General features: G+C 66.9%; 48 protein-coding genes, 2 tRNA genes and 1 other RNA gene (1 of these 51 cut by a window edge). 26 read left to right on the top strand and 25 right to left on the bottom strand.

The annotated features are described in order from the left end of the window. Window positions 1-201: the 5' end (the start) of a CrcB family protein gene (locus tag QA600_RS00255; protein ID WP_278289982.1), read on the bottom strand. 210 nt of this gene lie to the left of the window's left edge; 201 of the gene's 411 nt are visible here — the first part of the coding sequence; it begins with the start codon at window positions 199-201; its stop codon lies beyond the left edge, outside the window. Window positions 202-458: 257 nt separating this feature from the next. On the opposite strand from QA600_RS00255, the gene QA600_RS00250 reads away from it, so the two are divergent. From QA600_RS00250 to QA600_RS00225, 6 genes are all read left to right on the top strand, one after another. Then, window positions 459-1,358: a cation diffusion facilitator family transporter gene (locus QA600_RS00250; RefSeq protein ID WP_278289981.1), complete on the top strand. Its 900-nt coding sequence runs from the start codon at window positions 459-461 to the stop codon at window positions 1,356-1,358. A gap of 48 nt (window positions 1,359-1,406) precedes the next feature. Next, a complete protein-coding gene (locus QA600_RS00245; protein WP_278289980.1) occupies window positions 1,407-2,327 on the top strand; it encodes an MBL fold metallo-hydrolase in 921 nt (306 codons plus the stop codon). Between the two features lie 123 nt (window positions 2,328-2,450). Next, complete coding sequence (locus QA600_RS00240) at window positions 2,451-4,436, top strand: long-chain fatty acid--CoA ligase (RefSeq protein WP_278289979.1); 1,986 nt, start codon at window positions 2,451-2,453, stop codon at window positions 4,434-4,436. 162 nt (window positions 4,437-4,598) lie between these two features. Continuing rightward, a complete protein-coding gene (locus QA600_RS00235; RefSeq protein WP_278289978.1) occupies window positions 4,599-6,176 on the top strand; it encodes a hypothetical protein in 1,578 nt (525 codons plus the stop codon). Window positions 6,177-6,356: 180 nt separating this feature from the next. Next, window positions 6,357-6,614 carry a hypothetical protein gene (locus QA600_RS00230; RefSeq protein ID WP_005554509.1) on the top strand — a complete coding sequence of 86 codons (258 nt, stop codon included), beginning with the start codon at window positions 6,357-6,359 and terminating at the stop codon, window positions 6,612-6,614. 107 nt (window positions 6,615-6,721) lie between these two features. Then, window positions 6,722-8,398 (top strand): aldehyde ferredoxin oxidoreductase C-terminal domain-containing protein, encoded by a 1,677-nt coding sequence (locus tag QA600_RS00225; RefSeq protein WP_278289976.1) that lies wholly within the window; start codon window positions 6,722-6,724, stop codon window positions 8,396-8,398. A gap of 18 nt (window positions 8,399-8,416) precedes the next feature. On the opposite strand, the gene QA600_RS00220 is transcribed toward QA600_RS00225, so the two are convergent. Next, entirely contained in the window at window positions 8,417-9,589 is a 1,173-nt protein-coding gene (locus tag QA600_RS00220; protein WP_278289975.1) for an MFS transporter, read from the bottom strand. A 149-nt stretch (window positions 9,590-9,738) separates the two neighbouring features. On the opposite strand from QA600_RS00220, the gene QA600_RS00215 reads away from it, so the two are divergent. Genes QA600_RS00215 through QA600_RS00205 form a run of 3 tightly spaced genes read left to right on the top strand, consistent with a single transcriptional unit; the run spans window position 9,739 to window position 13,364 of the window. Further along, window positions 9,739-11,100, top strand: a complete 1,362-nt coding sequence (locus QA600_RS00215) for an ethanolamine ammonia-lyase subunit EutB (RefSeq protein ID WP_278289974.1) — start codon at window positions 9,739-9,741, stop codon at window positions 11,098-11,100. A gap of 2 nt (window positions 11,101-11,102) precedes the next feature. Further along, window positions 11,103-11,909: an ethanolamine ammonia-lyase subunit EutC gene (gene eutC / locus QA600_RS00210; protein ID WP_278289973.1), complete on the top strand. Its 807-nt coding sequence runs from the start codon at window positions 11,103-11,105 to the stop codon at window positions 11,907-11,909. A 6-nt stretch (window positions 11,910-11,915) separates the two neighbouring features. After that, a complete protein-coding gene (locus QA600_RS00205; RefSeq protein ID WP_278289972.1) occupies window positions 11,916-13,364 on the top strand; it encodes an ethanolamine ammonia-lyase reactivating factor EutA in 1,449 nt (482 codons plus the stop codon). Window positions 13,365-13,369: 5 nt separating this feature from the next. Here QA600_RS00205 and QA600_RS00200 read toward each other — a convergent pair whose 3' ends face one another. The 3 genes from QA600_RS00200 to QA600_RS00190 all read right to left on the bottom strand — a co-directional run bounded on the left by QA600_RS00200 (window position 13,370) and on the right by QA600_RS00190 (window position 16,116). After that, a complete protein-coding gene (locus QA600_RS00200) occupies window positions 13,370-13,708 on the bottom strand; it encodes a hypothetical protein (RefSeq protein WP_278289971.1) in 339 nt (112 codons plus the stop codon). A 57-nt stretch (window positions 13,709-13,765) separates the two neighbouring features. Beyond that, a complete protein-coding gene (locus tag QA600_RS00195) occupies window positions 13,766-14,767 on the bottom strand; it encodes a M48 family metalloprotease (protein ID WP_278289970.1) in 1,002 nt (333 codons plus the stop codon). 212 nt (window positions 14,768-14,979) lie between these two features. Next, window positions 14,980-16,116 carry a thiolase family protein gene (locus QA600_RS00190; protein ID WP_278289969.1) on the bottom strand — a complete coding sequence of 379 codons (1,137 nt, stop codon included), beginning with the start codon at window positions 16,114-16,116 and terminating at the stop codon, window positions 14,980-14,982. A gap of 146 nt (window positions 16,117-16,262) precedes the next feature. Between QA600_RS00190 and QA600_RS00185 the strand changes: the two genes are divergently transcribed. After that, a complete protein-coding gene (locus QA600_RS00185) occupies window positions 16,263-16,931 on the top strand; it encodes a DUF5806 family protein (protein ID WP_278289968.1) in 669 nt (222 codons plus the stop codon). Between the two features lie 4 nt (window positions 16,932-16,935). On the opposite strand, the gene QA600_RS00180 is transcribed toward QA600_RS00185, so the two are convergent. Beyond that, on the bottom strand, window positions 16,936-17,436 hold the full coding sequence (locus QA600_RS00180; RefSeq protein WP_278289967.1) for a hypothetical protein: 501 nt from the start codon (window positions 17,434-17,436) through the stop codon (window positions 16,936-16,938). A gap of 167 nt (window positions 17,437-17,603) precedes the next feature. Then, window positions 17,604-18,299 (bottom strand): lipoate--protein ligase family protein, encoded by a 696-nt coding sequence (locus QA600_RS00175; protein WP_278289966.1) that lies wholly within the window; start codon window positions 18,297-18,299, stop codon window positions 17,604-17,606. A 58-nt stretch (window positions 18,300-18,357) separates the two neighbouring features. Here QA600_RS00175 and QA600_RS00170 point away from each other — a divergent pair, with 58 nt between their 5' ends. Further along, the gene (locus tag QA600_RS00170; protein WP_278289965.1) at window positions 18,358-19,275 is read left to right on the top strand and encodes a hypothetical protein; all 918 of its coding nucleotides are present in this window, start codon (window positions 18,358-18,360) and stop codon (window positions 19,273-19,275) included. A gap of 226 nt (window positions 19,276-19,501) precedes the next feature. On the opposite strand, the gene QA600_RS00165 is transcribed toward QA600_RS00170, so the two are convergent. Beyond that, window positions 19,502-19,948 carry a DUF4385 domain-containing protein gene (locus QA600_RS00165; RefSeq protein ID WP_278289964.1) on the bottom strand — a complete coding sequence of 149 codons (447 nt, stop codon included), beginning with the start codon at window positions 19,946-19,948 and terminating at the stop codon, window positions 19,502-19,504. Between the two features lie 390 nt (window positions 19,949-20,338). Between QA600_RS00165 and QA600_RS00160 the strand changes: the two genes are divergently transcribed. Further along, window positions 20,339-20,824, top strand: a complete 486-nt coding sequence (locus QA600_RS00160) for a PaaI family thioesterase (protein WP_278289963.1) — start codon at window positions 20,339-20,341, stop codon at window positions 20,822-20,824. Here the strand turns inward: QA600_RS00160 and QA600_RS00155 are convergent. The 3 genes from QA600_RS00155 to QA600_RS00145 form a co-directional block, all read right to left on the bottom strand. Beyond that, entirely contained in the window at window positions 20,821-20,982 is a 162-nt protein-coding gene (locus QA600_RS00155; RefSeq protein ID WP_278289962.1) for a hypothetical protein, read from the bottom strand. The genes QA600_RS00160 and QA600_RS00155 overlap by 4 nt on opposite strands. 59 nt (window positions 20,983-21,041) lie before the next feature. Next, window positions 21,042-21,203: a hypothetical protein gene (locus tag QA600_RS00150; RefSeq protein WP_169331730.1), complete on the bottom strand. Its 162-nt coding sequence runs from the start codon at window positions 21,201-21,203 to the stop codon at window positions 21,042-21,044. 178 nt (window positions 21,204-21,381) lie between these two features. After that, window positions 21,382-21,960, bottom strand: coding sequence for a cysteine hydrolase (locus QA600_RS00145; protein WP_278289961.1), 579 nt, complete (start codon window positions 21,958-21,960; stop codon window positions 21,382-21,384). Window positions 21,961-22,046: 86 nt separating this feature from the next. Here QA600_RS00145 and QA600_RS00140 point away from each other — a divergent pair, with 86 nt between their 5' ends. From QA600_RS00140 to QA600_RS00130, 3 genes are all read left to right on the top strand, one after another. Next, window positions 22,047-23,687: an Hvo_1808 family surface protein gene (locus tag QA600_RS00140; RefSeq protein ID WP_278289960.1), complete on the top strand. Its 1,641-nt coding sequence runs from the start codon at window positions 22,047-22,049 to the stop codon at window positions 23,685-23,687. Between the two features lie 77 nt (window positions 23,688-23,764). Beyond that, on the top strand, window positions 23,765-25,249 hold the full coding sequence (locus QA600_RS00135) for an Hvo_1808 family surface protein (RefSeq protein ID WP_278289959.1): 1,485 nt from the start codon (window positions 23,765-23,767) through the stop codon (window positions 25,247-25,249). A gap of 30 nt (window positions 25,250-25,279) precedes the next feature. Further along, window positions 25,280-26,482, top strand: a complete 1,203-nt coding sequence (locus QA600_RS00130) for a nicotinate phosphoribosyltransferase (protein WP_278289958.1) — start codon at window positions 25,280-25,282, stop codon at window positions 26,480-26,482. Window positions 26,483-26,515: 33 nt separating this feature from the next. On the opposite strand, the gene QA600_RS00125 is transcribed toward QA600_RS00130, so the two are convergent. From QA600_RS00125 to QA600_RS00115, 3 genes are all read right to left on the bottom strand, one after another. Beyond that, window positions 26,516-27,433, bottom strand: coding sequence for an ABC transporter permease subunit (locus QA600_RS00125; RefSeq protein ID WP_278289957.1), 918 nt, complete (start codon window positions 27,431-27,433; stop codon window positions 26,516-26,518). Next, window positions 27,430-28,476: an ABC transporter ATP-binding protein gene (locus tag QA600_RS00120; protein ID WP_278289956.1), complete on the bottom strand. Its 1,047-nt coding sequence runs from the start codon at window positions 28,474-28,476 to the stop codon at window positions 27,430-27,432. The genes QA600_RS00125 and QA600_RS00120 overlap by 4 nt, the downstream gene beginning before the upstream one ends. Before the next feature lie 205 nt (window positions 28,477-28,681). After that, window positions 28,682-29,281, bottom strand: a complete 600-nt coding sequence (locus QA600_RS00115; RefSeq protein WP_278289955.1) for a TIGR00296 family protein — start codon at window positions 29,279-29,281, stop codon at window positions 28,682-28,684. A gap of 106 nt (window positions 29,282-29,387) precedes the next feature. Between QA600_RS00115 and rnpB the strand changes: the two genes are divergently transcribed. Further along, window positions 29,388-29,918: RNase P RNA component (gene rnpB / locus QA600_RS00110), an RNA gene on the top strand. Between the two features lie 88 nt (window positions 29,919-30,006). Here the strand turns inward: rnpB and QA600_RS00105 are convergent. After that, complete coding sequence (locus QA600_RS00105; protein ID WP_278289954.1) at window positions 30,007-30,399, bottom strand: helix-turn-helix domain-containing protein; 393 nt, start codon at window positions 30,397-30,399, stop codon at window positions 30,007-30,009. A gap of 94 nt (window positions 30,400-30,493) precedes the next feature. On the opposite strand from QA600_RS00105, the gene QA600_RS00100 reads away from it, so the two are divergent. Continuing rightward, window positions 30,494-31,117 carry a hypothetical protein gene (locus tag QA600_RS00100; protein ID WP_278289953.1) on the top strand — a complete coding sequence of 208 codons (624 nt, stop codon included), beginning with the start codon at window positions 30,494-30,496 and terminating at the stop codon, window positions 31,115-31,117. A 393-nt stretch (window positions 31,118-31,510) separates the two neighbouring features. Here QA600_RS00100 and QA600_RS00095 read toward each other — a convergent pair whose 3' ends face one another. From QA600_RS00095 to QA600_RS00085, 3 genes are all read right to left on the bottom strand, one after another. Continuing rightward, complete coding sequence (locus QA600_RS00095; RefSeq protein ID WP_278289952.1) at window positions 31,511-32,386, bottom strand: alpha/beta hydrolase; 876 nt, start codon at window positions 32,384-32,386, stop codon at window positions 31,511-31,513. Between the two features lie 84 nt (window positions 32,387-32,470). Beyond that, window positions 32,471-33,670 (bottom strand): PQQ-binding-like beta-propeller repeat protein, encoded by a 1,200-nt coding sequence (locus QA600_RS00090; RefSeq protein ID WP_278289951.1) that lies wholly within the window; start codon window positions 33,668-33,670, stop codon window positions 32,471-32,473. A 434-nt stretch (window positions 33,671-34,104) separates the two neighbouring features. Continuing rightward, window positions 34,105-34,177 (bottom strand) — tRNA-Arg (locus tag QA600_RS00085). Between the two features lie 254 nt (window positions 34,178-34,431). On the opposite strand from QA600_RS00085, the gene QA600_RS00080 reads away from it, so the two are divergent. From QA600_RS00080 to QA600_RS00070, 3 genes are all read left to right on the top strand, one after another. Next, the gene (locus QA600_RS00080; RefSeq protein WP_278289950.1) at window positions 34,432-35,865 is read left to right on the top strand and encodes a single-stranded DNA binding protein; all 1,434 of its coding nucleotides are present in this window, start codon (window positions 34,432-34,434) and stop codon (window positions 35,863-35,865) included. A 63-nt stretch (window positions 35,866-35,928) separates the two neighbouring features. Continuing rightward, entirely contained in the window at window positions 35,929-36,360 is a 432-nt protein-coding gene (locus tag QA600_RS00075) for a histone (RefSeq protein WP_278289949.1), read from the top strand. A gap of 1 nt (window position 36,361) precedes the next feature. Continuing rightward, window positions 36,362-37,381, top strand: coding sequence for a histone deacetylase (locus QA600_RS00070; RefSeq protein ID WP_278289948.1), 1,020 nt, complete (start codon window positions 36,362-36,364; stop codon window positions 37,379-37,381). Window positions 37,382-37,402: 21 nt separating this feature from the next. Here the strand turns inward: QA600_RS00070 and cca are convergent, their stop codons facing one another. Further along, window positions 37,403-38,800, bottom strand: a complete 1,398-nt coding sequence (cca, locus tag QA600_RS00065; protein ID WP_278289947.1) for a CCA tRNA nucleotidyltransferase — start codon at window positions 38,798-38,800, stop codon at window positions 37,403-37,405. A gap of 95 nt (window positions 38,801-38,895) precedes the next feature. On the opposite strand from cca, the gene QA600_RS00060 reads away from it, so the two are divergent. Next, window positions 38,896-38,968 (top strand) — tRNA-Asn (locus QA600_RS00060). 256 nt (window positions 38,969-39,224) lie between these two features. Here QA600_RS00060 and QA600_RS00055 read toward each other — a convergent pair. Together QA600_RS00055 and QA600_RS00050 are read right to left on the bottom strand one after the other, a co-directional pair. Then, complete coding sequence (locus QA600_RS00055; RefSeq protein WP_278289946.1) at window positions 39,225-42,260, bottom strand: bacterio-opsin activator domain-containing protein; 3,036 nt, start codon at window positions 42,258-42,260, stop codon at window positions 39,225-39,227. A 121-nt stretch (window positions 42,261-42,381) separates the two neighbouring features. Continuing rightward, window positions 42,382-42,996: a hypothetical protein gene (locus tag QA600_RS00050; protein WP_278289945.1), complete on the bottom strand. Its 615-nt coding sequence runs from the start codon at window positions 42,994-42,996 to the stop codon at window positions 42,382-42,384. A 258-nt stretch (window positions 42,997-43,254) separates the two neighbouring features. Between QA600_RS00050 and QA600_RS00045 the strand changes: the two genes are divergently transcribed. Beyond that, entirely contained in the window at window positions 43,255-45,135 is a 1,881-nt protein-coding gene (locus QA600_RS00045) for a hypothetical protein (protein ID WP_278289944.1), read from the top strand. Window positions 45,136-45,452: 317 nt separating this feature from the next. Here QA600_RS00045 and QA600_RS00040 read toward each other — a convergent pair whose 3' ends face one another. Beyond that, entirely contained in the window at window positions 45,453-46,430 is a 978-nt protein-coding gene (locus tag QA600_RS00040; RefSeq protein ID WP_278289943.1) for a stage II sporulation protein M, read from the bottom strand. 42 nt (window positions 46,431-46,472) lie between these two features. After that, on the bottom strand, window positions 46,473-47,393 hold the full coding sequence (locus QA600_RS00035) for an aminoglycoside phosphotransferase family protein (protein ID WP_278289942.1): 921 nt from the start codon (window positions 47,391-47,393) through the stop codon (window positions 46,473-46,475). Between the two features lie 112 nt (window positions 47,394-47,505). Between QA600_RS00035 and QA600_RS00030 the strand changes: the two genes are divergently transcribed. Together QA600_RS00030 and QA600_RS00025 are read left to right on the top strand one after the other, a co-directional pair. Further along, complete coding sequence (locus QA600_RS00030) at window positions 47,506-48,363, top strand: ribose-phosphate diphosphokinase (RefSeq protein WP_278289941.1); 858 nt, start codon at window positions 47,506-47,508, stop codon at window positions 48,361-48,363. A 267-nt stretch (window positions 48,364-48,630) separates the two neighbouring features. Continuing rightward, entirely contained in the window at window positions 48,631-52,674 is a 4,044-nt protein-coding gene (locus QA600_RS00025) for a glucodextranase DOMON-like domain-containing protein (RefSeq protein WP_278289940.1), read from the top strand. Between the two features lie 664 nt (window positions 52,675-53,338). Here QA600_RS00025 and ileS read toward each other — a convergent pair. Further along, window positions 53,339-56,539, bottom strand: coding sequence for an isoleucine--tRNA ligase (gene ileS, locus QA600_RS00020; RefSeq protein ID WP_278289939.1), 3,201 nt, complete (start codon window positions 56,537-56,539; stop codon window positions 53,339-53,341). Between the two features lie 188 nt (window positions 56,540-56,727). Between ileS and QA600_RS00015 the strand changes: the two genes are divergently transcribed. After that, entirely contained in the window at window positions 56,728-56,871 is a 144-nt protein-coding gene (locus QA600_RS00015) for a hypothetical protein (RefSeq protein WP_278289938.1), read from the top strand. Further along, window positions 56,868-57,176 (top strand): hypothetical protein, encoded by a 309-nt coding sequence (locus QA600_RS00010; protein ID WP_278289937.1) that lies wholly within the window; start codon window positions 56,868-56,870, stop codon window positions 57,174-57,176. Before QA600_RS00015 ends, QA600_RS00010 begins: the two co-directional genes overlap by 4 nt. Here QA600_RS00010 and QA600_RS00005 read toward each other — a convergent pair. Beyond that, the coding region (locus QA600_RS00005) for a hypothetical protein (protein ID WP_278289936.1) at window positions 57,173-57,367 on the bottom strand (195 nt) is incomplete at its 5' end. The two genes, QA600_RS00010 and QA600_RS00005, sit on opposite strands and share 4 nt — an antisense overlap.

Here is a 57,367-nt window from a genome sequence, read left to right as displayed (position 1 = left end):
GGCCTTTCGGTCGACGACGCCGGTGTACTGGGCCTCGTAGACGACGAAGCCGAGCAGGAAGCTTCCGACGACGTTGACGACGAGTACGGCGAGGACGTCGGAGAGGAGACCCAGGGTAAAGAACCGGAGGTTCGAGCCGGCGAAGCCACCGATCGCGATCAGTGCGAGCGTCTCGAGTCGGACGAGCGGATGATCTCTCATGGCTGACTGATAGCAGGGACCGTCAGCCGGTCGTACGGTCGGTCCCGCGGATGGACCGAGCGGTTGCGCAAGCGGCACGCGGCTGCGGGCAGCGCGCGACCGCGAACGCGGTGAACGAGTCGCCGGCGGTTGTGGCAGGCGGGCCCCATCGCCCGGATAGCGGACCGTTCTCACACCACCCAAATGAGGATTGCGAAAGCCCGACGGACGCCGTCGGGAAGGAAAAGATCCAAGTTTAGACTGTCTCTAAACAGCGTATGGTCGACGAGGCGGGCCGCGACGGATTCACGCGTGCGTCGTGGGCGAACGTCCTCGGCAACGCCGTCAAGATCGTCGTCGAGGGCGCCGTGGGACTGGCCTTCGGGAGCGTCGCGCTCGTGGCCGACGCGGCCCACTCGATCGCGGATCTCGTCGCAAGCGTCGTCGTGCTCGTCTGGGGCCGGAGTTCCTTCGACGAACCCGACGACACCCATCCACACGGCCACGACCGAATCGAGCCGCTGACGGCGCTGTTCGTCGGCGCGGTGATCGCGCTACTTGGACTGAACCTGCTGTACGAGTCCGCACAGGGAGTCGCCCACGGCGTCGACGTCGTCTTCCACCCGCTGTTGCTCGGCGCGCTCGCGTTCGCGATCGTCGACATGTATCTGGTTTACCGCTACACCGAGTACATCAACGAGGCGATCGGCTCGACCGCCCTCGAGGCGCTGGCGACGGACTGTCTCAACGACATCTACACCTCCTTTGCTGCGGTCGTCGGTGTGCTCGGCGTCCTGCTCGGCTTCCCGCTGCTCGATCCGATCGCTGGCGGGCTCGTCAGCCTGCTCGTCATCTACCAGGGCGTCGAGATCGGCCGCGAGAACGTCGGCTACCTCGTCGGCGCGTCGCCCGGCCCGACGAAGCGAGCGGAGGTGACCGAGATCCTCCGGGACCACCCCGCCGTCGAGGGGATCCATGACCTCACCGTCTTCTACGACGGCCCCGTCCTCGAGGTCGAGGTCCACGTCGAAGTCGACGGCGACATGCCGTTTCGGCAGGCCCACGACGTCGAGTCGGAACTGGTCGCCAGCCTCCGCGGGCTCGAGGACGTCGGCGACGCCCACGTCCACCTCGATCCCTCGGGGATCGGCGAGTGGAAGGACCGCCGTGACCGGTAGCCTGGCCGAGACGCCAGCTTTTATTTTATCTCCCGACAGCCTACCGGTATGGAAATCGGTGACGTCCGCCAGGTTACGGCCGGCGATTGTTCGGACCTCTACTACGTGGATACGGGAATGTACGAGACCAGCGGGTACGGCGCCGTCTACATCGTCAACGACGAGCGACCCGCCATCGTCGACACCGGGATCGGGACCAACTACGAGCGGATCCTCGAGGCCCTCGAGGAAGTCGGCATCGCACCCGAGGAGCTCGAGGTCATCGCCGTCACGCACATCCACCTCGACCACGCCGGCGGCGCGGGCTTTCTGGCCGAAGCGTGCCCGAACGCCGACGTCTACGTCCATCCGATCGGCACCTCCCACCTCGCAGACCCCTCGCGGCTGGTCGAGGGAACGAAAGCCGCCGTCGGCGACCAGTGGCAGTACTACGTCGAGCCGAAGCCGGTCCCCGAGGAGCGGATCGTCGAGATCGAGGACGGCGACACGATCGACCTCGGAATTCACGAGCTTCGGGTTCACGAGATGCCCGGCCACGCCCCCCACCAAGTCGTCTTCGAAGATCCCGAGAACGACGCGGTGTTTACCGCCGACGCCGCGGGGATCTGGGAGCCTGAACGCGAGGAAATCCAGGAGACCTCGCCGCCGTCGAACTTCCACCTCGAGCGCTGTCTCGAGGACGTCGAGACCCTCAAAGCGATCGATCCCGACGTCCTCTGTTACGCCCACTTCGGGCCGCGCTACGTCGGCGACGACGCCGAGGCGGTCCTCGAGGAGTACGCGACCGTCCTCGAGGAGTGGGTCCGGGACGTCGAGGAGAAACGCGAGGAGTTCGAGGACGACGAGGCGCTCGTCGACCACTTCGCCTCGAAGTCGGATCTCGGCGACGCGTGGGGCGAGCACAAGGCCGGCGCCGAGGCCGGTATGAACGTCCGTGGCGTCGTCGGCTACTTGGACCACAGAGACTGACCGTCGGGACCGCCCGACTGCCTGTTTTCGACGCAGTCACCGTTCCAGCTCACCAATAAACGCGGTGACAGATGTATTCAGTTTCATCACGTTTTATCGCTCGGGAGGTTCTGTCACACGTATATGCACTGGCGGGACGCCGAACGAGAATACGAGGACGAGGTCACCGGCGAAACGACGCTCGGTCGGATGTTCGACGACGCCGTCGAGCGCCACCCGAACCGACCGGCACAGCGGTACAAGGGCGGCATCTACGACCGCTCGCTGACCGAGTCGGTCCTCGAGCCTGCCGATCCCGACGCGTTCCGGGCGATCTCCTACACGCAGATGCGAAACGTCGTCCGCAACCTCGCGGCGGGCTTTCGCGACCTTGGCGTCGAGCAGGGTGATCGCGTCGGCATCTTCGCCGACACCCGCATGGAGTGGGCCCAGTCCGACTTCGCACTGCTTTCGGCGGGCGCGGTTATCACGACCGTCTACGAGAGCTCCTCGCCCAACCAGGTTCGGTACCTGCTCGACGATCCCGACGCCACCGCGGTCGTCGTCGAGAACGAACGGCTGGTCGAGCGCGTCCTCGAGGTCGAGGACGACCTCGACCTCGAGTTCATCGTCTCGATGGATCGCCTCGAGGGGTACGACGAGCGCGACGACGTCCTGACCCTCGCAGAGGTTCACGATAGGGGCGAAGAGACGTTTGACCTCGACCGCTACGAGGGGTGGCTCGACGCGCCCGACATGGACGACCTGGCCAGCCTCATCTACACGAGCGGGACGACGGGCCAGCCCAAGGGCGTCCAGCTCACCCACCGAAACTTCCGGTCGAACGTCAGCCAGGTCCGCAAGCGCTACGGGCCGCGCCCCGACAAGGACGACGAGCTGCCGGTCATCGACGAGACCGTTCAGTCCGTCTCCTATCTCCCGCTGGCACACGTCTTCGAGCGCACGTCGGGACACTTCCTGCTGTTCGCCAGCGGCGCCTGCGTCGCCTACGCGGAGAGCACCGACACGCTCAAGGAGGACTTCGGGACGGTACAGCCGGACACGGCGACCAGCGTCCCCCGCGTCTACGAGAAGATCTACGACACGATCCGCGAGCAGGCCAGCGAGTCGGGGGTCAAAAAGCGGATCTTCGAGTGGGCGACCGACGTCGGCGTCGAGTACCAGGAGAGCGACGATCCCGGCCCCGTCCTCAGCGCGAAGCAGTCGCTTGCGGACAAACTGGTCTTCTCGAACGTTCGGGAGGCGCTGGGCGGCGAGATCGAGCTCCTGATCAGCGGCGGTGGGAGCCTCTCGAAGGAACTCTGTACGCTGTACCACGCGATGGGACTGCCGATCTACGAGGGGTACGGACTCACCGAGACCGCTCCCGTTGTCTCGGTCAACCCACCCGAGGCGCCCGAGATCGGAACCATCGGGCCGCCGCTTCCCGGCGTCGACGTCCGGATCGACGACTCGCTCGTCGAGGGGGAGACGTTCGACGATCCCGGCGAGGTCGGCGAACTGCTCGTCAGCGGCCCGAACGTCACCCAGGGGTACTGGAACAAGCCCGGCGCGACGACGGAGTCGTTCCTCGAGGACGACGACGGCACCCGCTGGTTCCGAACCGGCGATATCGTTCACCTCCGTCCCGACGACTACATCGAGTTCCGAGATCGGGTCAAGCAGATCCTCGTCCTCTCGACCGGCAAGAACGTCGCGCCCGGCCCGATCGAGGACGCGTTCGCGGCCAGCGAGGTCGTCGAGCAGTGTATGGTCGTCGGCGACGGCGAGAAGTTCGTCGGCGCCCTGCTCGTCCCCAACACGGACCACGTCCGCGAGTGGGCCGACGAACAGGGGATCGACCTCCCCGAGGACCCGCAGGCGATGTGCGACGACGAGCGCGTCCGAGAATACGTCGGTGAGACGGTGGCCGAGGTCAACGAGAACTTTGAGAAACACGAGACGATCAAACGGTTCGAACTCGTCCCGCGGGAGTTCACCGAGGAGAACGACATGTTGACGCCGACGATGAAGAAGAAGCGACGGGTCATCCTCGACCGCTTCGAGGATCGGGTCGAGCGGATCTACGAGGCAGACCGCGAGGACCGGATCGATCCGGTTTCTTCCTGAGCGGTTGACAGTGCCTGCAGAAGGAATACCACCTCTCGATGATATCACTACGCTGAACGCTTCTGGGCTGATCCGACGAGCTAAACACGGGGGAGCTCCGAACCTCTGACCCAGAGGACGCGTATCGAGAGCCAAGCAGCGGGCGGTCACTACGAGAGTCACATGGATCTAAACCGGCGCGAGTTCAGCACGGCTGCGGGGGTATCACTTTCGGCCATCCTGGCGGGATGTAGCGCCATCGAGGACGACGAGGAGAACGGATCGGACAACGAGTCGGCCAGGGACGGCGACGGACCGGAGGAGTGGGACGACGCCGACGACGATGACGATGTCGACGACGAGGAGGCCGAGGACGAACAAGGCCAGTACGAGGACCAGTCGATCGACGGCGAGGTCATCATCTCCGGCGCCGCCAGCGACACCCTCGAGGCCCTGCGTCACACCTTCACCTGGGCGGACGACCCGCCGGGCGACGAGTGTAACGTCCACGTCGAACTCGAGAACGTCGGCGACGAGGAGATCACCGTCGACATGGAGGCGCGGGTCTACGACGAGGACGGCGACGAACTCGCGAGCATCCACTTCGCGGACGAGTCGAGTCCCGAGTCAGGCGAGAGTGCCGTCTACTCGTTCCCGCTGAGCAACTGCGAGGGAACGGCGTCGTACGAACTCGAGATCGGCGATCCGGGCGAGGAGTCCTACGAGCCAGAAGAGGAGGACGACGATGCTGGTGAGCCGGACGATGACGAGGATCCAGTTGATGACGACGACGAGCCGGTTGACGACGACGATGACGACGAGCCGGTTGACGACGACGATGACGACGAGCCGGTTGACGACGACGATGACGATGAGCCGGTTGACGACGACGATGACGACGAGCCGGTTGACGACGACGATGACGACGAGCCGGTTGACGACGAGCCGGTTGACGACGAGCCGGTTGACGACGAGCCGGTTGACGACGAGCCGGTTGACGAAGATCCAGATGACGACGAGCCGGACGACGACCCAGCCGACGACGATGATGATGATGATCCGGCTGACGACGAAAACGGAGATGACGACGATGACACCGACGAGGAGGACGATTCGGGAAATGAGGACGAGGCCGACGAAGACGAGGAGGACGAAGAGGGAAATGACGAAGGCGGCGAGGAAGAGGATGACGAAGACGATGACGACGACGTAGGTGACGAAAACGGGGATAACGACGATGGCGAGGAGGACGAAGAGGACGATGACGAAGACGAGGGAGAAGAGGATGCAGGTGACGAGAACGGAGATGGCGACGAAGACGGTGAGGAGGACGAAGAGGGAAATGACGACGACGCGGGCGACGAGGATGATGACGACGGCACGGATGACGATGAGGACGAGATAGACGACGAGGACGACGCGGATGACGAGAATGGTGAGGACGACACAGTGGTCAACGGGGACGACGATAACGAGACGATCACTAACGGTGACGACGACGACGGCCCGGAAAACGAAACCGCTGGCGATGAACCCGATCAGAACGTCTCCGCTAACGAGACCGACGACATGGCTCCCAACGAAACCAGTGACGACGAGGTCCTCGAGAACGAGGATAACGACACTGCGAACGAGTCCAACGGGACTGCCGACGGGGTGACGCCGAATGCGTCCAACGACGGCGGCGACGAGAACGCCTCGGACCCGTCGAACGCCTCGAACAACTCGAGCAGTGGGCTCGGTATCGGCCTCTTTAGCTAATTTCGCCCGAGACGTATCTATACAGTTGACTGTGGCGTTACCGAATATTATGGTGAGATGCGGCTAAGAGAGCCGTTTTAATTGGCTATTACATCGAAGAGCGGATCTGATCTCGAATTAGTATTATAATTGCAACTATTAGTGCACAAGAATTATGTACCTCTCGAGCCTGAACACGGTATGGTCCCACACGGAACTTCCCTCGGCGTGACCGCCGAGACCCTCCACCTCGGAACGACGATCAGATACCACTACCGGAACGGCAGCGCGCTCGCGACCGTCGTCGAACGGACGCCCGAACGGGTGACCTTCGTCGGCGACGATTGTGACGGCACGTTCACGCACGACCAGATCGATCGGTTGTTTGCGACGGATCGCCTGCAGGTCGTTCTGGACGACGAGTTACACCTTCCCGACGGCACCTCGCTGGAACGGTAGGCGCCTCTTCCGCGATCGAAGCCGCGCTTCGACATCGGTACAGTCGCCCGTCCCTCCGCAAGCGAGAACCGAACTGTTTTGTGGTGATCGATGATACCCTTCTCAGTATGAAACACGTTCACGGACCGCTGTGTTCGATCGATCTCGAGGAGCGCTCCTCGACGACCGAGGACGTCGACGACGACCTCGAGTCGTTCATCGGCGGGCGCGCGCTCGCGACGAAACTCGCCCACGATCGGGTCCCCTTCGACGCCGATCCTCTCGGCGCCGACAACCGGCTCTACCTCGCGACGGGGCCGCTTCAGCACTCCCAGATGAGCTTCACGGGGCGGATGTCGGCGACCGCCGTCTCCCCGCTCACCGGCGGATTGCTCTCCTCGAACGCCGGCGGGTTCCTCTCGCGGAACTTCACGGGGACGGGCTACAGTGCCGTCGAAGTCACCGGTGTCAGCGACGAACTCGTGATCGTCCACGTCACCGACGAGGGCGTCGAGTTCGAGGCGGTACCGGAGCTCGAGGAAGCGACGGTCTCCAAGACCTGCGAGTACATCGAGGACGAGCACGGTCTCGAGTCCGACCACACCGTCGTCGTCGGCCCCGGCGGCGAGAACGAGGTCCGGTTCGCCTCGATCATGACCTCCGAGGAGCGCGCGTTCGGCCGCGGCGGACTGGGTGCCGTCCTGGGAGCGAAGAACGTGAAGGCGATCACCTTCGACGGCGACTCGACTCACGAGGTCGAGATCCCGCCGCTGCAGATGGAGGTCCACAGCGAGGCCGCCCAGTCGGATCACATCATGAAGCGACAGGGGACGTCCTCGATGACTGAGTTCGCGAACACCGTCGAGGCCCTGCCGACGCGGTACTTCTCGGAGCTCTCCTTCGAGGGCGCCGAGGGCGTCAGCGGCGACCGCGTCGAGGAGAAGAAGTACAAGAAAGGGACCTGCTCCGCGTGTGCGTTCGCCTGCAAGCTCCCCACCAGAGACGAGGAGTCGGGCCTCGAGACCGAGGGGCCGGAGTACGAGACCGTGATGGCGTTCGGCCCGAACTCCGGGGTCGACGACATCGTCGACGTCATGCAGTCGAACAAGCTCTGTGACGAGTACGGACTGGACACGATCTCCTGTGGCGATACGATCGCCGCGTATCTCGCGAGCGAGGACGAGTTCGGCAACGTCGAGCTGATCCACGACCTCGTCGAAAAGATCGCCCACCGTGAGGGCGTCGGCGACGACCTCGCGGAGGGGATCGACCGCGTCCACGACGACCTCGGCGTCGAGAACTGGTCGGTCAAGGGCCTCGAGTTCCCCGCCCACGACGGCCGCACGCTGAACGGGCAGGGACTTGCCTTCGCCACCTCGAACCGCGGCGCCGACCACATGTACGCCGAGTTCTACCCCTACGAGTACCCGCTGGTCGACTCCGAGAAGGCCTTCGAGAAGGAGGGGCTCGACGACAAACCCCCAAAAGTGATCGAACTCGAGAACGTCAACGCGATCAAGGACAGCGCCGTCCTCTGTAAGTTCTCGCGGGACTTCGTCGACGAGGACCGTCTGTCGACCCTGCTCGACGCCGACTACGAGGAGTTACTGGCGGTCGGCGGCCGAGTCGTCGCGCTCGAGCGCCACTTCAACAACCAGCGCGGCTTCGACCGAGAGGACGACAGCCTGCCATACGAGCTACCCGAGTTCGACGCCGCACTCGACGAGTACTACGCAGAACGGGGCTGGAACGAGGACGGTACCGTCTCCGACGACCAGCTGAACGCTGCGCCAGCTGACGACTGAACCTCGTTTCTGCGGTCGTCAGGCGGCGACGTCGACGGTCGGCGCCTCCGGCGTTCCCGTCCAGAGCCACGTCGCCGCGATCGTCGACGAGAGTAGTACCGCAAAGCCGATTACGAGCCAGATCGCCCGGTTCAGCCCGTACACCTCGGCCAGGACGCCGACGACGGTCGGCGAGACTGCGATCCCCACGTACGTTGCCCCAGTCGTGAGGGCGTTGATCGGACCGCTGTACTCCGGAGCCGCCTCGACAGCATAGGCCGACAGCGCGGGGAAACAGCTCGAGAGCCCGGCGCCCGCGACGAAGACGGCCGCGAAGAGGACGGGGCCGGTGATCCCGGAGAACGCGATCGCGAACGCCGGGATCGCCGGGACGGTCGCGACCAGCATCAACAGGAGGTAGGGAACTCGATCCACGAGCAGCGTGTAGCCCGTTCGAGCGGGGATGTACGCGAGCAGGTACGTCGACAGCAGCAGGCTGGCCGTCCCCGTCCCGTAGAACCCCTCGGCATAGTAGACGAGCCAGGTGAAGACGATCCCCTCGACGGCGCCGGTAAACAGGATCCCGACGGTGGCGCCGACGACGGCGGGTCGGCCGAGCAGCGCCCGGAGCGCATCGACCGAGATCGACCGCTCGGCCTCCATCGAGGGGAGTTCGGTCCGGGCGGCGACGACCGCGACCGGAACGAAGAGTGCCGCGAGAACGAGAAAGACGGCGCGCCAGTCCGCAATCGCGAGGACACCGGTGACCAGCTGTGGTCCGAGCACGGCGCCGACGGCCCAGGCGAGCGCGTAGGCGATGTACACCCGCCCGCGGTTGGCCGAGTGGATATGGCTCAGGGCCGCCCGATCCACACCGCGGAACACGCCCGCGGCGCCGCCCTGAGCGAGCAACGCGAGCAGGAACACGGCGTAGACGGGCGCGGCCGCCATCGCGACCAGGGCACAGATCACGCCCGCGGCACCTGCGAACAGCGCCCACCGCATTCGAAGTCGTCCCGCGAGAAGCCCCGTCGCGACGGCGGCGACGGCGAAGCCCGCGGTGCCGGCCGGCGCCACCAGCCCGAGCGCGGCCTCCGAGACGCCGAACGTCGCCTCGAGACTCGAGAGGATCGGTCCCCTCGCCTGCAGCGCCATCGCGTCCCCGAGGACGAACAGGAAGATCGCAACCGTCCAGACCGTCGCTCGCTTCATACCTCCGCTGTCGGTTCGTCGTAGAAAACCGTGGCCATCGCCCATCCCGATCGCCGAACGCGCCGTCGCTTTCATTGCAGCAACTGTGGTTTGGTAACGTTCGACAAATGGTGAAGCATCTTCCCGACGTACCGTCCGATAGCGAATACATGGCAATCCAAACTACGACGCCAGCCGCCGGGGATCGCTTCGACTCCGTCGTGGAGGTCCTCGCCAAGGCCAACGAAGGAAAGACCGGGGACGAACTCGCCGGGATCGCGGCCGACTCGGACGCCGAGCGGGTTGCCGCCAAGCGGGCGCTGGCGGGGATGCGACTCGAGACGCTGCGGGAGAACCCGGTCGTTCCCGCCGACGAGGACGAGGTGACGCGGGTCATTCAGGAGGCGGTCCGGGAGCCGATCTACGACGAGATCAAAGACTGGACCGTCGCCGACTTGCGAGAGCACCTCGTCGCCACGGGAACGGGCGAGCGCGAGATCGCGGCGATCCGCCCTGGCCTCACCAGCGAGATGATCGCCGCCGTGACGAAGCTCATGTCGAACCTCGACCTGGCGCTGGTCACCTCGCGAATGGAAGTATCCGCACGCTGTAACACGACGGTCGGCGAGGCCGGGACCCTCTCGTTTCGACTGCAGCCGAACGATCCGGCCGACGACGTTTCGAACATCATCGACGCGACGCGCGAGGGGCTCTCCTACGGCGCCGGCGACGCCGTGATCGGCGTGAATCCGGTCCAGGACAGCGTCGAGACGACGACGCGAATTCTCGAGGCGACCCACGAGTTCATCGAGGAGTGGGACGTGCCGACCCAGAACTGCTGTCTCTCCCACGTCACCACCCAGATGGACGCCATCCGGGAAGGTGCCCCCGCGGATCTCGTCTTCCAGAGCCTCGCCGGTACCGAAGCGGGCAACGACGAGTTCGGCGTCGACGTCGACCTGCTCGACGAGGCCCACGACCTCGCACAGCGTCGCTGCGTCTCCTCGGGACCGAACGTCATGTACTTCGAGACGGGACAGGGCGCCGAGCTGTCGGGCGACGCCCACGAAGGGGTCGATCAGCTCACCCTCGAGGCGCGCTGCTACGGCCTCGCGAAGCGCTACGACCCCTTCCTAGTCAACACGGTCGTCGGCTTCATCGGCCCGGAGTACCTCTACGACGGCCGCCAGGTGATCCGCGCCGGCCTCGAGGACGTGTTCATGGGCCAGCTTCACGGAATTCCGATGGGGATCGACGCCTGCTACACGAACCACATGCAGGCCGATCAGAACGACATCGAGAACCTCGCCGTCCTGCTCGCCGCGGCGGGAGCGAACTACTTCATTACCGTGCCGATGGGCGACGACGTCATGCTGAACTACCAGTCCAACAGCTACCACGACGCGGCCGCACTCTGGGAGCTGTTCGACCTCGGGCCGGCTCCCGCGTTCCGCGAGTGGCTCGCCGAGATGGACCTCTGGCTCGAGGGCCGGCTCACCGAACGCGCGGGCGACCCGACGATCTTCACGTAACCATGGCCTCCGACTCCCACTCAGATCCTGACGAACCGACAGTCGAAAACGGCAGTGAGGTCGGTATCGACACCGACGCCGAGAGCAACGAGCGGCTCCGTCGAATCGTCGAGCGAAACCCCACCAGACTCGGCGTCGGCCGTGCTGGCCCGCGGCCGACCACCGAGGCGTTACTCGAGTTCCGGGCCGACCACGGCGTCGCCCGCGACGCGGTCCACTCGCGCGTGAGCGACGACCTGCTCGAGGAGTTCGGGTTAGTAAGGCTCCGGACGAGGGTCGCGGACACGGACCAGTACCTCGCACGTCCCGACCTTGGGCGGGAGCTCGACGCCGAGAGCCTCGAGCGACTCGAGCGCGACTGCGATCCCGGCCCCGAGGTTCAGATCGTGGTCAGCGACGGGCTCTCCTCGTCGGCCGTCGAGGCCAACGTCCCGCAGCTCCTGCCCGCGCTGCTCGACGGGCTCGAGGCTCGCGGTGTCTCGGTCGGCACGCCCGTCTTCGTCGAATTCGGCCGCGTCGACGTGATGGATGCCGTCGGCGAGGAGCTCGAGGCCGACTGCTGTGTGAACCTCATCGGCGAACGGCCCGGACTCCGGACCGCCGAGAGCCTGAGCGCGTACCTGGTGTACGGCCCCGAGCGCGGCTCGGCGACGGCCAAAAAGTCGGTCGTCTCGAACATCCACGACGGCGGGCTCCCGCCGGTCGAGGCCGGCGCCGAGCTCGTCGACCTGATCGGGGAGATGCTCGACGCCGAGGCCAGCGGAGTCGACCTCCGCGAGGACGACCGCGAGTTCCGGACGGAGTCCTGACCGGTCGTGAACGCCGATCCGAAATCGCTGACGAGCGTCGGCATCGACGTCGGGACGACCACGACACACACCGTCGTCAGCCGCCTGCGAGTCGAGACGCCACCCGGCGGGGCGGCGAGTCCCGAGATCGTCGACCGCGAGATCGTCTTTCGGGGCCCGGTCCGCGAGACGCCGCTGCTCGATCGCGAGACGATCGACGTGGAGGGGGTCGCCGCGTTCGTCGAACGCGACCTCGAGGCGGCCGGGCTCGAGCCCGCGGCCGTCGATACGGGCGCCGTGATCGTCACTGGCGAGACGGCGCGCCGGGAGAACGCCGAACCGCTCGTCCACCGGGTCGCCGCCGACGCGGGCCGGTTCGTGGCCGCGACGGCCGGTGCGGATCTCGAGGCGGTGCTTGCGGGTCGGGGCTCCGGTGCAGCAGCCCACGCCGCCGAAACGGGCGGAACCGTCGCCAACGTCGACGTCGGCGGCGGAACGACCAACGTCGCGATCTTCGACGGACGGTTCGACGGCCGCAAGCGAGGCGAAAGTCGGGTTCTGGAGACGCGCTGTCTCGACGTCGGCGGGCGACTGGTCCGGTTCGACGACGACGGACGCATCGGCTCGATCTCGCCGCCCGCCGGAGCGCTCGCCGAAGCACTCGAGCTCCCGCTCGCGGTCGGCGACGAACCCGACGACGAACTGCTCGCCGGCCTCGCCGCGGCGATGGCCGATCGGATCGTCGACCTGCTCGAGGTTCCGCCGTTCGACCGTCTCACGCGCGAGCTGGCGATCGGCGAGCTGCCGACCGACCCAGTCTCCCTCGACGGCGTCGTCTTCAGCGGCGGCGTCGGCCGGCTCGTCGACTCGCCGCCGGCCGACCCGTTCGCCCACGGCGACCTCGGGGGGCTACTCGCGGCCGCGCTGCGCGAACACGAGCGGGTGCGATCCTGGCCCGTTCTCGAGTCCGCGGAGGACCTGCGGGCGACCGTCGTCGGCGCCGGGACGGAGTCGACGACGCTCAGCGGGCGGACGATCTCGATCGAGCCCGACCTGCTGCCGCTTCGGAACGTTCCGGTCGCCGACGTCGGCGACCTCGCGGGCCTCGAGGAGAGCCGTCTTCGCGAACCCCTCGAGGCTGCGGTCGCACGGCTTCGGGAGCTCCACGACCTCCACGATCTCGACGCCGTCGCCCTCTCGGTCGCGGACGTCGGCCCGCTCGTGTACGAGCGGCTGGGCTCGGTGGCGGACGCGCTTGCGTCGGCGCTCGAGCCGTTGCCGCCCTCGCTCCCGATCGTCGTCGTGGTTCGCCAGAACTGCGCGAAGGCGCTGGGCCAGCTCCTCGAGCGCCGCAGCGAGCGTCCCCTCGTCGCGCTCGACGAACTCGCAGCCCGGGACGGCGACTACCTCGACGTCGGCGCGCCGATCGCGGGCCACGACAGCGTTCCCGTCGTCGTCAAGACGCTCGCGTTCTGACGTCGCTACCGCTCCCGCTCGGAGTCCGACCCGTCCGGTCCCTCGAGATCGTCCGGCCCCTCCCGGTCGTCGCCTCGCGAGGGCAGCGGCGCGTCGTCGGCCCTCGAGGGGTGGATGTTGTAGTTCTGACCCTTGTAGGGGTCGCTTTCGGGGTCGTAGTCGAGCTCGCTGCGCTCGAAAAGGTAGATGAAGAAGCCGAAGATCGGGATCGCGAAGGTGATCGCGACCCACTTCCGCGTCGGCTCGAGGCCGACGCGGCCGGAATCGTAGTAGACGAACGCGGTGATTCCGAGGTGCCAGACGAGCGGAATTCCGATGATTGCCGCCAGCAAGATGTTGCTCATTAGCTATCGTATGGACTCAACCGTTGTAAATCGCCTGTCCGGATCGCCGTAGCTCACCTATGCTGTCGTCGGCTCCCGTTCGTTGCCCCGTTGATGCTCGCGCTCGAGCGATCGCAGCGACTCGAGTCTGTCGGCCGTCGGCGGATGTGTCACGAACAGCCGCCACTTGAGGCGATCGAACCACAGGTGCGAGGGCTCGGTCTCGCCGTCCGGGCCGAGCCGAACCGCTCGACTGTCCGGATCGCGCTCGAGCGGGAGGATCGACAGCGCGGAGACGCCCTCGACGGACCTGAGATCCCGGGTCGGCGTCGCCTCGATCCGCTCGTCGAGCGTCTCGAGCGCGCTCGCGAGCGCCGCGGGCGACCCGGTTACCTCGGCGGCCGCCCGGTCGGCGGCGTGTTCGCGAACGCGAGCGAGCACGGCGGTGATCGTTCGACCGGCGACCCACGCGCCGTTCGAGACGAGCGCAAGCGGGAGCACCACGACCGCGACCATCCCGGCGTCGTTCGGATCGGGAAGGCGCGACCGCAGTCCCGCCGCGAGCACCACCGGTGCCGAAACCGCCGTCATCACCGTCGCATCCCTGTTCCGTACGTGTGCCAGCTCGTGTGCGATCACCGCCTCGAGCTCGGCGTCGTCGAGCACGTCGATCGTCCCCTCGGAGAGCACCAGGTGGATCCCGTCGCGTCTGAAGCCGACGACCAGCGCTTCGGGCGCGGGACTGTCGGAGATCGCGATCGTCGGGACCGGGATGTCGAGCTGGGAGGCGACGCGCGTCGTCGTCCGGTACAGGTCGGGCTCCTCGTCGCGGGCGACCGGCGTGGCACCCGCGAACCGCTCGACTGTCGACACCTGTAGAAACTCGAGGCCGACGAGAGAGGCCAGGAGAACGCCGCTCGCTACCGACGCGATCAGCGCCGCCCCGTCGGCCTCGAACGAGACGAGAACGAGGTAGAACGCGCCCCAGACGCCGGCAACGAAGCCGACCGTGACGAGCACGAGCAGCGCGAGCGACGCGAGCATCCGCCACCGGAGCGTTCGCCGATCCACCGCCGTCATCGACGGGAAAGCGAGGATGGAGCTGAAGTGGGAAGCGAGTCCGGTTCGACCATATCTGCAGTATGACGGGTAAGAAACCAAATACGTTCTGGTGGCGCTACCGGTCGTCCGCCCGTTGCGGTTCGCTCCGCTCGTTCGGCCGCGAAACGATCGATTTCGCATTTCTCGAGACGAGCCGATTCGGAACGAACGGAGTGGGTGGGAACCGCGCCTCAGTTGACTTCGAACTCGATCGCAGCACCCTGGCCGAAGCCGACACATAGCGTCGCCAGGCCGCTGCCGCCGCCGCGCTTTCCGAGTTCGTGGATCAGCGTCACGGGCAGACGCGCGCCGGAGGCCCCCAGCGGGTGCCCGATCGCGATCGCCCCGCCGTTGACGTTGAACTTCTCGGGGTCGATCCCGAGCTCGTCGCGGGAGTAGATCGACTGGCTGGCAAAGGCCTCGTTGAGCTCGACCAGGTCGTACTCCTCGATGTCGCGGCCGTTGCGCTCGAGCAGCCCCTCCGTCGCAGGCACTGGTCCGATCCCCATCACGGTGGGGTCGACGCCGGCGACGTTGTTCTGGCCGACCTCGGCGAGGATCTCGAGGTCGTGCTCCTCGGCGAAGGCCTCGCTGGTGATCAGCAGGGCGGAGGCGCCGTCGGAGATCTGGGAGGCGTTGCCCGGCGTGACGGTGCCGTCGGACTTGAAAACGGTCGGTAGCTCGGCCAGCTTTTCGGCCGTCGTACCCGGTCGGATCCCCTCGTCTTCCTCGACGGTGCCGTCGTCAGTTTCGATCGGAACGATCTCGTCGTCGAAGCGACCCTCCTCGGTCGCCTCGGTGGCCCGCTGCTGGCTTCGGGCGGCGTACTCGTCCTGTTCCTCGCGGCTGATGCCGTACTCCTCGGCGACCTTCTCGGCGGTCATCCCCATCTGGAGCTCGCCGATGTTGTAGTACTCGGCCATCCTCGGGTGGACGTTGTGGGTGTTCTCGCCCATCGGGACGCGGGACATGTTCTCGACGCCGCCGGCGATGATCACGTCGCGGTTACCCGCGGCGATCGCGTCCGACGCCGAGATCACGGCCTGCATCGAGGAGGCACACCAGCGGTTGATCGTCGTCCCGGGGACGTCCTCGCCCAGCTCCGACAGGAGGGCGATGACGCGTGCCAGGTTGTTCCCCTGCTCGCCGCGTTGCTGGGCGCAGCCCCACATCAGATCGTCGACGTCCTCGCCGGAGAGCCCGGTCTCGGCGAGGATCTCGTCGATCAGTGCGACGGAGAGGTCCTCGCTTCGCACGTCGGCGAAGATGCCGTCCTCTTTCCCCTGGGGGGTTCGTACCGCCTTGGCGACGACCGGAGTCTGTGACATACCGTATCGAACATTCCTCACGAACTTAAATTCGATAGAACTCTCGAGGATGCGAGCGGAGTTTACGGGGCTTGCCTTTAGATCGGGGTGGGTATGGAGGCGCCTCGAGAACAACGCTTATCCCGAGTAGCTGGCAATACGCGGCCATGAACGACGACGGTGCGGACGCCGGGCTCGAGGCCGAGGACGCCCGGATCGACGACTCCGATGGCGACGAGCGCGACCCAGCCGACACCGACGACGCGGCAGCCGCCGACGACTCCGCCGGTGAGAACCCGATGCCGAACGTTCCCGATCCCGAACCCGAGGAGTCGGACGTCCCGGCGGATGTACAGAAGTACGCTCGCTTCAAGAAGATGGACGGCGCCCAGTACGAGCGGGTCAACGAATTCCTGCGCGACCGAACGTACATCACCGCCCGCGAGTGGGCCATCGCGCGGCTCTGTTCTGACTTCCGGACCGAGACGGGCGTCGAGATGACCAAGATCGGCGAAAACCTGCCCGAGCTGGTCCCCTTCATGACCGACACCTACACGCCGCAGGCGGTCAACCAGGCTCGAGCCTCCTTCGAGGAGAAGGTCCGCATGGCCGGCGCAACCTTCCTCTACGGCGCGATGTGTGACTTCTTTACCGCCGAGGAGCTCGACGACGTAATGTACGAGTCGACCGAGGTCGCGAAGTTTCTCCTCGAGGTCGAGGGCGTCGATCTCTCGGTCGACGACGAACTCGAGGCCGAGGAACGGATCTCGACGGTGATGCGCGAGGTTCGGGAGGCGAGCGAGGAGCTTCGCGACCGGGAAACCGACGAGGAGTAACGGCCTACCCGTCGGTCCACTCGCGAACGTCCGACTCCTCGAGGAACAGCGACGGGTCGTCGTGGGAGAAGACGATCCACTCGTCGGCGGCCTCCGGGCGGACGTGAATCTGGAGGTCCTCCTCGCGTAGCGCGCGCTCGAAGACCGCACGCGACTCCGAGAGCGCGTAGGTCACCGGTACGAGAACGGCGCTCTCGCTGCGCTCGTCGCGCTCGATGACCAGGGCGAACCGCTGGTCCTCGCCCTCGGCGGGCCGGTAGTACACCTCGGCGTCACCGAACGAGACGTCGTCGCTGCCGACGAGGTCCGCGACGCGGTCGTACGCCGATTTCACGATCGTGACGTCGAGCCCCGACTGGTCCCCCTGCTCGACTGGCGTCACATCGATCGGCTCGAGGACGACTGCGTCCCAGCCGTTCTCGCGGTACTCTGCGGCGACTCCGTCGGCGTCTGCGATAAGCTCCTCCCATTCGGGGGTCGTGGTCGGGTTCGCCCCGTCGTTCATCGTGGATCCTCCGAGCGTCGGGTAGTCATACTCGAGTTCCCCACTGCAGGCCGGAAAAGCGTTGTCACCGCTTGAGCCGGCGCCCGTCGCTGCTCGAAGTCGGCGACCACTCTCTTTGTCTGGTGAATCCGCTCCGCCGGCGGATCGAACGAACGACTGCGAGAGCACTACCTCGAGAGTTCAACGACCTCGCGCTCGCGGTCGCCGGTGAGCTCGTTCTCGAGCGTTCGCGCGATCCGTTCGGGATCGCTCGGACCGCCCGCGGCCGCCATGCTGCCGACGCTCTCGGGATCGAACGGCACCTCGAGCGCGCCGTAAACCTCCTCGAGAACCCTTGCCAGTTCCTCGCGGCCGTCGACGACGAGGATTCCCGAGACCAGCGCCGCGTCCTGGCGGACCCGCTGGGCGATGCCGGCGATCTTCCGGAGTCCCGTAACGGACGGCGTCGACAGCGAGTGCGCGCCCGGACAGAACGAGTCGTCGGGTTCGCCGCGCTCGAGGCCGACGCCGAGTTCCTCGAGCGCGTTCGCCACGGCCGCCGTCAGCCGCTCGTAGCGCTCGTCGGTGCCACGCCGGAAGTCCGCGATCGGCTCGGCGCGGGCGAACGCCAGCGTCGTCTCGCCGTCGTAGGCGACCGCCCGTCCGCCCACGCTTCGCTCGATCGGCGGAAACTCGCGCTCGCGGGCGGCCTCGCGGGCTCGATCGTACCCCTCGAGTCGGCTATCCCGGCGTCCGAAGGCGACCTGCCGGTGGGGCGTCCAGACCCGAACGGCGGGCTCGCCCTCGGCGGCGACCTCGAGCAGGCGCCCGCTCGCCTCGCGGTCGGCGTCGATCGTCCCCACTCGGCCCCGGAACACGCGCATGTCCCAACGTTCGGGTCGATGGGTCTAAACGCTCCCGCTCCCGACTCGCAGGCGACAGATGGCCGTCACCCTCCCCGACGCGCTGCTCGCCCGCTACAAGCGGTTCTCGCTGTACAACTCGCCGTACCGCGCCCACGACGGCGGCTGTGCGGTCGATCTGTATCCTGGAACCCTGCGCGACGGCCGGACGACAGTCGCACCCAGTCCCGTCTCCGGCGTCGTCCGCGAGACCCGTACTGTCCGCGCGCCACCGAAACCGTACGCCCCCGAACACGACCACTTGATCGTGATCGACTGCGACGGCCCCGCCGAACTCGAGGGGTTGACCGCCCGAATACTCCACGTCGAGCCGAGCGTCTCCGCTGGAGATCGTATCGCGGCCGGGGAGTCGCTTGGCGTCCTGGTTCGCGCCGGCTTCTTCGCGCCGTGGGTCGACAACCACCTCCACGTCGGGTTTCGGGAGTCGGAGCAGAACCCGTACCGCGCGTCGGGCTCGCTCCCGCTCGAGCCCGGTGTCGAGATCGAACCCCTCGCCTGGGACGGCACCGGCAGGGTCGTCGCGACGGGGGAGACCTACGCCGTACTGGACGCACCGATACACCCCGATCCCGGCTCGAGGTTCGTCGGCGTCGCGGCCGATGGCGGTGTGCCGAGTAGGAGGGAACGAGACCCATTGGAGCACCGCTTCGACAGTGGTATCCTCGATGGCGGGCTTCCCCACTACGACGGCGGCGGCCTGCTCGGGCTCGAGGAACCCGCTACGGGAGCCGTCTTCTTGAACGGCGACCGCCTCGGGGTCGTCGATGGGCGGACGATCGCCTGGGACAACGTGACGGTTCTGGCGAACGGCGAGCCGGTTACCGGCCTCTCGCTGTTTTGCGCCCGCGACAGCGACTTCGGCGCGAAACTGATCTGCCCGGAGGTGGACATCGAGATCGGCGACCGCGTCGCCGTCTCCGTTCGTTCGGATCCATAGCGGGCGTGTCACGGCAGCTTCGTCGAGCCGAACAGCAGGACGGCGATGAAGAGGATGATGAGTGGTTGGGCCCACGGACAGCATGAACAGCGGTACCGGTGAACTCATCGCAAAGAGAGCGACGCCTCGAGAGGGGAGAAGCGACAGCAGTCATTGAAACGGCTCGCTCACTGCTCGCACTCGAGTGCGACGATAATACGGGTCGGAGAACAGCAGCGATCGGAGTCTACCGATCGCGGTGTCGCTCCTTGGCGTTCCGATAGCGTTCGTCCTCGCGAACGCGCTCCCAATACTCCTCGAAGACGAGGGCGGCCTCGCGTTTGTCCTCGTCGGTCCACTGCTCGGGCTCAAGTTCCTCTCCGTCGTCGCCGTACTTCCTCCCGCCCGGATACTCCGCGTAGCGCATCGCCCGCGTGTACCCCATCTGGAGGTACTTCCGGGCCATATCCATCCCCGGAAACTCCTCGTTCTTACGGTACTCCTCGTAGCGTTCGTAGATCGCTCCGGCGGACTCTCGAGCGCTCTCCTCGTCTTTGTACGACCACAGCGGCAGCAGTTCGCTCTTGTAGGGCTCGACTTTGAACACGCCTTCTTCGCCGCGCCCAATCTCGTACTCCTCGGGATGCGCGCGGAAGTCGGTGTCGTACTCCGGCCCTTCGTCGTTCTCAGTCACGGTAACCACCGGCGGCCGCCGTCGTCACCGCGGCCGAGCGACGCGAGGTCGCGGCTTTTTTTGGTCCAGATTTTTTGCGTTGGCGCGGAACCGAAGGTTCCGCGAACTGTGCGAACGGGTGCTTCGCACCCGGGAGCAGAGAGGGGTGAGGGACCGGAGGGAACGAACCCGAACGGAAAAAAGGTGGTTGCAAGACGCCTTCCTCGCCGCGGCCGATCTCGTGCTCGTCGGGATTCTCGCGGAAATCGACGTCGTACTCGGAACCGTCGGAGTCGTCGCTCGGAGACGAATCACTCATACGACACGGACGCCCTCGAGCCGGATGAACCTTCGACAACGGGAAACCCGTAAAGCGCAGCGATAAAGAGCCTCGCTGGTGGACGGGTGGGCATGAGTGACAATTCACCGGCCTCGCTCGAGGACGTCGACGACATCGCGGAGTTCCTCCAGAACTACATCGACGAGTACCACGAGTTCCTCTCGTGGATCGGCACGAGCGTCGACGACGTCGACAACGGGACGATGACGCTGTCGATCCCTTACGACGAGAAACTGACGAACATCCGACCCCACGCCGGCGAGGATCAGCGTCCCGACATCCACGGCGGGATCGCCGCGACGCTGATCGACACCGTCGGCGGCTTCGCGATCCAGACCCAGCTCGAGAAGCCGCTCTCGACGGGCGTCGCGACGATCAACCTGAACGTCAACTACCTCCGCCCGGCGACGGGCGACCTCGAGGCGACCGCGGAGGTCGTCCGCGCGGGCTCGACCGTGGGGGTCAGCGAGGTCACCGTCGAGAGCACGACCCCCGACGGCGAGACGAAGGCCGTCGCGACGGGGCAGGGCTCCTACCGGATCTTCCGGGAGAACTAGGGCGGCGAGCCGTCGGGCCGTTCGGTGTCTCGTGCGGTCTCGTCCGTCCGCGATCGGGCGGTCGCCCGGATCCGAAGGTGAAGGTAGCAGCCGACGGCCGCGACGAACAGGAAGTAGCTGTAGATCGCGGTCTCGAGGTGGACAGGAACCGACTCCATACGTCCATGTCGTCGCTCGAGCGAGGTACGAGTAGGGCTGTACGGATTGTCGCTTTATCTCAGTCCGTGCTGACCATCCAGTACCGAACGCTGAGATAGACGATCACGAGGCCGAACGTCGCGGCGTACAGCGTCGATCCGGTAGTGGCTGCGGCGATGAGCGCGACCGCGTTGAGCGCGATCCCGCCGGCGTACAGCAACTGGAGGTTGCGGCGCTTCATTCCGGACACCTCCCGCGGGCGGTGCCCGCGGTCGACGTCGCCGCTCCGGGTCGTTCGCTCGCTCGCGTCCTGACGCGCCGCCGGAAAACGCTCATACTGGATCGTTCGAAGGAGAGACCAAAAGCGCTCTCCTCGAGGCGTCGTCCGTCGGCGGCTCGCGGTTCGGTGCGGGAGCCACCTACGCCGCGTCGAACTCGAGGTCGGCACTCTCGAGAACCTCCCCGAACAGCCACTCGGCGTGTTCCAGGGCGTACTCGCGGTGGTCGGGCTCGATGCAGCCGATGCAGTCTTCGACCATGATCGGACGGAAATCCCGCAGGCCGGCGCTGCCGCCGGTGTGGAGCACGCAGACGTTCGCCAGCGTGCCACAGATGACCAGGTCGCGGATGCCGCGGGCGTTCAGCCAGCCCTCGAGTTCGGTGTTGTAGAAGGCGTCGTAAGTGTGTTTCTCGACGACGTGATCCTCCTCGCGGATCTCGAGGTCGTCGACGAGTTCGGCGTCCCAGGTGTCCTCGAGGACGTGTTCGCCCCACTGGTCGAACTCATCGTAGTAGTAGCTCTCCTCGAACTGCTCGGGCGGGTGGACATCCCGGGTGTAGATCACCTGTACGTCGGCCTCGCGAGCTCGTTCGACGAGGTCGGCGATGGGACCGATCGCCTCCTCGCTTCCCGGGGCGTACAGCGAGCCGTCGGGGTGGCAGAAGGCGTTTTGCATGTCGACCGCCACGACGGTGGTGGTCGCTGGATCGAGGTGCATACGTGAACGTAGGCGATCGCCCAACTAAACGTTCGCCCGACCGTCGGTCTTTTTATCCGCGCTCGCTTATGGGTCCGTATCTTGGAATGAGCTCGAGGCGAACGCGGACGGTCGCTGTCCTCCTCGCGGTGTCGACGCTGCTGTTGCTCGCGGCCGTCGGCGGTGCAGTCCCCGGCGCGCTCTCGGTCGGACCGATCGGCGAAACGACAGAGGGCGACCGAGCGAACGATCCGACCACCGAGGGAACGGTCGGCTACGTCGAGGGGTACTGGTACGACGACGAACTCGCCGTCGACGACCGTGATGGTGCGGTCGTCGAGGACGACGAACTCGAGGCGGTCGTCTACCGGTCGATGGCCCGCGTCGAGGAGATCCGGGGACTGACCTTCGAGGACGACGTCCCCGTCGACGTTATCTCCCGCGAAGAGTTCGAGGCGGACAACGACGATCTCTTCGCCGACGTGGAGGGCGACGAGCGGGTTCAGCTGAACGTCAACGCCGAGGCGCTGTTCGCGGTCGACCGCGAGACCGACGCGACCGAGGCCCAAGAGGCGCTGTACGGCGGCACCGTCGGCGGCTACTACGAGCCCGCGACGGATCAGGTGGTGCTCGTCTCCGACAGCGCCGAGACGCCGGAGGTCGACGAGGTCATCCTCGGCCACGAGCTCCTCCACGCCCTGCAGGACCAGCAGTTCGACCTCTCGAGTTACGACCGCGAGACGGTCGACCAGGACAACGCCAAGAACGGACTGATCGAGGGCGACGCCGTCTGGGTCGAAACCGCGTACGAACAGCGCTGCAGCGAGGAGTGGGACTGCCTCGAGCCCGCCGACGCCACGAGTGAGCCGCCCGACGTGAACTGGGTGCTGTACGCGACGATCTTCCAGCCCTACAGTGACGGGCCCGACTACGTCGACCACCTGCGCGAGCAGGGCGATGACTGGGACGCCGTCGACACGGCCTACGACGACCCGCCGGCCAGCAGCTCGGAGGTGATCCGCCCGGGTGAGGACCGCGAACCCGCCGAGATCGACGTCGAGGATCGGTCGAACGAGAGCTGGAGCCAGCTCGAGATCGACGGCGAGCCCGCGGCAGAAACGTACGGCGAGGCGGGGCTGGTCTCGATGTTCGCCGGCGATGCCCACGACTCGGACGAGCCGTCGGTGATCGGCCCCGACGCGTTCTTCGAGTCGGATCTCAGCGGGTACGACTACGACCAGCCCTACACCGACGGCTGGGCCGGTGACGTGCTCGTGAGCTACGTCGCCGACGACGCCGACACCGACGACCCGGCCGCGGCCGCCGATCGGGCCGGCTACGTCTGGGAGACCGAGTGGACCTCGAGCGAGGAGGCCGAGCAGTTCCTCGCGGGCTACGAGCAGCACCTCGAGTTGCAGGACGCCGAGGCCGTCGACGACCGTCAGGACACGTACGTGATCGACGAGTCGTACCCGGGCGCCTACTACATCGATCACGACGGCGAGACGGTGACGATCGTCAACGCACCCTCGGTCGAGGAGCTCGCGGCCGTCGACGACGGCGCCGCGCCCGAGGGCGAGGATACGATCGAGGTCGACGACGCTCCGGAGTCCGAGGGGGACGACGGTGCCGAGGCGGACGGCGACGAAGACGACTCGATTCCCGGCTTCGGCGCCCCCGCCGCGGTCGTCGCAGCAGCGATCGCAGTTGCGGTCGCGACCGTCGCTCGAGTCCGCTCGAATCGGTAGCCCGCGGCTGAGTCACAGACTGGTTTCCCGCCGTTCCGAGCGACGGAGCTTTCTCCTTCCCGCCGAATGCACCATCGATGCGACGGGGGACACTGCTGGCCGTGGTCGCGCTCGTCGTGCTGTCGGGGTGTACGCTTCCCTACTCGCCGGATCAGTTCGACGACGACCGCGAACTCGGACAGATCGGCGACTACGCGTACGACGACAGCTTCGCCTTCGACGGCGAGGACCGACTGACGGCGTCACAGCTCGAGGCCGCGACCTACCGGTCGATGGCCCGAATCGAGGTGATCCGGGGGTTACCGTTCGAGCAGGACGTCGAACTCGAGGTGATCAGCCGCGAGGAGTACCGCGAGCAGCGCGAAGAGCCGGCGAATGCCTCCGCGTTCCAAAACGAGCTCTGGCGCGGGGCGTTCGTCGTCGACGGCGAGACGGACGTCAACCACGAACTCGACGACCTCTACGGCGGGGCGGTACAGGGCTACTACTCGAGCGACCGCATCGTGCTCGTCACCGACGGCAACGACGAGATCCGGGTCGATCGCGGGACGCTGGTCCACGAACTCGTCCACGCCCTGCAGGACCAGCGGTTCGGGCTCGATCGTTACGGCGAGACGCTCGACGAGCGACGGGCCGAGGAGGGCGTCCTCGAGGGCGAGGCGAACTACGTGCCGTACCTGTACGACCAGCGCTGCGAGGCGGAGTGGGACTGTCTCGCCGACCCGCCCGAACCGACGGCCGAGATCGCCGAGCAGCCGTTCAACGTCGGCCTCTTCCTCTCGATCTACATCCCCTACGCCGAGGGGCCGTCGTTCGTCTCCCACCTCCACGAGACCAGCGGCTGGGAGGCCGTCGACCGCGCCCACGACGAGCGACCGAACACTACCTCCGAGCTGATCCACCCGGAGCGCTATCCCGACGAGCCCGTCGAGATCGACCTCGAGGATCGCTCCTCGGAGGAGTGGGAACTCGAAACGGACGGCGACGGCGAACTCCGAACCGAGACAGTCGGCGAGGCGACCCTCTTTGGGAGTCTCTGGGCCGACGGCGTGATCGACCGCCCGATCGACGAGGGCGGGACCGAGCCGGTGCCGTACAACTACTCCGATCCCGCAACCGACGGCTGGGCCGGCGACGAGTTCCGGGTGTACGAGGGGCCGGAGAACGAGACGGCCCACGTCTGGTCGCTCGCCTGGCAGAGCGAGGCCGACGCGGACGCGTTCGCCGACGCCTACCGCGACCTGCTCGCGGCCAACGACGCCGAACCGGTCGACGGTCCCGACGCGGCCGTCGACGGCGTCGACACCGACACCTACCTGATCGACGACGAGGACCCCTTCGCCGGCGCCTACCGCGTCGCAGTCGACGACGATCGGGTCGAAATCGTCGGCGTGCCCGCGGTCGACGACCTTGAGGCGATCCATCCGCTCGAGGCCGAGGCCTCCCTCGAGCGCGCTGATCGGCTGGCCGAGTCGCCCGCGACACCCATCTCACCGACGGCAAGTTCCCCGCCGTCGACGGGTTTCGAACCGCCGACCACGAGCGCGGCGGCAGACGGGTAGCTTATCTGATCGCCGCCTGAAACCGACCGTATGACGAATCCGTTCGGAATCGTGTCCTCGGAGGCGATTCTCGAGGGCACCGCGACGGACGCCTACTTCGAGCGAACGCGGACCACCCTCGAGCACGCCGGAAAGAACCCCCGCGTGGTCGCCGAGGTGACGGCCGACCAGTTCCCGACCGGCTCCTTCGAGGTCTTCACGGGCATCGAGGACGTCGCGACGCTGTTCGAGGGGCGCGACGTCGACGTCGACGCGCTCCCCGACGGGCAGCTGTTCGACGGCGGCCCCGTCCTGCGGATCGAGGGCCCGTACCTCGAGTTCGCCGAGCTCGAGACCTCCCTGCTCGGCTTTCTCTCCCAGCCCAGCGGCTTCGCCACGGCCGCCCTCGAGGCTCGGCTCGCCGCGCCCGACGCGACGGTGCTCTCCTTCGGCGCGCGCCACGTCCATCCCGCGATCACGGCGACGGTCGAACGGGCCGCACTGCTGGCAGGGCTGGACGGCTTCTCCCACGTCGCCGCGGGCGAGATCCTCGGCCGGGAGGCCGGCGGGACGATGCCCCACGCCCTGATGTTCTGTTTCGGCGAGGGCAACCAGACCGACGCCTGGCAGGCGTTCGACGAGGCCGTTTCCGACGAGACGCCCCGGATCGCGCTCGCCGACACCTTCTGGGACGAGAAAAGCGAGAGCCTGCTGGCTGCGGAGACCCTCGGCGAGGAGTTAGACGGCGTCCGAATCGACACCACCGGCTCCCGCCGGGGCGATTTCAGACACATTATCCGCGAGGTGCGCTGGGAGCTCGACGCGCGCGGCCGCGAGGACGTCGACATCTTCTGTAGCGGCGGGCTCGGTCCCGAGAACATCCGCAAGCTGCGGGACGTCGCCGATGGCTTCGGCGTCGGTAGCCACATCACCGAAGCCGATTCAGTCGATTTCAGCCTCGACATCGTCGCGATCGCCCAGGAGTCCGACGGCTCCTCGAGCGACGGGACGCAGTCCGGAAACGGGTACGAGCCGATCTCTAAACGGGGCAAGCTCTCGGGCGTGAAGGAGGTGTATCGGACTGCAGACGGTGGCCACCACGTCGCGCTGGCCGACCGCGACGGCCCCGAAGGGGGCGAGGCGCTGTTCGAACCGCTGGTCCGGGACGGCGAGATCGTCCGAGAGTTCGACCTCGAGGCCGCCAGCGAGCGGTGTCTGGCGGACGCGGAGCGAATCGGATTTTCGCAGGAGTGAGCGTGAGAGAGCGGGCGACCGTCTACTCCCCCCTCAGTTCAGATCGGCTCGCTCGAACCGCCAGTAGCCGATCGCCAGCGGCACCGCGATCCAGAACAACAGGACGATCCCGGCGAAGGGCTCGCTCAGGTAGAACGGGAGCTCACCACCGACGCGGCTGGAGACCAGCAGCGCCTCGGGATCGCTGGCCGCTTCCTCGGGGACGTCCTCGACCATGTTCTGCCAGCCGAGCATAGGCCAGATGAACTGGCCCGCGAGTTCGCTCGCGGCCGCGCGGTAGGCCTCGAGCGGGTTCAGACTCAGGAGGAAGAAGTACCAGTCGGGGGCCTCGAGCCCTGGCAGCTCGCCCTCGACGAGGTAGTGGAGGGCCGTCACGGCGGGATGCCAGACGAGCGTGAACACGACGTAGCTGCCGATCGCTCCGGCCATCGCCTGCATTCGCGAGGCGGTGACGCCGGAGATCCCGACGGCGATCGCGGTGAAGGCCATCCCGAGCAGCACGGTCAGCAACGAGAACCCGAGGAAGGTCGCGACCGGGACGTCCTGGAACAGCGCGAGCGCGATCCCGACGCCGACGAGGCTGGCGACGACCGACGCGACGGCGATGACGGCCAGTCGACTGACGAACTTCCCGGCGAAGACGTTCCAGCGACCGTGGGAGAGGCCGAACAGCACCCGCAGACTGCCCGACTGGCGCTCGCCGACGATGGCCATGTAGCCGACGAGGAGGGCCATGATGGGGATGAGCAACAGCCCACCGATGTCGGCGACGACGCCGATGACCTCGGTCGAGTCGGCCTCCGAGAGGTTGTCCGTCGCGGCGCCGAGGGCGATGATCCCCATCAGGAAGACGAAGACGCCCATCACGGCCCAGATCATCTTTGACCGGATCGCGTCTTCGAAGTCCTTGCGGGCCAACAGCGCCGTGCTGGTACTCGGACGGGGGCTCATCGTCCCACCTCCCCGTCGGCGGCGACGACCCCGGGATCGCCCTCACCGGCCGACTCGCCGGTAGCCGGTGCGTTCGGTGCCGATTCGGTTCCCCTCGCGTCGCTTTTTCCGCTGTGGCTTCGGGCTGACGTCGCGTCGACGCCAGTAAACGCCGAGAACAGTTCCTCGAGCGTCGCCTCCTCGATCTCGAAGTCGACAACGTGACACCCCGATTCGACGAGTCGGTGGACCGCTAGCGCCTTCGCGGCCGGATCGGCGTAGGTGACCCGGAGCCGTCCGTCCGCGCGGCCCACGTCGGTGACGCCGTCGATTTCGGCGATTTGGTCGCGTTCGATCGCCGAGTCGTCGGCGACGTCGACGACCAGGTTCGAGCCGACGCCAGACCGCTCGCGCAGGCCCGCGATCGTATCGACGGTAACGAGCTCGCCGTCGTCCAGAATGGCGACTCGATCGCAGACGGCCGCCACCTGCCCGAGGATGTGACTCGAGAAGAACACCGTCGTTCCGTCGGCGGCCTCCTCGCGGATGATCTCCTGGAACGTCCGGATACCGTGGGGGTCGAGACCGCTCGAGGGCTCGTCCAGGATCAGCAGGTCGGGGTCACCCACTACTGCCATCGCCATCGCGAGGCGCTGGCACATCCCCTTCGAATAATCCCCGACCGGGCGGTCGGCGTCGTCTCGGTCGAGGCCGACCCGCTCGAGCAGGGCGTCCGGCGACTCCGACCCTCCCTTCGACTCGAGAGCGAACTCGAGGTGTCGATACCCCGACGAGCGCTCCCAGAGGTCGAACCCGTCCGGGAGGATCCCGACGCGGTCGCGAACGGCGTCGGTCTCCGCGTGGGCGTCGTAACCCAGTACCGTGGCAGAGCCGTCGGTCGGCCGGACGAAATCGAGCAGCAGGTCGATCGTCGTCGTCTTGCCAGCGCCGTTCGGCCCGAGGAAGCCAAACACCTCGCCCGACTCGACGGTCAGCGAGAGGTCCTCGAGGGCCGTCTGGTCCCCGTAGCGCTTCGTCAACCCCCTCGTCTCGATCGCCGTCATCGACCCACCTCCGAACACGGCAGGCGTTCCCTCGTCGGTTCGATCGGTTCGGTATCGGTTGCGACCATCACGACTGGGTGATCGTTCGGGGCATCCGTATAACCGGATTCAGGACTGTCGGCTCGACACCCGTGAGAAAAGTTTATATACTACGTCCGAGGCGATCGGTCTTCTTTCGCTCCTTGCGGCGACTCACCGGCGGCGACTACAACTCCTCGACGCTGCCGTCGGCCTCCCGCTCGCGGAAGACCTGCCCCTCGAACAGGGTGACGACGACGTCGTCGTCCTGCCAGGCGCCCGGTGCGAGCCTGGCCTTCCGACAGGTTCGATCGAGATACTCGCGGGCGCTCCAGCCGTTCTCGACGGGGACAGTCGGGTAGAGCCAGCCGCCCTCGCCGGCGTCGACGGCGACGCCGTGGGTTCCCAGCTCGAGGTCCGCAAGCGGGTCGTCGGTGAGGACGACGTTCTTGACCGTACAGACCGAGACGGTGAGGTTCGGCAGCTCCGAGGGGCTCACCTCCGAGCCACAGGAGTCCTCGCTCGCGGCCTCGATCGCCGCGTCGACGATAACGTGGCCGAGCTGGTCGCCCGAGCGGTACCCCCCGGCACAGCCCCGCAGGCTCCCCCGTCCGCGGGTCGACTCGAGTCTGACGAACGCCCCCGTTCGCTCGTAGAAGGCCTCCCGCATGCTGCCCGGTTGCTCTCGCTGTCCGTGTTGCACGTAGGATTCGACGGATTCGCGCGCGAGCTCGACGGCGCGCACGCCGTCCTCGTAGGAAAGGTCAACGCCCTGTCGCTGGGACATACGAATGCACATGGGAATTGACGTCCTAAAACGCTTCCATTCGGCTCGAGGCCCGGCTGGGGGGGCGACCGCGGGACTTATTCGCCTGCCGCCCCTACATGACGCTGGGAGAGAGAGCCCGGCTGCCGCGATGATCCCGCCGGCGACGGCGGGGTCACCATGGCACGAGGCGACTCGATGTCGCGTCGTGCCCCCACGTTGGTCACCTCCTTGAGGCGCTCAACGCTCGCGAGGAAAGTCCCCCCACCCGTTCGGGCGGGTGACCGGACGCAAGTCCGGGGCGGGAGACCGCCGGCTCTGGAACAGAAACGACACGTCTCGGCCCGACCGATGAGGCGCGCGAACCCGACCGCAAGGAAGGGGAGCTGACCCGCCGAGGGATGCGCGGTCCGACGGACCGCGAAACGTGCGAGCGGCGTATGCCGCGAGCCGCGTGTAGTCGACGTTCGCGGTTCGAGACCGCAAGCGACGCTCGGCGTCGCTGACTACACACAGACGGCCGAGGATCGATGGAACGGCGAATCCTCACCGGTGCAAGTCCGCGCCGTGGTAGCCCGAACGCCCCGCGATTTCGCGGACGGCGCGGACGCTCAGCCGAATGCCGGATCGAACAGAAGGGGGCTTACTCCTCTCACCCAGCTTTCGTCCTCGAGTGGCGACGCCGTTCGAATCTCTCTCGAGCGGTTCTCCGGGTGACCGTGCGATCGGCTCCAGGAACGCGTCAACTACGCCTGTTGTCCGTACTCCTCGAGGGAATCCCACTCTCGAGCGATCAGTTCGCGGACGCCGTGTTGCAAGATTCCCTCGCCCAGCGACGTCGCTCGGTAGTACGAGTAGAGGCCGTCCGTATCCGGCTCCTTGCGCTTTCGGTTCTCGACGAGGCCGACAGCGACGAGTTCGTCGAGGTGGTAGTGGAGCACGTTCGACTGCACGTCGAGCCGATCACGTAGCTCGCTGGCGCTCTGTCCCCCGTCCTCGACCAGCGCGTTCAGCACACGGAACCGCGTCTCGTTGCCGATCGAGCGCTGCATCGCGAGATACTCCTCGAGCGAGAGGACGCTGTGCTCGGGTAGCAACGCTTCCCCCGTTCGTCGTCCCGCCCGGTCGGACTCGACCATACGTTCCGTTTCTCCCCCGGTCGCTTAAGCGTTCGCTGAGTCAGCAACCGCTGAAAAGACTGGATTTTATATGCTGGCGGCGAGCAGTATCCGTATGCGCGATCGAATCATCGACGAACTGGGCAACCTTCCTCGATCGCGGTTTCTGGTCTACCTGATGGGTCCCTACGAGGCGTTCGACGTGGAGCGGGCACTCGAGAACGCCGACCCCGATTCGATCCCCGATTCGGTCGACTTCGGGACGCTCGTCGGCTCCGACCACGACCTGGCGCGCGACGAGGCCGCACTCGACCTCCTACTCGACGTTCGGGACCGCCTGCGGACCGACGCCGGCGTCAACGCGTTCCTGGCGATCGATATCGACGTGGCGCTCGAGGAACTCGACGCAGCCAGTCAGAGCATCGCCTTCGCGGAGGCGAGCAACGCGGTCGTCTACGTCGTTCCCGCCGTCGGCGACAACCTCGGTGTCGGAATCGAGGTCGGCTCCGTACTCGAGGCGCTGTTCGACGGCGAAACCTCGGCCCACCACCGCGAACGGGTCGCGTTCGTCCACGAGTCGGGCGTTCGAAGCGCGATGATCGCGGCCGTTCGGGACCGCTGGGAGGCCCGTATTTACGCCTACGAGGATCGGGACGAACTCGAGCGCCAGATCCGGCTGTTCGTCCGCGATCTGATCCGCAAGGAACGGACCGGCGAACTCCCGACGCTCGAGGAGTAAGGAGAGGCACACACTGGACCGAACACAGCGAGGAAATCCCTCGAGAGACGCGAAGCGAGCCCCAGCCCTCGAGGGTCGGAGGCTTTCGGGTGTTTACTCCGGAAGCGTATTCTGCTCGCGCGAATACAGGTGGTGGCCACGCCCTCCCCAACCGATTCACCCGGTCACGTCGCTCCCTCGTTCATCCACAGGAAGACGCAGCGCGTCTTCCAAGCCTTCGCTCGTTTCCTCGCGAAGACCTCGCACAATGTCGTCGACCGCCCTCACTGACGTTCGGACGGCTGACAGCGCGCGCCACCGTATGTGGAGTGCCCGGTTCCCTCAAGCCCGTCCGTGGGTTCTCCGGCCCGTCGATCCGGCCGATCAGGTCTCAGCTCCGGCTCCACCGAGCCCTCACTCGAGCGTGTCGGCGATCAGGTCCGCACAGCCGACGTCGGGTTTCGCGTAGGCGCAGTGGTCGCCGACCTCGTCGGTGACGTCCACGTCGACGTAGTTCTCGGGACATGAGCTCCCGCTGCGGAACCAGCCGCCGCCGCAGTCGCTGCCGGCACAGCCCAGCCCGCTCGAGAACGACTGGACGTCGTAGCCGTAACAGACGCTGGTGTCGTTCTCGGAGTGGTAGTTGTACACCGCATCGGCCCCGCGTTCGATCCCGGGGCCGTACGCGCCGGCCGTACAGATCGCATCGTCGTCGGCTGCGGTGCCGAGCAGCGAGACGGTCTCGACGCGGCTCTCGAGGGCGGCCAGCGTCTCGAGACACGCGCGACCGCCCAGCGAGTGGCCGACCAGGTGGACCGTCGCGTCGTCGGCCTCGTCCTCGAGCCAGGCGGCGAGGCGCTCGCCGGCCGTCTCGGTGGTGTTCTCGGCGCGCCAGTAGTTGCGGCTGTCGGCCTCCCACGACGCCGCGACGACGGGTCGGTCGGAGCCGTTTTGCTCGAGGGCCTCCCGGAGGGTGTTAGCCTGGTCCGTGCTGGTCTCGAGGCCGAGCCAGCCGTGGACGAAGACGACGAACTCGTCATCGATCCTCTCGAGGTTCTCGGCCGTCGGCTCCGCGTCGGTGAGGTCGATCTCCGGGTAGTCAGCGGGCGCCTCGAGCCAGTCGTCACAGCCCGTAAGTTCGCTCGCCGAAGCCGACCTCGACGCGGCGCCAAGGCCCGTTGCTCCCGCAGCCGTGCCCGCCGTGGCGCCGAGAAGCTGCCGTCGGCTGACGGGCGCCGACTCTTCTTCGTCTCCCCTGCTGTCGTCGGCTCTCAAGTGTCGGTCGCTCATGAGTAGCTCGTCGTTAGAACTCGAGCGAGGCTTCGCGGCGAATGCGGGTACGTTCCGTGCAGGCACGCTCCGGGACGAGCGACCTCACGAGAGGACCAGCAGTTTCGCCGAGCCGTCGCCCTCCCAGCCGGCGTCGGTGGTCGCGAACAGCTTCCCGTCGGCCGCGGTGACGAAGCCGACGTCGCCGTCGGTCTCGCGTTCGAACCGCCGTTCGCCGACCCGGAACGAGCGAATTCCGACCCCGCCGTCGATGTCGATCGCGCGGAGGCGGTCGTCCCCGACGTAGACCGTGTCGCCGACGACGATCGGCGGACCGGAGCCGCCCCGCTCGAGGGAAACGCGCCACCGCTCGCCGCCCTCGTTCGCGTCGAGCGCGTACAGCGTCGACCCCGACCGCGCCAGCAGCGTTCGGTGACCGATCGCGAGCCCGTCGGTCCCGGAGCCGCCGAGTTCGGTCTCCCACTCCCGGTTCCCGCCGATATCGAAGTACGTAATCGTGCCGCCGTTGCCGGCGACGGCGACGCCGTGTCCGGTGCGGCGGTCCTCCGAGGTGAGCACGACCGGTGCGCTCGCGATTCCAGCTTCGATCGTTCGCCGCCACTCGACGGTCCCCCACCGATCGACGTCGTACAGCTCGCCGCCTCGCGTTGCCACGTACAGGGAGTCGGCGTACTTCGCGATGGCGTACCGCGGGACCCCGAGCAGTTCCTGCTCCCACAGGTGGTCGCCGGTTCCGGCCTCGAGCGCGTGGACGGCGTCGCCGGCGGCGGCGTAGATTCGTCCGTCGTCCGTCTCCGAAACCGTCACCGACCCGGTGCCGATCGTAGAGTCGAACTCGTGGCTCCATTCTATCTCGCCCGTCTCGAGGTCGCGGGCGGTCAGCGTGTCCACCTCCTGGAGGTAAGCCCTGTCGCCGACGACGGTCGGCGCGCCGTTGTACGTGTAGGCGTCGTTGTCGGGGTCGATCGACCACCGTCGCTCGCCCGTCTCGCAGTCGACGGCGACGACATCGGTCCCCGTCGTGACCAGCACGGTATCGTCGGTCACGATCGGCTCGGCCGTGACGAACGCCGAGTCGAACTCGAGGCCCCACTCGAGCGAGGGCTCCTCGCGGGGCGCCGCGCCGTCGGCGACAGTCCTCGAGTTCCCGATGTCGGCGCCAGGCGTCGACCACGTGTAGTCGTCGTCGCTACCGGGCTCGGCATCGGTGCTCCCGAGACAGCCCGCAAGCGCCGCGGTACCGGCAGCTCCGGTCCCCAGCAGGACGTCGCGTCTGGATCGCATTCGGTTCGACTCGCCACCGTCCCGGAATGAGCTTTGTGCCCGGGCGGGGTGTCGGCGGATCACTGCCGAGTGGGTTCAAGTCGTTTCTCGTACCGTCGGGTAATCGGAGCGAGCGCTCGAGGACTTTCAATAGACCGCGTCCTGACGGAGTCTCACGCGAACGGAGTGAGCGTGAGGCACGTCAGGACCGAACACAAGAGCGAGTGCTGAACAACGTGAAGCGTCCGCGATAAGTGAGCGTCCTTGACGGAGTCCAACGCGAGTGAAACGAGCGTTGGGCACGGAGCGTCGGAAACGCTCCGGAGATTTGAACTCGGAAAGACGTTCGGCCTCGCTTCGCTCGGCCGCTGCGACTTTCCTGCTCAAATCTCCTCGTTAGAGTTTCCTTCAGCACGCACTGCTCGCTACGCTCGCAGCGTTGTGCTGAAGAGAAACGTCCTGACGGAGATTTGAACTCCGGTCCCTGGCTCCGCAAGCCAAGAGGATAGTCCACTACCCTATCAGGACTCATCTCTACGTACCGCCGTCGACATTAAAGCCCTTTCGAAAGCATTCGGCCGCTGGCCGCCGATTTCGGGAGGGAGTGTCACGCGAACCGCGTACGTTTATCCCGGAAGGGGCGGCCAACGATCGTATGCACTCCGACCGTCGAACCAGCTTCGAGTTACCGTCGCCGCCCCGCCCTGCCGTGTTCGTCATTCGCTCCCGAAGCCGTCGAATGAGCAATTCTTATGCGCGGGCTACTCATGAACGAACATAGAATGAGCGACATCGAGGGCGTGTACGAGGACCTCGAGGCGGACGTTTCTCTCGAGGAGTTTCGCGAGGCCGTCGAGGAGAAAGTCGAGCAGATGGGCGGGCTCGCCGACGAGGAGACGGCGGCGATGCTCATCGCCCACGAGATCGGCGAGAGCGAGGTCGGCGGCGTCGCCGACGTCGAACCCGGGATGGAGGAGGCCAAGTTCGTCGCGAAGGTGATCGACATCGGCGAGATGCGCACCTTCGAGCGCGACGGCGAGGACGAGGACGGCCGCGTCGTCAACGTCGAGGTCGCCGACGAGACGGGCTCGATCCGGGCGGCGTTCTGGGACGAACACGCCGAGGCGACCCTCGAGGAGCTCGAGGAGGGCCAGGTGTTACGGATCAAGGGGCGGCCCAAGGAGGGCTTTTCGGGCGTCGAGGTCAGCGTCGACGAAGTCGAGCCCGACCCCGACACCGAGATCGACGTCCAGGTATCCGACGTTCACACCGTCGAGGCGCTGTCGCTCGGGCTCTCGAGCGTAAATCTCGTCGGCGTCGTCCTCGACACCGACAGCGTGCGAACGTTCGACCGCGACGACGGCTCCGAGGGGAAGGTCGCGAACCTCGTCGTCGGCGACTCGACCGGTCGAATCCGAGTGACGATGTGGGACGAGCGCGCCGAGCAGGTAACCGAGTTCGAGGCCGGCGACACCCTCGAGGTCGTCGACGGCTACGTCCGCGAGCGAGACGGCTCGCTCGAGCTTCACGTCGGCAACCGCGGCGCGCTCGAGGCCGTCGACGCCGACGTCGAGTACGTTCCCGAGAACGTACCGATCGAGGGCGTCGAGATCGGCAAGACGGTCGACATCGCTGGCGTCGTTCGATCGGCGGACCCCAAGCGGACGTTCGACCGGGACGACGGCTCGGAGGGACAGGTCCGCAATATCCGCGTTCAGGACGCGACCGGCGACATCCGGGTCGCACTCTGGGGCGAGAAGGCAGACATCGATCTCGGACCGGGCGACGAGGTCGCGCTGGCCGACGTCGAGATCCAGGACGGCTGGCAGGACGACCTCGAGGCGAGCGCGGGCTGGCAGTCGACGGTGACGGTGCTGGACTCGGAGGCCGGCTCGAGCGCAGAAGCGAACGACGACGGGGCGGACAGCGACGGGAACGCGGGCCTGTCGTCGTTTGCGGCGGACAGTGAGGGATCGTCGACTGCGGCGGACGAAGCATCGGTCGGCGACGGTGGCGACGCCGACCCGGACAAGCCCGAACCCGGCGAGGAGATCGAGTTCACCGGCGTCGTCGTCCAGGCCGGTGACCCGGTCGTCCTCGACGACGGCGAGACGACGATGAGCGTCACCACCGAGGCCACCGTCGGGCTCGGCGAGGAGATCACCGCTCGCGGTGTCGTTCGTGACGGTCGGCTCGAGGCGAGTGACGTGTTCTGAGGCGGCGAAAAACGCCGAATCGTGAGGAAAAGCGTTAAGGGAGTTAACTCCGGCTATCATGATATGAACGTCGAACTCCCGTTCGCGCCGGTCGATACGATCATCCGGCGGAACGCGGGTGAACTGCGGGTGAGTGCCGACGCATCGGAGGAGCTCGCAAAGCGCATCCAGGAGCGCGGGAGCGAGCTCGCGACCGAGGCCGCCGAGCGGGCGAACGCCGAGGGGCGCAAGACGCTGATGGCCCAGGATTTCGAGGTCGAAACCGTCGTCGACAAGGACGACCTCGAGCTGCCGGTCGCACCCGTCGACCGCATCGCGCGCCTCGAGATCGACTCCCGGTACCGGGTCTCGATGGACGCCCGGATCGCGCTGGCGGACATCCTCGAGGACTACGCCGACAACGTCGCCCAGGCCGCGGCGGTTCTCGCTCGCCACGCCGACCGGCGAACGATCACCGACGACGACATCGAGACGTACTTCTCGCTGTTCGAGTGAGATGCAGTTTGGCTACAGCGAGGTCTGTCTCGCACACGATCCCGGCGCGCGCCACCCCGAGTCGCCGGACCGGCTGCGGGCGATCCGCGAACGACTGAAGCGTAAGCACGGCGTCGAGTACGTCGAGGCCGACCCCGTCGATATCGACGTTATGGAGGGGGTCCACGACCGCGACTACCTCGAGTCGGTCAGGGAGTTCTGTGCCGACGGCGGAGGGAACTGGGACCCCGACACCACCGCCGTCGAGGAGACCTGGGAGGCGGTCAGGTACAGCGCCGGGCAGGCCTGTTGGGCAGCGGAGGCGGCCCTGGACGGCGCCGACGGCAGAAAGACGCCGTTTTCCATCGGCCGGCCACCGGGTCACCACGCCGTCTACGAGGACGCGATGGGCTTCTGTTTCGCCAACAACGTCGCCGTCGCCGCCCAGCACGCCCTCGACACACGGGACGTCGATCGAATCGCGATTGTCGACTGGGACGTCCACCACGGCAACGGCACGCAAGATATCTTCTACGACCGCGGGGACATCTTCTTCGCCTCCATCCACGAGGAGGGGCTCTACCCCGGTACCGGGCAGATCGAGGAGACGGGCAAGGGCGACGGCGAGGGAGCGACGATGAACGTCCCGATGCCCGCGGGCACGGACGACCGCGACTACCTCGAGGCGGTCGAGGGCCCCGTCTCGAGCGCGCTCGAGGCGTACGATCCGGACCTCCTGTTGATCAGCGCCGGCTTCGACGCCCACCGCCACGACCCGATCTCGCGGATCAGGCTCTCGACGGAGGCCTACGCCTTGTTGACCGGTCGGTTCCGGAGCGTCGCCGACCGGACCGACGCGGCACTGGCGTTCGTCCTCGAGGGTGGGTACGGCCTCGACGTGCTCGCCGACAGCGTCGCGCTCGTCCACGAGACGTTCGACGGGCGGGAGCCGATCGAACCCGACGACGACTGCAGCCCCGACGCGGTGGAACTGCTCGAGGAGGTCGCCGGCGCACACGACCTCGACCTCGAGTTGGACTGAGCGCTCGAGCGGAGGGATTTCTCAGGGTCGCGGATCGAAGTACGCACCCAGCTGGCGGTCGAACTCGGGGAGCAGCGCTGCCGTCTCGTCCCCGACGAGCACGTCGTACCCCTCCTCGAGGGCCGTCTCGACGTGCGCGCCGAGCCCGACGTCGAACAGGCGGTCGCTCTCGAGGTACCCTCGGGCGGTCGTCCAGTCTCGTTTTCGCTCCGCGACGTAGCGGTCGCCGTCGATGAACGGACCGTAGACGTCCGGATCGTCGGCGTAGGCGTCGTAGAACCCCTCGGCGTGGTCGCGAACGTGAACCGGCGGCCCGAGGTGGCGCTCGATAGCCGGCCGTTCTGCGACGGCCAGTTCCGCGAAGACGACGGCCGTCTCGTCGGCGAATGTTTGGGCTCTGAGGACGTCGAACCCGCGGTCGTCGAGTCCGCCGACGATCCCCTCGAGGGACTTTCTGAGCTGTGGGTAGAGCTGATCGTCGACGAGGTCGGGGGCCTCAAATCGGACCGCCACGGCGGTCGCCTCCCGATCTGCGAGTCGGTCGCGAAGCGCCGCGGCCGTCAGCGGCTCGGGCTCGCGGGGTTCGAAGAAGCTGGTCGCGGGTGCGGCGAGGAACTCGCGGGCGTAGTGCTGGAGCCGGGCGACGTTTTCGGCGGCACAGACGGCGGCGACGTTGCGCTCGGGGTCGGTCGGGTCGATAACGATCAGCGGGTCCGAAAACGACGCTCGTCCGTGACCTTCGGGATCGAGTTCGACCGGCGGCTGCCAGTCGGCTGCGGCCTCGAGCAGCGATCGAAAGCCGCCATACTCGACGACGAGCAACTCGGTGAGGTAGCCGCTGAATCCGCTGGTCCGAAGGTCGCTCCCGTAGGCGCCGATCCCCTTCAGGAACTGCTTAGCGAGGCGCACGTCGGCCGCCAGCTCCTCGTCGAGACGCTCCTCGAGGTAGCGGTTGTGAAACGGGGTTCGGTCGACGGCCGAGCGGATTTCGGTCGCCGATCCGAGACGAAAGCAGGGGACGACGTCGACGTCGAACCCCTCGACCTTGCCCTTGACGTAGGGGTGTTCGGCGTACTCCTCGTGGCCGTCGGGCACCGTCCCGTGGCCGACCTCGAGGCCGTACTCCTCGAGCGTCTCGCGGTCGAGTTCCGGCGGAAAGCGGACGAAGACGTCGATGTCTCGGTCGCCGCTGATCCAGGTCCCCCGTGCCGACGAGCCGACCTGCAGGACGTCCGCGCCGGGAGCCAGGTCGGTTGCCGCGTCCTCGGCTCGCTCGGTGAGCGTCTCCGCGACCGCGCGCAGCCGCGCTCGTTCGTCGGCGTCTGGATCGATCCGATCTCGGACTCGGGACAGCACCGACTCGAAATCATCGTTCGTCCCGTCCGGCCCGCCGTCGCGGTCGGCCTCGTCCTCGCTCATTGCGTCGGAGTACTGCAGCGCCGCGTGAAAGCGTGTCGAACTCGAGGAGGGAAAAACGAAAGCCCTATCAAACCTACCCGATTACCAGATGATGAGCCGAAGTAGCTCAGATGGTAGAGCACCTCGCTGTTAACGAGGTTGTCCCAGGTTCGAGTCCTGGCTTCGGCGCTGATTTTCGAGCAATCACACGCGAGGAGCGGTAGCTCCGAGCGTATCCAGCGAGAAAATCAGCGAAACAAACAGGACTCGAGCACGCGAGTCGCACGCGGCCGAACGGAGTGAGGCCGACCGTCTTGCACCCGTTCGAGTCCTGGCTTCGGCGTCCAACACATTTCTTCGAGATGTCTGGGTTGACTGGAACGCCAAGCGTTCCGGTCGTGCTGGGTTTTGAGGATCAATTCGTGAGGAATCCTTGGACGATCGCTCACCTCGAGCGAGGCACCTCCACATCTGAGTCGTCCTCGCCGGTGGCGAAAAACGCCGACAGCAGACACCAGTTGCCGCGACGGAGGTGCTGGTGGAGTGTCGAGGAGGAGATCCCGATCGAGTCGGCTAGCTCCTCGGCCGTGATCTTCCGGGGCCAGTCGTAGTAGCCGGCAAAGTACGCCGACTCGAGGGCCGCGCGTTGCTTGTCGGTCAGCTGATCGCCGACGGACTCTCGGAAGGTGTCGGCGGTCGTCACCGAGCGCTCGCGTTCGCGTTTGGCGACGAGCTCGAGGTCGTCGAACTCGCCGTCGAACGTCGCGACGACGTCGCGGACGTCGGCGCTCTGGGGGGCTTCGATGACGACCGTCCCCTCGCCGTCCTCGGCGGCCGCCGAGCGGACCGCGGTCCCGGACTCGAGGGCGAGCTGAATCATCGAGTTCTCGGTGACCGTCTGGAGGACGAACCCGTCGTGGCGCTCCGAGACCGCGCGGGCGCTTTCGATCTCGGCCGCCGCCTCGGCGGCCTCGAGGACGGTCGCCGGCTCGACTCCCGAAACCTGGTGGTAGAGCATTACGCGACCGTTCTCGAGGGGGATCGAGCGCCGGAACTCGCAGCGACAGTCGTACTCGGCCGTGAGCCGGACGTAGAAGACGGCCCGGTCGCGAAGCGAGAACTCGAGTTCGACGATGGAGTCGGCCAGCAGCAGCTCCCGGCTCTTGAGGGCGTTCTTGGCGAAGCCGACGATCCTGCCGAGCGACTCGAACCCCGCGATGGCGTCCTCGGTGAAGACGTCGTCGCGAACGCTGTTGAGGACGAGCACACCGACGGTCTGGTCGCCGTACAGTAGCGGGACCGCGGCGATCGCCTCGACGTCCCTGATGGGCTCGTCGTCCGCCTCGTGGCTCTCCGTGATCTGGTACTGTCGGACGATGTGGACGTCACCAGTCCCGACCGCTCGCTCGACGGTACCGCCGGCGATCGATCCGAGTCGGCTTTTCGTCACGGTCTCGAGGTAACCGTCCTCAACGCCGGCGGCGACGGGCGATCCGATCCGATCGTCGACGCCCTCGACGCGGCCGATCCAGGCGCTTCGGTAGAGATCCGACGCGACCAGCTGCTCGCAGATCATTCGGTCGAGTTCCTCGCGAGTCGTCGCCGCCACCAGTCCGGTGACGAGGTCGTTGTTGACGGCGTTGATCCGGTTCAGCGTCTCGAGTTCATCGCGCTGCTGGCGGAGTTCTCTCTCCTGGGTGCGCAGGAGCTGGGTCCGCTCGGCCCGGGTCAGCGCCGCGCCGATGCCCATCGCCAGCATCTCCGTGAGATGCAGGTCGCTGCCGTCGAGACTCTCGTCCTCCCGTGCGAGCACCGTAAGAACGCCGTGGGCTCCGATCGGAACGTGGATGCTCGAGTGTTCGAACAGCTCCGGATCGGTCCGTTCCTGCTCGACGATTGCGTTCCGTACCGGCTCCCGGTTTCTGAACGCGCGCCCGGCCAGCGTCGCCTCGAGATCGTAGGCGGTTCGCATCTCCAGGAGCTCCCTGGCCCCGTCGGTCATCGCAACGCACTCGAGTTGGTTTGTCTCCGGCTCGAACAATCGGACGCAGGCGATCTCGAACTCGAGGACGGTCTCGACGGCCTCGGCGCCGGTTCGAGCGATGTCCGTCGCGGTCTCGGCACACATCAGCTCGCGGGCGACGACGTTGAGCGCCTCGAGTCGCTGCTCCCAGGACTTCCGGTCGGTGACGTCGCGCACGACGCAGACGATCCCGTCCTCGAGCGCGGTGAGGGAGTGTTCCTGGTAGAAGTGGGTGCCATCCGACCGCCGCCCCACCGCCTCGCCGCGCCAGTAACCCACCTCCAGTACAGCGGGAATGGCGTCCCGCTCGAGTCGATCGACCTCCTCGTCCGGAAAGAGGATCTGCCACGACGAGCCGACGAGTTCGTCGACGTCGTAGCCGTGCAGGTCGGCGAGCGCGCGGTTCGTGTACCGAAGCTCGCCGGATTCGTCCGAGATCGCCATCCCGTCCATCGCCGACTCCATCGCTGCCGATCGGTGTCGGATCGCGTCCTCGGCGTCGAGGCGGTCGAACGCGGCCTGGATCGTCGAAGCCAGAATTCCGATCAGGTTCCGTAGCGAGTCGTCGATCGTTTCGCCGTTGGTCGAGCCAACGGTCAGAAGTCCGGTCTCGCCCAGCGGCACGACGAGTCGCTCCTCGAGCCCGATCTCCGGATGCGCCGACCGGTCGACGGCGTGGTACGTCTCGACGAGTCTGGCGTCTCCCTCGCGGAAGACCTCCATCTCGACCGTCCCTGACGGGATCGGCGCGATGTCGGTCGCGGCGCCGTCGTCGACGGCGGACGAGCGAACCGATCTGCTGGCGGCCAGGGGCTCGAGTACCTCGCCGTCTGCGTCGAACCGCCACACCGCGGCGTAGGATCGGCCGAGCACCGTCTGGATGAGTTCGACCGCGATCCGTCCGACGTCACCTCTCGTCTCGGCTGCGTGGAGCTTCCGGCTCGCGTCGTAGAGCGCCTCGAACCGACTCTCGTCGACGTCGCGTTCGGTTCGCGCTTCGGCCCCGGAGTCCGAACGGCGGCCGTCGATCTCGATCCTCGTCGGCGGGCGGTCGCGGCTCGGTCGCCGGTTCGGAGTCCGTTCGGGGTCCGTCCGAACGACGACCGTGCGGTAGCGCTCCCCGTCGATGTCGACCGTCGCCGCGGCCAGCTCTACGGGGATCGAGCGCCCGCTGCTATGGGCGAGTTCGCAGTCGATCCGGTCGCGTGCCTGGTCGGCGTCGGCTACCGGCGCCCGCTCGAGAATCCGTTCGAGCGGGCTCGAATCGTCCTCCGGAAAGAGGTGATCGATCGATCCCTCAAGGAGTTCCTCGGCGCCGTAGCCGAGCAGTTCGGGCACGTGCGAACTGGCGAAGACGATCGTGCCGTCGGTATCGAGAACGACGAGTCCGTCGGCGCCGGTCTCCACGACGTCCCTGAAGAGCGGATCGTCGATGGCCGAGGGAACGTGTGGCGTCATATGTCTCTAGAATGCCGTCGCAGTGCATAAATATACACTAATAGACACTTTTTCCACACACTCTGGCTTCTCTGAGTGATTCGACTGGACGTTCCCTGACTGTGAACGGTCGGCGCTGTCGTCACGAATCCGCCCTCCGATCCGTTTCGGCGACGATGCGAACGTCGTCACCGTCCTCGAGGACGTACCGCTCCGGATCGACGGGATCGCCGTTTACGGTCACCGAGACGGTCGTCCCGGCGTCGTCCTCGTCGTACGCCTCGCCGTCGACGACGAGGGAGTCCTCGGTGAGGTCCATCCCGAGCGTCGCCATGGCGTACTCGAGGGTGACGCCCTCGCAGTGGACGTGCCAGACCTCGGCGTTGTCGTAGTCGTGGAAGTGGAAGCAGCCGTCCCGCTCGATGTACTGCGGATCGTCGAAGTCGACGACCGTCCCGTCGTACTCGAGGAGGATATCGCCGTGGATGTGAGTCGGGCTGTCCGCATCGGGTTGCTGGACCGCCGCGGTTTCGACCGGTGCAGGCATCAGGAAGATCGCCAGGTACGCGACGACGAACAGGACGACGACGGCGACGCCGAGGACGTACGGCTTGACGTTCCTGGACGCGGTCCAGCCGTGTTCGTCGACGAGCCGGCGGTCCAGACCCTCGAGGTCGCCGTCGTGGGCCCGCTCGAGGTGTGAGACGTACTTCTCGTCGGCAACCGACTCGCCGCAGTAGGGGCATCGTTTCGTCATCGCCGTTCGATACGAACGATCACTTCTCGGACCAACATGAACCGTGGAGGAAGATCCGGGCGGATCCTTCGACAGAGGCCACGTTCGTTCGGACCGGCGCGGCCGTCGTCCGGTATCGACGACGCCGATCCGCGTCAAGAACCGCAGATCGTCCCCGTTCTTCCCGAAGCTTCGCCGCCCGTTCTTGAGCGTGCCGGGCGGAGATGGTGGTGAGCTGCTCGACAGCGCAGCCTATCAGACGAGGCGACGAACAGGAACATGATTCAGGAACTCAGCGTACTCACGGCCATCGGGCTCATCGTGCTCGCCGGCGCCATCGGCGCCGGCAGCGTCGTCGGTCCCGACGACCACGTCGTCGTCTACACGCTGGACGACGAACGATGCGACGTGAGCGAACAGACGGACGAACAAATCGCCACCGAGACGGACTTCGACGAACGGGAGAGCGAGAGCCAGAGCGACCGGGAGCGTGGGAATCTCGATCATAGCGAGAGCGAGAGCGAGCGCGACTTGAGCGAACGCGACAGCGCCAGTGACAGCGCCAGCGACACGGATCTCTCCGAGAGCGAGCGCAGCGACCGCGCCAGCGCCAGTGACAGCGCCAGCGAGGACGAACGGATCGATTCCGAGTTGAACGACCGCGACGAACAGCGCGACAGTGCAAGCGAGCGCGACGCCAGCACCCTTGATGAGAGCGACAGCGACCGCTCCGAGAGGACGGTCGACGACACCGACGTCGAGAACGAGCGGGACGACCGCGAGCACGAGCGCGACGCGAGCGACGCCAGCGAGGGCGAGCGCGAGAGCGACAGCACCCACAGCGAACACGACAGCCGCGACGGGGACAGCACGTACGACGAGGACGAGACGACCCGGAGCGATCACGACGAACGCGAGGGTGCGAGCGACAGCGAGTCGTCCGAGTCCGAACGCGACGCAAGTGAGAGCGAGGTCGACGCCGACCGGGCCGATCTCGAGGAGAGCGAGTCCGAACGGAGCGACTCGAGCGAGAGCGGGGCCGAGCGGGCGTCGGACTCGAGCGACCGCGCGGAGAGCGAGCGCGACGCAAGCGAGAGCGCATCGGCCGAGAGCGACGCTGAGCGCGACGCCAGTGAGAGCGACTCGAGCGAGAGCGAATCCCAGGAGCGCGACGAAACCGAGAGCAGCGCCGAAACCGACGAGCGCGATCGGATCGACGACGGCGACCGCGAGCGCTTCGACAGCGTCGAGAGCGAGGACGTCGGCGACCGCACGGTCCGCGACAAGATCGACCGCGAGGAGGCCGAGTCGGCCCTCAGCGAGAGCGAGCGCGACTCGGCAGAACGTGCGTCCGACGAGAGCGAGCGCGATGAAACCGCGAGCGACGACCGCGAGAGCGAGTCCGAACGGGAGGCTGAGTCGGGCACCGAACGGGACGCCGAACGCAGCGAGTCCAGCGACCAGGGTGCCGAGAGCGACCGCGACATGAGCGAACGCGACGAAAGCGAGGGCGAGTCCGAGCGCGATCGCGCTGCCTCCGGCAGCGACGAGAGCGATCGCAGCGTGAGCGAGACCGACAACGACTCCGCCGAGCGCGACCTCGAGACGGCAGACAGCGAGGTCGAGCGCGACGCCAGCGAGTCCGACGAGCGCGAGCGCGCCAGCTCGAGCAGCGAATCCGAGCGCGACGGCAGCACTGCCACCGACGAACTCGAGGAGAGCGACCGCGACCGCAGCGAGGAGACCGCCTCCGAGCGCGAGGCCGACAGCGAGAGCGACACCGGCACCGACGAGCGCTACCAGTCCGAGTCCGCGAGCGACGAGGCGAGCGACCGGGACAGCGCCCACGACTCGAGCGAGCGCGATCTGAGCGAGCGCGAGCGCGACAGCGCCGAGGAGAGCGAGCGTGACGAAAGCGAGGCCGACAGCGACCTCGACACGCGCGAGACGACCCGGAACGACAGCGACCGAGACAGCGACACGCGCACCTCACAGAGCGAAACGGAGGACACGACCCGCGAGCAGCAGTCCGACGAGGACTGCGAGACGGTCTCCGAGCGCCTGCTCGTGACCGACGACAGCTACGACGAGCTGCGGGAGAAGGGCGCCATCGAGGAGAACGACGACGGGACGTTCGACGTCGACGTCTCCAAGCTCTGAGCGTCGCCTCTTTTGCGATCGTTTTTCGATTGTTCGACTTCGGAACGTGGCTTTCTCGTTCGGCACGGCAGAGAAACGGTCTCGAGTGTAACCAGCTGGGCGTCGATCCGGATCCGTTATCGCGAACTGCCCACGTCCCTTTTTCCGCATCGGGATTCCGCGTTTCGCGCGGAACCACTCGCGCAAAAATCTACGCTAAAAAGCCGCTCGCTCCCGATAGTCGCTCGCGGGTGCTGCGCTTGAACCGCACCGCAGCGGTATCAGCTTCACTTGTACGGAACGCGAGTTTCTGAATACTGAAACCGTGCTCGGATCTACTACGGTTCGGCCAGCCCCGGGAACAGCGCCTCCGCGATCACGATCGTCAGGTAAGCCTCGACGAACGCCGCGAGCGCGAGCAACAGCCAGCCGAAGACGACGAGCAGGGTCGTCCGGAAGACGTACGCTTTCGTGAACAGCGATTCGCGCGAGCCGAGAAGCCGCTGGCCGGCCCGATGGAGGAACCGGAAGCCGACACCCGCGGCGATGAACAGTGCCGGAAGCTCGAAGATCCCGTGGGGGGCGAGCAGGGCGACGATCGGACCGAATCCGACCTCGAGCCCGGTGACGACTGCGATGTTGCCGACGATGATCCCGTTAAAGACCATGATGACCGTCGTCACCAGTCCAAGCGTGAGCGCACCGAAGATCGCCGCCAGGAACGGCGGCGTGTTCTGGACGAGGAAGAAGGTCGCCGAGAGCTCGATCCCGCCGCCGGCGGCGGGGTCGCCGTTGGCGAGTTCCTCGTCGCCGAGTTCCTCACTCAGGAGCTCGAGGAACAGTTCCGTGAGGTCGATCCCCGCGGCGACGAGCGCGGCCCCGAGGACGACGCCGCCGCCGAACAGCGCCGTGGCGAACCAGACGTAGAGGCGGTGTTCAGCCCACCCCGCCGCGAGCGACGCGGCCACGCCGGAGCCCTCGGTCAGCGCGGCCGCGCCGAGGGCGGCGAACGCGAGCGCGAGCACGGCAGCGCCCGCCGCGGCCGTGGTGAGGTCGTGGACCGCGGCCGTCGCCCCTGCCGTCACGAACGAGACCAGCGCCAGCGCGAACGCGAGGCTCGCCCAGCTACGGTTCGGATCCGTTCCCGGGCCCGGTTCCGCCCCGTTCCGGTCGGGATCCGGCGGCTGACTCGATGGAGCCTCTCGACCCCCGGAGTCGCGCCGTTCGCGTCGCTCGCTCGCCGACTCGTCGGCCCGCGCCGACCGATCCGCCTCGGTCTGCTCGAGCGATCCCTCGTCGGCCCGTCGGTCGTTCATACCTCCTCTTGGGTCAAACGCCGGATAAATCCGCCGACAGGACTACCGCTTGAGCAGCCGCCGGCACTGGCGCCATAGCTGTCGGCGACCGCGAGCGTCGCGGGCGATCCGCCCGTAGTTCGCCGCCGACTGCGCGAGCCAGAGCAGTTTGTACGTTCGGAGTCGACGCGCCGCGTCCGACTCGAGATCCCCCTCGAGCGCGTATCCGGACCGGAACGTCGTTCGGAGCCGAGCACGCTCCTGCCGATCGAGTTCCCGCGCGTGGACGTCGACGAACCTGGCCTCGGCGCGGGCCAGCGCGTACTCGGCGCGAGTGACGTGGGCGTTTCCCCAATCGAGGACGCCCGTGATCGAGCCAGAGGCGTCGACTAGGAGGTTCGAGGGCTGGTAGTCGCCGTGGGTGAGCACCGGCCGAGGGTCCGGGTCGCCGGCCGACGGAACCAGGAGCGCCTCGAGCGCGGGTCCGAAATCCACCGCGTGCCAGCTATCGGGTTCGCACAGCCGAAGCGTCGACCCCTCACGGGCGAGCCCGCCGACGCGGTCGAACCCGAGCGAGTCCGTCGCGTGGAGCCGACCGAGTAGCTCGCCGGCCTCTCGAACGAGCCGTCCGCGGACGTCGGGCTCGAGGACCGAGTACGCAGGACCGGGGTTCCGACCCGTCAGGAACTCATAGAGGGCCCACCGTTCGGGTCCGCCGTCGGACGGGTTCGCCAGCGAGCCCGAGGCGAGCACCTCGGGAACCGGGAGCTCGGTTGCCGCACCGACGAGATCGACGATCAGTGGCTCGATCACGTCGCCCGTCCAGACGCTGGCGCCGCCGCGCTTGCAGACCGCCGTTTCGGGATCGTCCGCCAGCTCGAGGACGAGGGTGTCGGCGACCGAGCCCGGATCGGGGCGGCGACTCGATCTCAGTTCGGTCTCGAGGGCGGCCTCGACGATCCGTGCGGCCGTCTCGGAGTCCATCCGTTCACGGGCTACGTTCGGCGAGTTCGTAGCCCTTCCGTCCCGCCCGGCCGTCGGCGACTTCGGCGCCGAGAACGAAAGCGGGTTTACCCGCGGTGCTGTGGCAACGAGTATGATCGTCAGCGGATCCAGCTCCCAGGCCTTCGCCGCGGCCCTCGCCCGCGAACTCGAGGAACCGCTCGCCGCCGTCGAGTACGATCGGTTTCCCGACGGCGAACTGCTCGCGGCCGCCCCCGACGTCGCCGAGCGCGACGTCGATCGAGCGGTCGTTGTCGCCTCGACGACCTCGAGCGACGCCCACCTCGAGGTGCTCCAGCTTCAGGACGCCGTCCGGGAGGCCGGCGCAGACGAGGTGGTGACAGTATTGCCGTACATGGGCTACGGTCGTCAGGACAAAGCCTTCGAGGCGGGCCACCCGATCTCGGCGCGGGCCGTCGCACGGGCCGTCTCGACCGGAACGGATCGCGTGCTCACCGTCAACCCCCACGAGGAGTCGATCTGCGACTTTTTCGAGCCCTCGGCGACCGCCATCGACGCCGCCGACCGGCTGGCCGACCCCCTCCCGGCCGATCTCGAGAATCCCGTCTTCCTCTCACCCGACGCGGGTGCAGTGGAACTCGCCGAGACGGTTCGGGATGCCTACGGGGCGGGTGCGACGGACTACTTCGAGAAGACCCGCCTCTCGGGGACCGAGGTCGAGATCTCCCCGAGCGACGTCGCCGTCGCCAACCGGGACGTGGTCGTCACCGACGACATCATCGCGACGGGGTCAACGATGAGCGAGGCGGTCGGCGTCCTCGGGGAACGAGGGGTCAGCCGGGTGTTCGTCACCTGTGTTCATCCGCTGCTCGCCCGCGACGCCGTCACGAAGCTCTCGAGAGCCGGCGTCGAGGCGATCTACGGCACCGATACGATCGAGCGCCAGTACAGCGCGGTGTCGGTTGCCCCGTCGGTCGCGGCCGAGCTCTAGTTCTCTGCGGATTCGACTCCCGGTAGCGACGACGGGAGAGCAGGGAGTTGGCCTGCGACACCGACGGTCGAGAAGCGCGACTCGAGCGCCGATAGCTCCCGCTGTCGCCTCCTCGATCACGGAAGCGTCCGACGGGTACGCCAATCTATATATGCTGTAATATGTAATCACGTTTTAGATGCATCATCAATTATCATGGGATCAGTCTCGAATTAGTGTTACTGAAACGGCTTCGCGATCGAAGAAAACCGCCAGCCGGAGGCGGCGATGACCTCGCGTCGGTCGGGGTTCCCTAGACGGACTGTGCTCGGCGGCCTCGCCGGTTTCGGGGCGCTTTCGGTCGCGGGATCGGGCGTGACCGCGCTCGAGGACGATCAGTTCGTCCCCGACACCGAGTTCACACCGACGGTCGAGCGCTCGCGACATCCCGGCCACCCACGGTTCGTCTCGGTCGGCGAGACGCTCACGAACCCGATCTTCATCGGCGAGGTCGACGGCCACGACGAGGGCGTTTTCGGCGACCGGGACAACCTCGCGCCTGGGGCGAGCCCAGATATCGACCCCGAGAACTACGCTGCCGACGACTTCGAGTGGTCGATCGCCAGCCGACCCGACGGCAGCGACGCCGAACTCACGTTCGCCTCACCGAGCGACGAAAACGACGAGGATCGCTACGACGAGGGACGCGACAACGTCGCCGAGTTCGAGGCCGACACGCCGGGAACCTACGCCCTCGAACTCGAGGACGAGACCGGCGAGGTCCACGAGCTAACGATCCACGCCTTCCCCGAGTCCGACGGGCCGCAACCCCGCGTCGAACTCGAGGGCACGTACGACGACGAGCAGTTCCTCCTCGACGCGAACCCGCAGCTGGCCCCCGATTCGTCCGCGAGCGAGGGCGACCTCGAGGTCGTCTTCCTCGCGGACGACCGGGACGCGCTGGCAACAGACGATATCGAGGTCGACGGTCACGGGGCGACCGTCGACGCGGGAGCCCTGGGCGACGAGTCGGCCCGGGTTCACGCCGCGGCCTGGGACGGGGCGGCCTACAGCGTCCTCGACACGGTCGAACTCGACCCCGACGGCTCGGTCGGACTGCCGAACCGCCCGCCCGAGTGGTCGAACGACGCCGTCATCTACCAGATCTTCACCCGCTCGTGGGCCGGCGAGCGCTTCGCGACGAACTTCGACGTCATGATCCGTGGCGACGACGACCTCGGTGCTCAGGGACTCGACTACCTCGAAGAGCTGGGGATCGACGCCGTCTGGCTGACGCCGGTCGTCCCCTCGGTGAGTTCACAGATGCAGAACGACGGCCACATCGTCGGCGGCGGACCCCACGGCTACGACACGATCGACTACTTCGACGTCGCGCCCGACCTCGCACCCGACGACAAGACGCCGCTCGAGGCCTACCGGGAGTTCGTCGACGCCTGTCACGAGCGCGATATCAGGGTGGTCTTTGACACCGTTATCAACCACGCGGGCCGGTTCAACGGGCTGTTCCAGGAGACGATCGCCGAAAAAGAGGGCGACGTCGAGGACACCTGGTGGGACTTCCCGCGAGTCACGGAGTGGGACGAGGACTCGCCGTACTTCGACTGGTTCGACCGCGTCGAGGCCGATCGGATCGCCGACGGCCACAGCTACTTCGACGACGGCACCGTCCTCGAGCCCTCGCCGCGCCCGACGGGTTTCTGGGACCTGATGGTGATGCCCAACTGGAACTACGAGAACCTCGCGGTACGGGAGTACATGCTCGCGTTCGCCGAATTCTGGGTCGACGAGATCGGCGTCGACGGGCTTCGCTGTGACATCGCCTGGGGCGTTCCCCACAGCTTCTGGAAGGAGTTCCGCGAGGTCGTCCACGCCCACGACAGCGACGTCCTCTTGTTCGACGAGTCGATCCCCAACGACGCCGACTTCGCCGAAAACGAGTTCGACATGCACTACGACAAGGTGTCGTTCACCGACACCGCCCTCGCGATCGGCCAGGGTCACGGCGACGCCAGCGGCTTCCTCGGCGCCATCGAGGGCCGACGGAACGACGGCTTCCCCGAGAAGTCGCGGTTCTACAACTGCATCGAGAACCACGACGAAGAGCGCGTCCTCGACGCCGCACTCGACGCCTACGACGACGACGAGTACGCCTCGAAGATCCAGCGAGCCACCTGGGCCGCAACCGTCACGCTACCGGGGGTGCCGGCGATCTACTACGGGCAGGAACGCGAGATCAGCAAATATGGGACCGAGCGCCACCGCGGCGAGGACGACCCCCGCGACGACGGCGACGTCCAGCCCGGCGACATGCGCCGCGCGTTCATGAACTGGGGCGACGAGTTCGACGCCGACCACCTCGAGTTCTACCGGGAGCTGATCGAGCTCTACCACGACCACACGGTCCTGCAGACCGAAGCCGACGTCCGCGACGACTGGTACGATGCTGGCGGCGCACACGTGCTCGTCTTCGGCCGCGACGCGAGTCACCTCGCGGACGTCGACGGCCCCGAAAAGGCCCTCGTCGCGATCAACTACGAGGCCGACCCGGTCGAGATCGACCTCCGGGAGACGGTCGACGGTACCGACCTCGTTTCGGGCGCCGAGATCGAAACCGGCAGCGGGGACGGCACGATGACCGTCGAGGTCGACACCGTCGCCGTCCTCGAGACGCCCGACTTCGAGGCCGTCTCGGACCTCGTAGCTCAGTGGGACGACGTCGCTGGCGACGACCACGGCCCCGGCTGGTACGAGTACCCGACGAGCGACGACTTTGCCGAGGGCTCGTTCGATCTCCGCGGCCTCGAGGTCCGCGACGCGGGCGACACCTACGAGTTCGCCCTCGACGTCGAAACCCTGGAGAACGTCTGGGACCTCGAGGGCGGCTTCTCGACCCAGTTCCCACAGATCTACGTCCACGACCCCGGCGCACCCGACGAGCAGGGCAGTACGGAGCCGAACCGAGAGGGCGTCGGCGTCACCTTCGAACAGCCCTACCACCACGAACTCATGGGCACCGGCGAGTGGGGCGCCTGGCTCGATCCCGCCGACGGCGGCGATGGGATGGCCGTCGACGTCTCGACCGATGGAACCGAGATCGTCTTCGAGGTGCCCGCGAACGCCTTCGACGCCGCGTTCGCAGACCTCGAGTTCGCTCCGCTGCTGCTGGGCTTCGACAGCGAGGGCCCCGGCGGCGTCCGTCCCGTCACCGCCGACGGCGGCGAATGGGTGTTCGAGGACACCGAGTTCGGTGACGAGGCCGACGACACTCGACACAACGTTATCGACGCGATCACACCCGACGACAGCACGAACGCCGACGCGCTCGGCTACGACGAAGACGAGCCCGCGACCGTTCCGTTCGTCAGCGCCGAGTCGGGGATGCGAAACGTCGTCTTCCGCGGCGACCGGATCGCCAGCTTCGAGGTCGGCGAGGGCACCGATTACGGCCCCGGGAACTACGAGTACCCGACGACTGACCAGATCCCCGAGGGATCGCTGGATCTCGATACCGTCGACCTCTACGAGGACGACGACACCTACACGTTCGCGTTCCGGATGGTCGAGCCGTTCGACAATCCCTGGGGCGGCGACGACGGGTTCTCGCTCCAGCACGTCCAGCTGTACGTCCACGATCCCGACGGTGAGGGCGGGACGACGGAGGCTCGCGACGGCGTCAACGCCGCGTTCGCCGACGACTACCACTACTGGCTGGCGGCAAACTTCGAGTGGACGGCGTTCGAAACCGCAGACGGCGAGGAGCTTTCGGGTCTCGAACTCGAGGGCTACGAGCCCGAGAACACGATCGTCCTTCGGGTGCCCGCGGACGCGTTCGACGGCGATCTCGAAGATCTGGGGGTCGCAGCGCTCGTCTTCGGCCACGACGGCTACGGTCCCGGCGGTATCCGGCAGGTCGAAGAGCAGGCCACCGAGTGGGAGTTCGGCGGCGCCGAGAACGAGAACGCACCGACCGTCATCGACATGGCGACGCCCGAAGAGGTCTCCCGCGAGGAGGCACTCGCATACGACGGGGACTCGATCGCCGAAATTCCCTACGTGGGCGGCGAAAGCGAAGACGACGAGGAGACGGTGAGCGTCCGCGAGGCCATCGTCGACGAGGAGCCGCCGACCCCGGACGACCTCCAGTCGGCCCGCGAGTACCGCCAGAGCGGCGAGCCAGTGCCGGGCACTGGCGGCAGCACCGTCGACCAGGAGACGTTTCGCGACATCGCACGCGACGTGCAGGGTCACGGCGCCAGCGACGATCACCCCGGTGGCGGTCGAAGCGACAAGGCACCCGGTCGGAGCGACTGACGGCGGCGAACGCGGCACCGACCCTCCCGAGGAATCGGGCACTACGGAGCGAGACGAGCCGTCGTAATACACCCACCGGTCGGCGTCGAGACGCGATCACGGCCGACCCCGTGAGTCGGGCGGACCGGGATGTGGTCACGAGTGGAGACAAGACGCGTGGCGCCGATCGACCAGTATGGACGTCACGGTTCGCGAGGCGACCATGGCAGACGTCGATCGGATCTGCGAGATCACCCGCGCGGCGATCGAAACGCTCGCGGCGGAGCCGTACGACGATCGTCAGCTGACGGCGTGGGCAGCCGCCGTCGACCCGGAGCTCTACCCGATCGAGGACGACGAGACGCACGTCCTCGTCGCCGAGGCCGAGGACACTATCGTCGGGTTCGGCTGGATGAAGCCAACCGCAGACGAGTACTTCGCCACCGACGTGGACGGAGAGATAACCGGAACGTACGTGTATCCGGACGCCGCCGGCCAGGGGTCGGGACCCGCCTCTACGGCGAACTCGAGCGGATCGCTCGAGACGCGGCGGTCGGGTCGTTCGGGTCTGGGCCTCGCTGAACGCCGTGGAGTTTTACAGAACGCAGGGGTACGAGACTGTGACCGAACGGACGGTCGAGTACGACGACGTCCGCCTTCCGGTCGAAGAGATGCGGACGGAGCTCTAGTCCGACGCCTCGGCCGCCGCAACCGGCTCGAGCGCGATCTCCATCGCGACACCGTCGACGTCCCACTCCTTGCGGTGGCCGTCCTCGACCGTCCGCAGGTCGTCGGCCCGGACCTCCTCGCGGATCAGGTCCTCGCGGTCCTCGACCAGCGAGGCCACGCGGTCGTCGTCGATCTCGACCTCGAGGACGATCCGCTCCTCGACGTCCAGGTCGAGGTCCTTGCGCATCTCCTGGACCCGGCGGATGACCTCGCGGGCGTACCCCTCGCTCTCGATGTCGGCGGTCAGCGAGGCGTCGACGTAGGCGACCCCGCGGTCGTCGCCGTCGAGCGAGAATGCGGTGCCGGCGATGTCGTCGGGGGTCTCGGTGACAAAGGAGACCATCGACTCCTCGATCGACTCGCCCTCCTCGAGCACGTCCGCGACGGCCGCCTCGAGGGCCTCGAGATCCGGCTCGTCGATTCGGGCCTCGTTGAGCGCGTTCATTACCTGCCCGGCGCGACCGCCGAAGGCCGGGCCGAGTTCGCTCATGTCCGCTTCGGCGCTGTACCGAAGCTCCTCCCAGCGGTTCTCGGCCGAGACGAGTTCGATCTCGCGGGCGTTGAGCCGATCCTCGAGCAGGTCGGTATGGCGTTCGACCGCTTCGGCGACCCGTTCGTCGTCGGCCGCGACGACGACCCGCGGGACGGGCCAGCGCAGTTTGCGACCGGCCTGCTGGCGGGCGTTGGCGCCGGCCTCCTCGATCGCCCGGAGGAAGGCGACGTCCTCCTCGAGCTGGTCGTCGACCCAGTACTCCTCGACGTCGGGCCAGTCGCACATGTGGACGGTGTCGTGCTCGGCCCCGCCGGTGAGGGTGCCGTAGATCTCGTCGCTGACGAACGGCGCGTAGGGGGCGAGCAGGGCGACCGTCTCGCGGAGGACGCGGTAGATCGTCGCGTAGGCCGCCTCCTTCGAGGCGCTGTCCTCTTCCTCCCACATCCGTTCGCGGACCGCCTGGACGTAGAAGCGGGAGACGTCCTCGACGACGAACTCGAGGAGGGCCTCGAGGGCCTTGTCCTGGCGGTAGTCCTCGAACGCCTCGGTCATCTCGGCTTTCGTCGACTGCAGCCGGGCGAGGACCCACTCGTCGATCAGCTCGAGGTTGGTATCGACCTCGTCCAGCGTCGTCTCCTGGGGATCGAACCCATCGAGACGCATGTACGGCAGCGGGAACCGGAAGACGTTCCACAGCGTTCGGAGGTTGTCCTCCATCGTCTGCATGCCGTCCCAGGAGAAGCGCATGTCGTCTCCCTGTGGGTTGTTCGACAGCAGGAAGAGTCGCATGACGTCCCGGCCGTGGCGGTCGATCGCCTCGTGGGGGTCGATCAGGATATCCTTGGACTTACTCATCGCGCGGCCGTCGGGCATCAGCGCGTGGCCGTGCATCAGCACCTCCTGGTAGGGACTTTCACCAAGCGCCGCAGTTCCCATCCCGAGCTGGGACCAGAACCAGCCCCGGGTCTGATCGTGGGCCTCGAGGATGAGGTCGGCGGGCCAGAGCTCGTCGAACCGGCTGTCGTCGGACGGGTAGTTCAGCGTCCCCCACGACGCCACCGAGGAGTCGAGCCAGACGTCGAAGACGTCCGGAACGCGGGTGTACGTCTTCCCGTCCTCGGTGATCGTCAGCTCGTCGACGGTGTCCTTGTGGAGGTCGACGCTGTCGTACTCGATCTCTTGGTCGACGCGCTCGACGAGCTCCTCGCGATCGCTGATGACGATCATGTCCTCGTCGTCGTCCCGATCCTCGGGCGTCCAGACGGGGAGGGGGATGCCCCAGTAGCGCTGGCGGGAGACGTTCCAGTCGGGCGCCTCCTCGACGAAGTCACGGAACCGGTTGTCCCGTGCCCACTGCGGGTGCCACTCGCTGTCCTCGATGTTGTCGAGTAGTTCGTCTTTGACGTCGGTGATCGTGATGAACCACTGGTCGGTGACGATCTGGACGATGCCCGTATCGCAGCGCCAGCAGTGGCCGTAGCTGTGGTGGACCGTTCCCGAGGACAGCATCGCCCCGTTGTCCTCGAGGTCGGCGATGATCTCCTCGTCGGCCTCCTTGACGAATTGGCCCTCGTACGTGCCGGCCTGGTCGGTGTAGACGCCGTCACCAGCGACCGGACAGAAGATCGGCAGGCCGAGTTCGCGACCGCGCTCGAAGTCCTCCTCACCGTGGCCGGGCGCGGAGTGGACGAGCCCGGTGCGGTCGGCCTCGACGTACTCCGCATCGTAGATCTGGAGGGCGTCGTCGACGTCGACGTGATCGGGCACCTCCTCGGCGAGGGGGTGTTCGTACTCCCAACCGACCATCTCCTCGCCCGTCAGGGTCTCGAGGACCTCGTAGTCGTCGTAGCGGCCCTCCTTCAGCACGCCCTCGACGCAGTCCTCGGCGACGTAGATGACCTCCTCCTCGCCCTCGCGCTCGGCGCGGACGCCTTGGTAGGTCAGGTCGGGGTCGACCGCGACGAACGTGTTCGCCGGAATCGTCCACGGCGTCGTCGTCCAGACGACGACCGACCCCTCCCGATCCTGCAGATCGAACTTGACGTAGATCGAGGGATCCTCGACGTCCTCGTACTCGACCTCGTTGTTCGCGATGGCGGTCTCGCAGCGGGGACACTGCGAGATCGAACGGTGGCCCTTCTCGACGAGACCGCGCTCTGCGGCCTTCGAGAACCCCCACCAGGCGGCCTCCATGTACTCGGGCTCGACGGTTCGGTAGGGGTCGTCCCAGTCCATCCAGACGCCGAAGTCCTGGAAATCGGACTGGAGCCCCTCGAGCTGTTCGTCGGCGTACTCCTTGCACTCTCGGATGAACTCGTCCTCGCCGAACTCCTCGATGTCCTTCTTGTTCTCGAAGCCGAGCCGCTCCTCGACCCGGGTCTCGATCGGCAGCCCGTGCATGTCGTAGCCGGGGCGGTCGGTGACGTCGTACCCCTGCATCCGGAGGAAGCGGATGTAGACGTCCTTCAGGGACTTGTTCCAGGTCGTTCCCATGTGTGCCGACCCGGAGGTGTACGGCGGGCCGTCGACGAAGAAAAAGGAGTCGCCGTCGGATCGGTGCTCGACCGTCTGTTCGTAGGCGTCGACGTCGTCCCAGTAGTCGAAGACCCGCTGCTCGAGCGCGTGGGGGTCGTACTGGTCGTCGACCTCGCCGAACCTGCTCATACCAGACGTAATTGCACGGGACGGTAAAGAGGAATCGATATTGCAGGTTCGGCTCGACGGGGATCAACGGCCCTCGCGGTCACCATTGGCCTACGAAACGATGGAGAGCTTCCGGACATCCGTCGGCTTCGTGTCGACCATCCGAACGTAGAACAAACACTATATGTTTGACCCCTGTTGTACCCCGTATGGCGATCAGCAGTCTGGTCGGTCTCACGTTCGTCTTCGCGTTTCTGACGGCGGCGTCGTACGTCGGCACTCGGTTGGCGATGCGGGACGTCACACCGCGAGTTACCGAACCGCGAGTACGCGCCCGAGGAGCGACCGGATGAGGGGTGAGCGATCCAAAGCCGACGCTCGAGGGCCGAGTGACCGGCGTTCCCTCGAGGCCCGCGATACAGTCGCAGTCCTGTTCGACCGGGAGGTGCTGAAACTCCTCGCGGTCGTCGTCGCCGGCTGGTGGATGATCGAGGCAGGAGGGTCGGAGACCGCGAGTTCGTCGGGATTCTCGCACCTGGTGTACGAGGGGATCGGTGCGCTCACGACGCTCGTCGGCGCCGCGCTCCTCGTCGTCGGATCGCTCGCGTTGCTGGTCAAACTGGTTTACGAGGCGACGAAACTGACAGAGCAGGGTTAGCTCGAGCGAATCGACGCGAAGACTTTCTGGTAGCCGATGCCGTAGACGCCGGCGTAGAGCATGATCGCACCGATCGCGGCGAGCCAGAGAGCGACCATCGCCTCACCGGAGCCGAAGTGCTGGAGGCTCGCGTACTCCGCGGCGAGCCCGCCGGCGGTCAGGACGGCCGCGGCGAGGACGTAGAGTAACAG

The organism is Natronococcus sp. A-GB1 (genome assembly GCF_029688845.1).
GTDB lineage: Archaea > Halobacteriota > Halobacteria > Halobacteriales > Natrialbaceae > Natronococcus.
The sequence above is the reverse complement of the archived record's forward strand: the minus strand, read 5'-3'. Positions and strand labels throughout refer to the sequence as shown.

Bases quoted from the DNA above. Each gene is read 5' to 3' on its own strand.
- QA600_RS00140 (WP_278289960.1), top strand. From the start codon at position 22,047: ATGAGCTCGAGGCGAACGCGGACGGTCGCTGTCCTCCTCGCGGTGTCG.
- QA600_RS00070 (WP_278289948.1), top strand. From the start codon at position 36,362: ATGCAGTTTGGCTACAGCGAGGTCTGTCTCGCACACGATCCCGGCGCG.
- QA600_RS00180 (WP_278289967.1), bottom strand. From the start codon at position 17,436: ATGAACGACGGGGCGAACCCGACCACGACCCCCGAATGGGAGGAGCTT.
- QA600_RS00225 (WP_278289976.1), top strand. From the start codon at position 6,722: ATGAAACACGTTCACGGACCGCTGTGTTCGATCGATCTCGAGGAGCGC.
- QA600_RS00245 (WP_278289980.1), top strand. From the start codon at position 1,407: ATGGAAATCGGTGACGTCCGCCAGGTTACGGCCGGCGATTGTTCGGAC.
- QA600_RS00130 (WP_278289958.1), top strand. From the start codon at position 25,280: ATGACGAATCCGTTCGGAATCGTGTCCTCGGAGGCGATTCTCGAGGGC.
- QA600_RS00240 (WP_278289979.1), top strand. From the start codon at position 2,451: ATGCACTGGCGGGACGCCGAACGAGAATACGAGGACGAGGTCACCGGC.
- QA600_RS00200 (WP_278289971.1), bottom strand. From the start codon at position 13,708: ATGAGCAACATCTTGCTGGCGGCAATCATCGGAATTCCGCTCGTCTGG.
- QA600_RS00010 (WP_278289937.1), top strand. From the start codon at position 56,868: ATGAGGGGTGAGCGATCCAAAGCCGACGCTCGAGGGCCGAGTGACCGG.
- QA600_RS00170 (WP_278289965.1), top strand. From the start codon at position 18,358: ATGGCCGTCACCCTCCCCGACGCGCTGCTCGCCCGCTACAAGCGGTTC.
- QA600_RS00185 (WP_278289968.1), top strand. From the start codon at position 16,263: ATGAACGACGACGGTGCGGACGCCGGGCTCGAGGCCGAGGACGCCCGG.
- QA600_RS00250 (WP_278289981.1), top strand. From the start codon at position 459: ATGGTCGACGAGGCGGGCCGCGACGGATTCACGCGTGCGTCGTGGGCG.
- ileS (WP_278289939.1), bottom strand. From the start codon at position 56,539: ATGAGCAGGTTCGGCGAGGTCGACGACCAGTACGACCCCCACGCGCTC.
- QA600_RS00220 (WP_278289975.1), bottom strand. From the start codon at position 9,589: ATGAAGCGAGCGACGGTCTGGACGGTTGCGATCTTCCTGTTCGTCCTC.
- QA600_RS00035 (WP_278289942.1), bottom strand. From the start codon at position 47,393: ATGGACTCCGAGACGGCCGCACGGATCGTCGAGGCCGCCCTCGAGACC.
- QA600_RS00075 (WP_278289949.1), top strand. From the start codon at position 35,929: ATGAACGTCGAACTCCCGTTCGCGCCGGTCGATACGATCATCCGGCGG.
- QA600_RS00235 (WP_278289978.1), top strand. From the start codon at position 4,599: ATGGATCTAAACCGGCGCGAGTTCAGCACGGCTGCGGGGGTATCACTT.
- QA600_RS00120 (WP_278289956.1), bottom strand. From the start codon at position 28,476: ATGACGGCGATCGAGACGAGGGGGTTGACGAAGCGCTACGGGGACCAG.
- QA600_RS00025 (WP_278289940.1), top strand. From the start codon at position 48,631: ATGACCTCGCGTCGGTCGGGGTTCCCTAGACGGACTGTGCTCGGCGGC.
- QA600_RS00135 (WP_278289959.1), top strand. From the start codon at position 23,765: ATGCGACGGGGGACACTGCTGGCCGTGGTCGCGCTCGTCGTGCTGTCG.
- QA600_RS00155 (WP_278289962.1), bottom strand. From the start codon at position 20,982: ATGGAGTCGGTTCCTGTCCACCTCGAGACCGCGATCTACAGCTACTTC.
- QA600_RS00030 (WP_278289941.1), top strand. From the start codon at position 47,506: ATGATCGTCAGCGGATCCAGCTCCCAGGCCTTCGCCGCGGCCCTCGCC.
- QA600_RS00045 (WP_278289944.1), top strand. From the start codon at position 43,255: ATGATTCAGGAACTCAGCGTACTCACGGCCATCGGGCTCATCGTGCTC.
- QA600_RS00215 (WP_278289974.1), top strand. From the start codon at position 9,739: ATGGCAATCCAAACTACGACGCCAGCCGCCGGGGATCGCTTCGACTCC.
- QA600_RS00150 (WP_169331730.1), bottom strand. From the start codon at position 21,203: ATGAAGCGCCGCAACCTCCAGTTGCTGTACGCCGGCGGGATCGCGCTC.
- QA600_RS00175 (WP_278289966.1), bottom strand. From the start codon at position 18,299: ATGCGCGTGTTCCGGGGCCGAGTGGGGACGATCGACGCCGACCGCGAG.
- QA600_RS00055 (WP_278289946.1), bottom strand. From the start codon at position 42,260: ATGACGCCACACGTTCCCTCGGCCATCGACGATCCGCTCTTCAGGGAC.
- QA600_RS00125 (WP_278289957.1), bottom strand. From the start codon at position 27,433: ATGAGCCCCCGTCCGAGTACCAGCACGGCGCTGTTGGCCCGCAAGGAC.
- eutC (WP_278289973.1), top strand. From the start codon at position 11,103: ATGGCCTCCGACTCCCACTCAGATCCTGACGAACCGACAGTCGAAAAC.
- QA600_RS00095 (WP_278289952.1), bottom strand. From the start codon at position 32,386: ATGAGCGACCGACACTTGAGAGCCGACGACAGCAGGGGAGACGAAGAA.
- QA600_RS00230 (WP_005554509.1), top strand. From the start codon at position 6,357: ATGGTCCCACACGGAACTTCCCTCGGCGTGACCGCCGAGACCCTCCAC.
- cca (WP_278289947.1), bottom strand. From the start codon at position 38,800: ATGAGCGAGGACGAGGCCGACCGCGACGGCGGGCCGGACGGGACGAAC.
- QA600_RS00090 (WP_278289951.1), bottom strand. From the start codon at position 33,670: ATGCGATCCAGACGCGACGTCCTGCTGGGGACCGGAGCTGCCGGTACC.
- QA600_RS00040 (WP_278289943.1), bottom strand. From the start codon at position 46,430: ATGAACGACCGACGGGCCGACGAGGGATCGCTCGAGCAGACCGAGGCG.
- QA600_RS00145 (WP_278289961.1), bottom strand. From the start codon at position 21,960: ATGCACCTCGATCCAGCGACCACCACCGTCGTGGCGGTCGACATGCAA.
- QA600_RS00160 (WP_278289963.1), top strand. From the start codon at position 20,339: ATGAGTGACAATTCACCGGCCTCGCTCGAGGACGTCGACGACATCGCG.
- QA600_RS00115 (WP_278289955.1), bottom strand. From the start codon at position 29,281: ATGTCCCAGCGACAGGGCGTTGACCTTTCCTACGAGGACGGCGTGCGC.
- QA600_RS00100 (WP_278289953.1), top strand. From the start codon at position 30,494: ATGCGCGATCGAATCATCGACGAACTGGGCAACCTTCCTCGATCGCGG.
- QA600_RS00105 (WP_278289954.1), bottom strand. From the start codon at position 30,399: ATGGTCGAGTCCGACCGGGCGGGACGACGAACGGGGGAAGCGTTGCTA.
- QA600_RS00050 (WP_278289945.1), bottom strand. From the start codon at position 42,996: ATGACGAAACGATGCCCCTACTGCGGCGAGTCGGTTGCCGACGAGAAG.
- QA600_RS00190 (WP_278289969.1), bottom strand. From the start codon at position 16,116: ATGTCACAGACTCCGGTCGTCGCCAAGGCGGTACGAACCCCCCAGGGG.
- QA600_RS00195 (WP_278289970.1), bottom strand. From the start codon at position 14,767: ATGACGGCGGTGGATCGGCGAACGCTCCGGTGGCGGATGCTCGCGTCG.
- QA600_RS00080 (WP_278289950.1), top strand. From the start codon at position 34,432: ATGAGCGACATCGAGGGCGTGTACGAGGACCTCGAGGCGGACGTTTCT.
- QA600_RS00015 (WP_278289938.1), top strand. From the start codon at position 56,728: ATGGCGATCAGCAGTCTGGTCGGTCTCACGTTCGTCTTCGCGTTTCTG.